Source organism: Citrobacter sp. wls708 (genome assembly GCF_005281255.1).
GTDB classification, from domain to species: domain Bacteria; phylum Pseudomonadota; class Gammaproteobacteria; order Enterobacterales; family Enterobacteriaceae; genus Citrobacter; species Citrobacter werkmanii.
Genome location: NZ_SZXE01000036.1, coordinates 56,581 through 114,251, shown reverse-complemented (window position 1 = coordinate 114,251; position 57,671 = coordinate 56,581). Strand labels below are relative to the sequence as shown.

Annotated in this window: 49 protein-coding genes, 3 tRNA genes and 5 pseudogenes (2 of these 57 only partly in view); 17 read left to right on the top strand and 40 right to left on the bottom strand. The window is 48.4% G+C overall.

The annotated features are described in order from the left end of the window. The 3 genes from FDW97_RS20120 to FDW97_RS20110 form a co-directional block, all read left to right on the top strand. On the top strand, nucleotides 1–634 hold the 3' portion of the coding sequence (locus FDW97_RS20120) for an acyltransferase family protein (protein ID WP_137351541.1). 431 nt of this gene lie to the left of the window's left edge; the window shows 634 of its 1,065 coding nt (coding positions 432–1,065); its start codon lies off the left edge, out of view; it ends in the stop codon at nucleotides 632–634. Nucleotides 635–752: 118 nt separating this feature from the next. Continuing rightward, nucleotides 753–4,199, top strand: coding sequence for a transcription-repair coupling factor (gene mfd / locus FDW97_RS20115; protein WP_085048508.1), 3,447 nt, complete (start codon nucleotides 753–755; stop codon nucleotides 4,197–4,199). 148 nt (nucleotides 4,200–4,347) lie between these two features. Continuing rightward, nucleotides 4,348–5,313 carry a L,D-transpeptidase family protein gene (locus FDW97_RS20110; RefSeq protein ID WP_121528888.1) on the top strand — a complete coding sequence of 322 codons (966 nt, stop codon included), beginning with the start codon at nucleotides 4,348–4,350 and terminating at the stop codon, nucleotides 5,311–5,313. 87 nt (nucleotides 5,314–5,400) lie between these two features. Here FDW97_RS20110 and bhsA read toward each other — a convergent pair whose 3' ends face one another. Continuing rightward, entirely contained in the window at nucleotides 5,401–5,658 is a 258-nt protein-coding gene (gene bhsA / locus FDW97_RS20105; RefSeq protein ID WP_137351540.1) for a multiple stress resistance protein BhsA, read from the bottom strand. 243 nt (nucleotides 5,659–5,901) lie between these two features. On the opposite strand from bhsA, the gene comR reads away from it, so the two are divergent. Further along, nucleotides 5,902–6,537 carry a TetR family copper-responsive transcriptional repressor ComR gene (comR, locus tag FDW97_RS20100; protein ID WP_137351539.1) on the top strand — a complete coding sequence of 212 codons (636 nt, stop codon included), beginning with the start codon at nucleotides 5,902–5,904 and terminating at the stop codon, nucleotides 6,535–6,537. Nucleotides 6,538–6,783: 246 nt separating this feature from the next. Continuing rightward, complete coding sequence (locus FDW97_RS20095) at nucleotides 6,784–8,964, top strand: TonB-dependent siderophore receptor (RefSeq protein WP_038639832.1); 2,181 nt, start codon at nucleotides 6,784–6,786, stop codon at nucleotides 8,962–8,964. 57 nt (nucleotides 8,965–9,021) lie between these two features. On the opposite strand, the gene FDW97_RS20090 is transcribed toward FDW97_RS20095, so the two are convergent. The 9 genes from FDW97_RS20090 to FDW97_RS20050 all read right to left on the bottom strand — a co-directional run bounded on the left by FDW97_RS20090 (nucleotide 9,022) and on the right by FDW97_RS20050 (nucleotide 15,578). Then, nucleotides 9,022–9,561, bottom strand: coding sequence for a glycine zipper 2TM domain-containing protein (locus FDW97_RS20090; RefSeq protein WP_003030814.1), 540 nt, complete (start codon nucleotides 9,559–9,561; stop codon nucleotides 9,022–9,024). A 168-nt stretch (nucleotides 9,562–9,729) separates the two neighbouring features. Continuing rightward, the gene (gene ndh / locus FDW97_RS20085) at nucleotides 9,730–11,034 is read right to left on the bottom strand and encodes an NADH-quinone dehydrogenase (RefSeq protein WP_038639829.1); all 1,305 of its coding nucleotides are present in this window, start codon (nucleotides 11,032–11,034) and stop codon (nucleotides 9,730–9,732) included. A 235-nt stretch (nucleotides 11,035–11,269) separates the two neighbouring features. Beyond that, complete coding sequence (gene ycfP / locus FDW97_RS20080) at nucleotides 11,270–11,812, bottom strand: alpha/beta hydrolase YcfP (protein ID WP_003030817.1); 543 nt, start codon at nucleotides 11,810–11,812, stop codon at nucleotides 11,270–11,272. A 21-nt stretch (nucleotides 11,813–11,833) separates the two neighbouring features. Further along, nucleotides 11,834–12,859, bottom strand: coding sequence for a beta-N-acetylhexosaminidase (gene nagZ / locus FDW97_RS20075; RefSeq protein WP_069323339.1), 1,026 nt, complete (start codon nucleotides 12,857–12,859; stop codon nucleotides 11,834–11,836). Between the two features lie 10 nt (nucleotides 12,860–12,869). Next, on the bottom strand, nucleotides 12,870–13,694 hold the full coding sequence (gene thiK, locus FDW97_RS20070; protein ID WP_137351538.1) for a thiamine kinase: 825 nt from the start codon (nucleotides 13,692–13,694) through the stop codon (nucleotides 12,870–12,872). Beyond that, on the bottom strand, nucleotides 13,675–14,316 hold the full coding sequence (gene lpoB / locus FDW97_RS20065; RefSeq protein ID WP_038639817.1) for a penicillin-binding protein activator LpoB: 642 nt from the start codon (nucleotides 14,314–14,316) through the stop codon (nucleotides 13,675–13,677). The genes thiK and lpoB overlap by 20 nt, the downstream gene beginning before the upstream one ends. Before the next feature lie 13 nt (nucleotides 14,317–14,329). Then, nucleotides 14,330–14,704, bottom strand: coding sequence for a YcfL family protein (locus tag FDW97_RS20060; protein ID WP_038639814.1), 375 nt, complete (start codon nucleotides 14,702–14,704; stop codon nucleotides 14,330–14,332). Between the two features lie 2 nt (nucleotides 14,705–14,706). Continuing rightward, nucleotides 14,707–15,066, bottom strand: coding sequence for a purine nucleoside phosphoramidase (gene hinT / locus FDW97_RS20055; protein ID WP_003030826.1), 360 nt, complete (start codon nucleotides 15,064–15,066; stop codon nucleotides 14,707–14,709). Between the two features lie 436 nt (nucleotides 15,067–15,502). Next, nucleotides 15,503–15,578: transfer RNA gene (locus FDW97_RS20050), tRNA-Asn, on the bottom strand. Between the two features lie 160 nt (nucleotides 15,579–15,738). Here FDW97_RS20050 and FDW97_RS20045 point away from each other — a divergent pair. The 3 genes from FDW97_RS20045 to FDW97_RS20035 all read left to right on the top strand — a co-directional run bounded on the left by FDW97_RS20045 (nucleotide 15,739) and on the right by FDW97_RS20035 (nucleotide 18,829). Continuing rightward, nucleotides 15,739–17,226 (top strand): EmmdR/YeeO family multidrug/toxin efflux MATE transporter, encoded by a 1,488-nt coding sequence (locus tag FDW97_RS20045; RefSeq protein ID WP_286516864.1) that lies wholly within the window; start codon nucleotides 15,739–15,741, stop codon nucleotides 17,224–17,226. 99 nt (nucleotides 17,227–17,325) lie between these two features. Beyond that, nucleotides 17,326–17,401: transfer RNA gene (locus tag FDW97_RS20040), tRNA-Asn, on the top strand. A gap of 165 nt (nucleotides 17,402–17,566) precedes the next feature. Next, nucleotides 17,567–18,829, top strand: coding sequence for an integrase arm-type DNA-binding domain-containing protein (locus FDW97_RS20035; protein WP_137351536.1), 1,263 nt, complete (start codon nucleotides 17,567–17,569; stop codon nucleotides 18,827–18,829). A gap of 112 nt (nucleotides 18,830–18,941) precedes the next feature. Here the strand turns inward: FDW97_RS20035 and FDW97_RS20030 are convergent, their stop codons facing one another. From FDW97_RS20030 to FDW97_RS23475, 5 genes are all read right to left on the bottom strand, one after another. Next, the gene (locus tag FDW97_RS20030) at nucleotides 18,942–20,561 is read right to left on the bottom strand and encodes an ABC transporter ATP-binding protein (protein ID WP_137351535.1); all 1,620 of its coding nucleotides are present in this window, start codon (nucleotides 20,559–20,561) and stop codon (nucleotides 18,942–18,944) included. Between the two features lie 271 nt (nucleotides 20,562–20,832). Further along, nucleotides 20,833–21,681: a YcaO-like family protein gene (locus FDW97_RS20025; RefSeq protein WP_137351534.1), complete on the bottom strand. Its 849-nt coding sequence runs from the start codon at nucleotides 21,679–21,681 to the stop codon at nucleotides 20,833–20,835. After that, nucleotides 21,681–22,463 carry a SagB/ThcOx family dehydrogenase gene (locus FDW97_RS20020; RefSeq protein WP_137351533.1) on the bottom strand — a complete coding sequence of 261 codons (783 nt, stop codon included), beginning with the start codon at nucleotides 22,461–22,463 and terminating at the stop codon, nucleotides 21,681–21,683. The genes FDW97_RS20025 and FDW97_RS20020 overlap by 1 nt, the downstream gene beginning before the upstream one ends. Beyond that, nucleotides 22,456–23,265, bottom strand: coding sequence for a hypothetical protein (locus FDW97_RS20015; RefSeq protein WP_137351532.1), 810 nt, complete (start codon nucleotides 23,263–23,265; stop codon nucleotides 22,456–22,458). The genes FDW97_RS20020 and FDW97_RS20015 overlap by 8 nt, the downstream gene beginning before the upstream one ends. A 138-nt stretch (nucleotides 23,266–23,403) precedes the next feature. After that, nucleotides 23,404–23,547 (bottom strand): klebsazolicin family translation inhibitor TOMM, encoded by a 144-nt coding sequence (locus FDW97_RS23475; protein WP_170973712.1) that lies wholly within the window; start codon nucleotides 23,545–23,547, stop codon nucleotides 23,404–23,406. 1,510 nt (nucleotides 23,548–25,057) lie between these two features. Between FDW97_RS23475 and FDW97_RS20010 the strand changes: the two genes are divergently transcribed. After that, nucleotides 25,058–25,930, top strand: coding sequence for an integrase domain-containing protein (locus FDW97_RS20010; protein WP_137351531.1), 873 nt, complete (start codon nucleotides 25,058–25,060; stop codon nucleotides 25,928–25,930). A 102-nt stretch (nucleotides 25,931–26,032) separates the two neighbouring features. Here FDW97_RS20010 and FDW97_RS20005 read toward each other — a convergent pair. Both FDW97_RS20005 and FDW97_RS20000 read right to left on the bottom strand, forming a co-directional pair. Continuing rightward, nucleotides 26,033–26,146: pseudogene (locus FDW97_RS20005) on the bottom strand (ogr/Delta-like zinc finger family protein); the annotation flags it as partial. A 44-nt stretch (nucleotides 26,147–26,190) separates the two neighbouring features. Then, nucleotides 26,191–26,764: pseudogene (locus FDW97_RS20000) on the bottom strand (contractile injection system protein, VgrG/Pvc8 family); the annotation flags it as partial. Between the two features lie 135 nt (nucleotides 26,765–26,899). On the opposite strand from FDW97_RS20000, the gene FDW97_RS19995 reads away from it, so the two are divergent. Both FDW97_RS19995 and FDW97_RS19990 read left to right on the top strand, forming a co-directional pair. Continuing rightward, nucleotides 26,900–27,295 carry a hypothetical protein gene (locus FDW97_RS19995; protein WP_079794331.1) on the top strand — a complete coding sequence of 132 codons (396 nt, stop codon included), beginning with the start codon at nucleotides 26,900–26,902 and terminating at the stop codon, nucleotides 27,293–27,295. A 6-nt stretch (nucleotides 27,296–27,301) separates the two neighbouring features. After that, a complete protein-coding gene (locus FDW97_RS19990) occupies nucleotides 27,302–28,141 on the top strand; it encodes a hypothetical protein (protein WP_137351530.1) in 840 nt (279 codons plus the stop codon). 407 nt (nucleotides 28,142–28,548) lie between these two features. Here FDW97_RS19990 and FDW97_RS19985 read toward each other — a convergent pair. Then, a pseudogene (locus FDW97_RS19985) lies at nucleotides 28,549–28,710 on the bottom strand (phage virion morphogenesis protein); the annotation flags it as partial. Between the two features lies 1 nt (nucleotide 28,711). On the opposite strand from FDW97_RS19985, the pseudogene FDW97_RS19980 reads away from it, so the two are divergent. Continuing rightward, a pseudogene (locus tag FDW97_RS19980) lies at nucleotides 28,712–29,035 on the top strand (Presumed portal vertex protein); the annotation flags it as partial. Between the two features lie 344 nt (nucleotides 29,036–29,379). Here the strand turns inward: FDW97_RS19980 and FDW97_RS19975 are convergent. From FDW97_RS19975 to FDW97_RS19925, 11 genes and pseudogenes are all read right to left on the bottom strand, one after another. Beyond that, complete coding sequence (locus FDW97_RS19975; RefSeq protein WP_137351529.1) at nucleotides 29,380–30,246, bottom strand: DNA adenine methylase; 867 nt, start codon at nucleotides 30,244–30,246, stop codon at nucleotides 29,380–29,382. Nucleotides 30,247–30,315: 69 nt separating this feature from the next. Then, on the bottom strand, nucleotides 30,316–31,815 hold the full coding sequence (locus tag FDW97_RS19970) for a hypothetical protein (protein ID WP_079794328.1): 1,500 nt from the start codon (nucleotides 31,813–31,815) through the stop codon (nucleotides 30,316–30,318). 584 nt (nucleotides 31,816–32,399) lie between these two features. After that, nucleotides 32,400–32,624 (bottom strand): hypothetical protein, encoded by a 225-nt coding sequence (locus FDW97_RS19965; RefSeq protein WP_085048511.1) that lies wholly within the window; start codon nucleotides 32,622–32,624, stop codon nucleotides 32,400–32,402. Between the two features lie 76 nt (nucleotides 32,625–32,700). Then, nucleotides 32,701–32,793: pseudogene (locus tag FDW97_RS19960) on the bottom strand (helix-turn-helix domain-containing protein); the annotation flags it as partial. Nucleotides 32,794–32,841: 48 nt separating this feature from the next. Continuing rightward, complete coding sequence (locus FDW97_RS19955; protein WP_085048512.1) at nucleotides 32,842–33,867, bottom strand: AbrB family transcriptional regulator; 1,026 nt, start codon at nucleotides 33,865–33,867, stop codon at nucleotides 32,842–32,844. A 65-nt stretch (nucleotides 33,868–33,932) separates the two neighbouring features. Then, nucleotides 33,933–35,165 (bottom strand): acetyl-CoA carboxylase biotin carboxylase subunit family protein, encoded by a 1,233-nt coding sequence (locus tag FDW97_RS19950; RefSeq protein WP_085048513.1) that lies wholly within the window; start codon nucleotides 35,163–35,165, stop codon nucleotides 33,933–33,935. Beyond that, nucleotides 35,165–35,803 carry a 2OG-Fe dioxygenase family protein gene (locus tag FDW97_RS19945; protein WP_085048514.1) on the bottom strand — a complete coding sequence of 213 codons (639 nt, stop codon included), beginning with the start codon at nucleotides 35,801–35,803 and terminating at the stop codon, nucleotides 35,165–35,167. Before FDW97_RS19945 ends, FDW97_RS19950 begins: the two co-directional genes overlap by 1 nt. A 157-nt stretch (nucleotides 35,804–35,960) precedes the next feature. Next, a complete protein-coding gene (locus FDW97_RS19940; RefSeq protein WP_038639801.1) occupies nucleotides 35,961–36,164 on the bottom strand; it encodes a 2-hydroxymuconate tautomerase family protein in 204 nt (67 codons plus the stop codon). A 15-nt stretch (nucleotides 36,165–36,179) separates the two neighbouring features. Continuing rightward, nucleotides 36,180–37,520, bottom strand: a complete 1,341-nt coding sequence (locus tag FDW97_RS19935) for a hypothetical protein (protein WP_137351528.1) — start codon at nucleotides 37,518–37,520, stop codon at nucleotides 36,180–36,182. Then, complete coding sequence (locus FDW97_RS19930) at nucleotides 37,510–39,372, bottom strand: FAD/NAD(P)-binding protein (RefSeq protein WP_085048515.1); 1,863 nt, start codon at nucleotides 39,370–39,372, stop codon at nucleotides 37,510–37,512. The genes FDW97_RS19935 and FDW97_RS19930 overlap by 11 nt, the downstream gene beginning before the upstream one ends. Beyond that, nucleotides 39,369–40,559 (bottom strand): MFS transporter, encoded by a 1,191-nt coding sequence (locus tag FDW97_RS19925; RefSeq protein WP_087857778.1) that lies wholly within the window; start codon nucleotides 40,557–40,559, stop codon nucleotides 39,369–39,371. Before FDW97_RS19925 ends, FDW97_RS19930 begins: the two co-directional genes overlap by 4 nt. A gap of 108 nt (nucleotides 40,560–40,667) precedes the next feature. Between FDW97_RS19925 and FDW97_RS19920 the strand changes: the two genes are divergently transcribed. Further along, nucleotides 40,668–41,540 (top strand): LysR family transcriptional regulator, encoded by an 873-nt coding sequence (locus FDW97_RS19920; RefSeq protein ID WP_038639788.1) that lies wholly within the window; start codon nucleotides 40,668–40,670, stop codon nucleotides 41,538–41,540. 105 nt (nucleotides 41,541–41,645) lie between these two features. Here FDW97_RS19920 and cbl read toward each other — a convergent pair whose 3' ends face one another. After that, the gene (cbl, locus tag FDW97_RS19915) at nucleotides 41,646–42,596 is read right to left on the bottom strand and encodes an HTH-type transcriptional regulator Cbl (RefSeq protein WP_038639784.1); all 951 of its coding nucleotides are present in this window, start codon (nucleotides 42,594–42,596) and stop codon (nucleotides 41,646–41,648) included. Nucleotides 42,597–42,697: 101 nt separating this feature from the next. After that, nucleotides 42,698–43,615: a nitrogen assimilation transcriptional regulator NAC gene (gene nac / locus FDW97_RS19910; RefSeq protein WP_137351527.1), complete on the bottom strand. Its 918-nt coding sequence runs from the start codon at nucleotides 43,613–43,615 to the stop codon at nucleotides 42,698–42,700. Nucleotides 43,616–43,940: 325 nt separating this feature from the next. Here nac and FDW97_RS19905 point away from each other — a divergent pair. The 4 genes from FDW97_RS19905 to FDW97_RS19890 all read left to right on the top strand — a co-directional run bounded on the left by FDW97_RS19905 (nucleotide 43,941) and on the right by FDW97_RS19890 (nucleotide 48,908). Then, nucleotides 43,941–44,016 (top strand) — tRNA-Asn (locus FDW97_RS19905). Between the two features lie 208 nt (nucleotides 44,017–44,224). After that, nucleotides 44,225–45,541 carry a shikimate transporter gene (gene shiA, locus FDW97_RS19900; protein ID WP_137351526.1) on the top strand — a complete coding sequence of 439 codons (1,317 nt, stop codon included), beginning with the start codon at nucleotides 44,225–44,227 and terminating at the stop codon, nucleotides 45,539–45,541. Between the two features lie 119 nt (nucleotides 45,542–45,660). Further along, the gene (locus tag FDW97_RS19895) at nucleotides 45,661–47,115 is read left to right on the top strand and encodes an AMP nucleosidase (RefSeq protein WP_137351525.1); all 1,455 of its coding nucleotides are present in this window, start codon (nucleotides 45,661–45,663) and stop codon (nucleotides 47,113–47,115) included. A gap of 14 nt (nucleotides 47,116–47,129) precedes the next feature. After that, nucleotides 47,130–48,908: an aminopeptidase P family protein gene (locus FDW97_RS19890; RefSeq protein ID WP_137351524.1), complete on the top strand. Its 1,779-nt coding sequence runs from the start codon at nucleotides 47,130–47,132 to the stop codon at nucleotides 48,906–48,908. A 55-nt stretch (nucleotides 48,909–48,963) separates the two neighbouring features. Here FDW97_RS19890 and ptsG read toward each other — a convergent pair whose 3' ends face one another. From ptsG to fabG, 9 genes are all read right to left on the bottom strand, one after another. Continuing rightward, complete coding sequence (ptsG, locus tag FDW97_RS19885) at nucleotides 48,964–50,397, bottom strand: PTS glucose transporter subunit IIBC (RefSeq protein WP_003036277.1); 1,434 nt, start codon at nucleotides 50,395–50,397, stop codon at nucleotides 48,964–48,966. Nucleotides 50,398–50,813: 416 nt separating this feature from the next. Then, a complete protein-coding gene (locus tag FDW97_RS19880) occupies nucleotides 50,814–51,611 on the bottom strand; it encodes a metal-dependent hydrolase (protein WP_087857780.1) in 798 nt (265 codons plus the stop codon). A 10-nt stretch (nucleotides 51,612–51,621) separates the two neighbouring features. Then, nucleotides 51,622–52,626 carry a DNA polymerase III subunit delta' gene (holB, locus tag FDW97_RS19875; protein WP_087857781.1) on the bottom strand — a complete coding sequence of 335 codons (1,005 nt, stop codon included), beginning with the start codon at nucleotides 52,624–52,626 and terminating at the stop codon, nucleotides 51,622–51,624. Then, nucleotides 52,623–53,264: a dTMP kinase gene (tmk, locus tag FDW97_RS19870; RefSeq protein WP_038639762.1), complete on the bottom strand. Its 642-nt coding sequence runs from the start codon at nucleotides 53,262–53,264 to the stop codon at nucleotides 52,623–52,625. Before tmk ends, holB begins: the two co-directional genes overlap by 4 nt. Next, nucleotides 53,254–54,276 carry a cell division protein YceG gene (gene yceG, locus FDW97_RS19865; protein WP_137351523.1) on the bottom strand — a complete coding sequence of 341 codons (1,023 nt, stop codon included), beginning with the start codon at nucleotides 54,274–54,276 and terminating at the stop codon, nucleotides 53,254–53,256. The genes tmk and yceG overlap by 11 nt, the downstream gene beginning before the upstream one ends. A gap of 2 nt (nucleotides 54,277–54,278) precedes the next feature. Beyond that, nucleotides 54,279–55,088 carry an aminodeoxychorismate lyase gene (gene pabC / locus FDW97_RS19860; protein WP_069323326.1) on the bottom strand — a complete coding sequence of 270 codons (810 nt, stop codon included), beginning with the start codon at nucleotides 55,086–55,088 and terminating at the stop codon, nucleotides 54,279–54,281. Between the two features lie 136 nt (nucleotides 55,089–55,224). After that, the gene (gene fabF, locus FDW97_RS19855; protein WP_038639753.1) at nucleotides 55,225–56,466 is read right to left on the bottom strand and encodes a beta-ketoacyl-ACP synthase II; all 1,242 of its coding nucleotides are present in this window, start codon (nucleotides 56,464–56,466) and stop codon (nucleotides 55,225–55,227) included. Nucleotides 56,467–56,551: 85 nt separating this feature from the next. After that, nucleotides 56,552–56,788, bottom strand: coding sequence for an acyl carrier protein (acpP, locus tag FDW97_RS19850; protein ID WP_000103754.1), 237 nt, complete (start codon nucleotides 56,786–56,788; stop codon nucleotides 56,552–56,554). Between the two features lie 155 nt (nucleotides 56,789–56,943). After that, nucleotides 56,944–57,671, bottom strand: the 3' portion of a protein-coding gene (gene fabG, locus FDW97_RS19845) for a 3-oxoacyl-ACP reductase FabG (RefSeq protein ID WP_006685074.1). The gene runs 7 nt beyond the window's last position; the window shows 728 of its 735 coding nt (coding positions 8–735); the start codon falls outside the window, past its right edge — the gene reads right to left on this strand; the stop codon is at nucleotides 56,944–56,946.

The following is a 57,671-nucleotide window of genomic DNA, read 5'->3' as shown; positions in this document are numbered from 1 at the left end:
GTGGTATCTGTATGCGCTGATTGTCTATTTTGTGCTGTGTAAGATGTTCAACCGCTGGGCGTTACCGCTGTTGACGCTGTTTGTCGTGCTGAGCGTGGCGATCAATTTTTTCCCCACGCCGTGGTGGGGAATGAACAGCGTGATGCGCAATCTGCCCTGGTACAGCCTCGGCGCCTGGTTTGGCGCAACGCTGATGGTATGGATCAAAGAGGTGCCTCTGCGCCGCCATACGCTCATATTTATGGTTAGCGTAGTGGCCGCTGTGGTCGCGTGGCTGGCAAATATTTCGCTACTGCTTTCCCTCCTGTCTATTGTACTGATCATGAAGCTGTTTTATCAGTTCGAGCAGCGCTTTGGTATGCGCGCATCCAGCCCGTTAAGCGTGATTGGATCCAATACTATCGCCATCTATACCACCCACCGTATTTTGGTTGAGCTGTTCAGCTTAGCGCTAATCCCCAAAATCAATCATGCCGCCTGGCCTGCGTACGGCGAGTTGCTCCTGCTGCTGGTTTATCCCTTCGCCTGCCTGCTGTTGTGCACTCTGTTTGGCTTGCTGGTGCGTAAGATTTCGCAAAAAACCATTGCCGACTTGCTCTTTTCTCCACCGTCTTTATCGACGGCCTCGCGCTAATTTCAACGCGCTTTTTGCCCCCATCAGGGGGCGAATCAATTTGCTTATGAGAAACGATCACGGATAATAAAGAACATTGCTTATCAGATGTATATCTAAACGAGATCCTGACAACCGAATGCCTGAACAACATCGTTACACGCTCCCGGCCAGCGCTTCCGACCAGCGCCAGTTAGGCGAACTGACCGGCGCAGCTTGCGCGACGCTGGTCGCTGAAATTGCTGAACGTCATGCGGGTCCTGTCGTACTGATCGCGCCGGACATGCAAAATGCCCTGCGACTGCATGATGAAATTCGTCAGTTTACCGACCAGATGGTAATGAACCTGGCGGACTGGGAAACGCTGCCCTACGATAGCTTTTCCCCTCATCAGGAGATTATCTCCTCGCGGCTTTCCACGCTGTATCAACTCCCCGCGATGCAGCGCGGTGTACTGATTGTGCCAGTGAACACGCTGATGCAGCGCGTCTGTCCGCACAGCTATCTGCATGGTCATGCGTTGGTGATGAAAAAAGGTCAGCGGCTTTCGCGCGACGCCCTGCGCGAACAACTGGACAGCGCGGGCTACCGTCATGTTGATCAGGTGATGGAGCACGGCGAATACGCCACGCGCGGCGCATTGTTGGATCTGTTCCCCATGGGCAGCGAATTACCTTATCGACTGGATTTCTTTGATGATGAAATCGACAGTCTGCGTCTGTTTGATACCGACACCCAGCGCACACTGGAAGAAGTCGACGCCATTAATTTGCTGCCCGCGCATGAATTCCCGACCGATAAAACGGCGATTGAGCTGTTCCGCAGCCAGTGGCGCGATACCTTTGAAGTTAAACGCGACGCCGAACATATTTACCAGCAGGTCAGCAAAGGCACGTTACCTGCCGGGATCGAATACTGGCAGCCATTGTTTTTCAGCGAGCCGCTGCCCCCCCTGTTCAGCTATTTCCCCGCCAATACGTTATTGGTCAATACCGGCGATATAGAGACCAGTGCGGAGCGCTTCCAGGCTGATACCCTGTCGCGTTTTGAGAACCGGGGTGTTGATCCGATGCGCCCGCTTCTGCCGCCACATTCGCTGTGGCTGCGCGTAGATGAGCTGTTCTCCGAACTTAAACGCTGGCCCCGTGTTCAACTGAAAACTGAGACTCTGGCGAACAAAGCCGCGAATACTAACCTCGGCTTCCAGAAGTTGCCAGATATCGCGGTTCAGGCGCAGCAAAAAGCGCCGTTAGATGCGTTACGTAAATTCCTTGAAGGCTTCACCGGTCCGGTGATTTTCTCCGTTGAAAGCGAAGGTCGCCGCGAAGCGCTTGGCGAACTGCTCGCCCGTATCAAAATCGCGCCGAAGCGCATATTGCGTCTCGACGAAGCCGTCGACAATGGTCGCTATCTGATGATTGGCGCAGCTGAACACGGCTTCATTGATAGCAAACGCAACCTGGCGCTGATTTGCGAAAGCGATCTGCTCGGGGAGCGCGTGGCGCGCCGCCGCCAGGATTCTCGTCGCACCATCAATCCTGATACGTTAATTCGTAACCTCGCCGAACTGCATCCCGGTCAACCGGTGGTGCACCTGGAGCACGGCGTTGGCCGTTATGCCGGGATGACCACGCTGGAAGCGGGCGGTATCACCGGCGAGTACCTGATGCTCACCTACGCCAACGACGCCAAACTGTACGTGCCTGTGTCATCGTTGCACCTGATCAGCCGTTACGCTGGCGGCGCGGAAGAAAATGCGCCGCTACATAAACTGGGTGGCGATGCCTGGTCTCGCGCCCGTCAGAAAGCCGCTGAGAAGGTGCGCGATGTCGCGGCAGAACTATTGGATATCTATGCTCAGCGTGCGGCGAAAGAGGGCTTTGCCTTTAAGCATGATCGTGAGCAGTACCAACTGTTTTGCGACAGTTTCCCGTTTGAAACTACGCCCGATCAGGCGCAGGCGATCAACGCGGTGCTCAGCGATATGTGCCAGCCGCTGGCCATGGACCGCCTGGTGTGTGGCGACGTCGGCTTTGGTAAAACCGAAGTCGCGATGCGCGCCGCCTTCCTCGCCGTAGAGAACCACAAGCAGGTGGCCGTGCTGGTTCCGACTACCCTGCTCGCTCAGCAGCACTTCGACAACTTCCGTGATCGCTTTGCCAACTGGCCGGTACGTATTGAAATGCTGTCCCGTTTCCGTAGCGCCAAAGAGCAAGCGCAGATTCTGGAGCAGGTGGCCGAAGGGAAAATCGATATTCTCATCGGCACCCACAAACTGCTGCAAGCGGACGTGAAGCTAAAAGATCTGGGTCTGTTGATTGTCGATGAAGAGCACCGTTTTGGCGTTCGTCATAAAGAGCGCATCAAAGCAATGCGCGCGGATGTCGATATCCTGACGCTGACGGCAACGCCTATTCCGCGTACGCTCAATATGGCGATGAGCGGCATGCGCGATCTGTCGATCATCGCCACGCCTCCTGCCCGTCGTCTGGCGGTGAAAACCTTTGTGCGTGAATATGACAATCTGGTGGTTCGCGAGGCTATCCTGCGTGAAGTTCTGCGCGGGGGGCAAGTTTATTATCTGTTTAACGACGTCGAAAATATCCAGAAAACCGCTGACAGATTAGCGGAACTGGTGCCGGAAGCGCGTATTGGTATCGGCCATGGTCAAATGCGCGAGCGCGAACTGGAACGCGTGATGAACGATTTCCACCATCAGCGCTTTAACGTTCTGGTATGTACCACTATTATCGAAACCGGGATCGACATCCCGACCGCCAACACCATTATCATCGAACGCGCCGATCACTTTGGTTTGGCGCAATTACACCAGTTGCGCGGCCGTGTGGGACGTTCACACCATCAGGCGTACGCCTGGCTGCTGACGCCGCATCCAAAAGCGATGACCACCGACGCGCAAAAGCGCCTGGAAGCCATCGCCTCGCTGGAAGATTTGGGCGCTGGCTTTGCGCTGGCGACCCACGACCTTGAAATTCGCGGCGCCGGGGAACTGCTGGGTGAAGATCAGAGTGGTTCCATGGAAAGCATCGGCTTCTCGCTGTATATGGAGCTGCTGGAAAATGCTGTCGATGCGCTCAAAGAAGGACGCGAACCGTCGCTGGAAGATCTCACCAGCCAGCAAACCGAAGTTGAACTGCGCATGCCGTCACTGCTGCCGGATGACTATATTCCCGATGTCAACACGCGACTGTCGTTCTACAAACGTATTGCCAGTGCGAAAGGCGAAAACGAGTTGGAAGAAATTAAGGTCGAGCTGATAGACCGTTTTGGTCTGCTGCCCGACCCGGCCCGTACGTTGCTGGATATTGCCCGGTTACGCCAACAGGCGCAGAAACTGGGCATCAGAAAGCTTGAAGGCAATGAAAAAGGCGGCACGATTGAGTTTGCAGAGAAAAACCACGTTAACCCGGTGTGGCTGATTGGTTTACTGCAAAAACAGCCGCAGCACTTCCGTCTGGACGGTCCAACCCGGCTGAAATTTATGCAGGATCTGAGCGAGCGTAAAACGCGAATCGACTGGGTACGCCAGTTTATGCGCCAACTTGAAGAAAACGCCGTAGCATAGTGAGCATGCCGGGAGCGCACATAACGCTCCCGGCCTGTGAATTTACAAACTCTTTGCACTTCCCTGCACTTCCCGACACAGCAAACGGCCATAATTCTTGTTTACTTTTACATAATAAAAACCACGTAAAAACAATGGATTTATGGTGATGTTAAACAATAAACGACTCTCTCGCTGGTTAGCGTTTTTTACGCTTGCAGCGACCTTCGCGTTAGCATTTCCGGCTCAGGCAAACACCTGGCCGCTGCCGCCGCCGGGAAGCCGTCTGGTGGGACAGAATACCGTTCACGTTGTCGAAGACAATGGCGGTTCTCTCGAAGCTATTGCGAAAAAATACAACGTCGGCTTTTTAGCGCTGCTGCAGGCCAACCCCGGCGTTGATCCTTTCGTGCCTCGTCCTGGCAGCGTTTTGACTATCCCATTGCAAACCCTGTTACCGGATGCACCGCGCGAAGGTATTGTCATCAACCTCGCCGAACTGCGTCTTTATTATTACCAGCCGGGGACAAATTCGGTGACCGTATATCCTATTGGCATTGGCCAGTTAGGTGGTGATACGCTGACGCCCACCATGGTAACCACCATTTCCGATAAACGCGCTAATCCCACCTGGACGCCTACGGCAAATATCCGCGCGCGCTATAAAGCAAACGGCATCGATCTTCCTGCCGTTGTCCCTGCCGGGCCAGATAACCCGATGGGCCATCACGCAATTCGCTTAGCCGCATACGGCGGTGTTTATCTGCTGCACGGCACCAATGCTGACTTTGGTATCGGTATGCGCGTCAGTTCCGGCTGTATTCGTCTGCGCGACGGTGATATTGAAACCCTGTTCCGTCAAGTGAAGCCAGGAACCAAAGTCAATATCATTAACACGCCGATCAAAGCCTCAGTCGAACCTAACGGCATGCGGCTGGTGGAAGTGCACCAGCCGCTGTCAGAAAAGATCAATGATGACCCGCAACTGCTGCCGATCGTGTTGAACGCCGCAATGCAGACCTTTAAGAATGCGGCGCAAACGGACCCTGCCGTCATGGAACATGCGATGGAGATTCGCTCAGGCATGCCGGTCGATGTCACCCGTCATCACGACGTGGCTCAACAACCGATGTAAACATTACCCATAAAAAAAACCCCCGCTGGATTTTATTCCGCGGGGGTTTTTTATTTAACTCGCAGTGGCATTGCGATGGGTTAAATCTTATTTGTAGATAACGGCAGTCCCGTGAAGGGTGTTAGGACCGGTAACGGAAGTAATACGGAAAGACTTCGCGCCCATCTCATCCGCTTTCTGCGACAGTTGATCTTCCAGAGAACCTAAGTTCGTCCCCGCATTTGCAGAGATAGTACCAACTTTCTGTTGACCTGCAGGCGTGGCCTGAACTTCAACAGCGGCGAAGCTGGCAAATGACAGTGAGCTAAGAACAGCAGCAACAAACAGAGTTTTTACGTTTTTCATAATAGTGACCTTTTGCAGATGAATGGGTGTCGCAATGATTAACTTAACGATCGATAGGTAAATCATAGATGTGATCCAGGTCACACGTCAACATTTTTTTATAATGATCGTTATATAAAAGATAAAGACCTTATTTTTCATGCTAATAGCTATAAATTATTTTTATCGCTAATCCGCTGGAGTGTGGCGGGGAATATTTTTATAATGATTATTCACTAAAGCCAACAAAGGTACATCGGCGCCATGACAACTGAAACGACAGGTTGTGCAAAAAAAAGCCGTGGCCGACCAAAAGTGTTCGACAGGGAAGCCGCGCTTGATAAGGCCATGACACTCTTCTGGCAGCACGGATATGAAGCGACATCGCTCGCCGATCTCGTGGAAGCAACGGGTGCGAAAGCGCCCACGCTGTATGCGGAGTTTACCAACAAGGAAGGGTTGTTTCGTGCCGTGCTGGACCGCTATATAACTCGCTTCGCGGCGAAACACGAAGCTCAGCTGTTTTGCGAAGAAAAAAGCCTTCAGTCAGCACTGGAAGACTATTTCACCGCCATAGCGACCTGCTTTACCAGTAAAGATACTCCGGCAGGATGTTTTATGATTAATACGTCCGCGACGCTGGCGGCCTCTTCCCGCGAGATCGCCCACACGGTGAAATCACGCCATGCGATGCAGGAACAGACGCTTACCCAGTTCCTTCGTCAGCGCCAGCAGCGTGACGAAATTCCGGCCCACTGCGACGTGCAAAAGCTGGCCGAATATCTGAACTGCATTTTACAGGGTATGTCGATTAGCGCCCGCGAAGGCGCGTCATTTGAGAAACTGATGCAGATCGCACACACCACCCTACGGCTGTGGCCCGAACTCATCAAACTTTAACCCTCTCCTCTCTCTTCCACGAACAGATGACACCGCCGGGGGCTAAAAGCCCTCGGTTTTTTGTACCAATAACCCTTCATTCCTTATTGTTTTCATCGCATTAGCAGATCTTTTTTAAAAAATGTATTGATAACGACAATTATTATCAGCAATATTCGCATTTGTTTTAACACCTGTTTCCCAATGTAACTATCGGTTTCTCTACCGCAATAACAAAAACAGACCGACTTTTTAAAAGGAATACAAATGCATAAGCGTCTCTGGGTGCTCAATCCGCTCTTATTATCCTTAACCCTACCGGCTATCGCAGCGGAGGAAGAGAATCTCATCGTCAGCGCTAACCGCAGCCAACGCACCGTGGCAGAAATGGCGCAAACGACCTGGGTTATTGAAGGAAGCGAAATTGAACAGCAAGTTCAGGGTGGTAAAGAGTTCAAGGATGTTCTTGCTCAGTTAATCCCCGGAATTGATGTCAGCAGTCAGGGACGAACCAATTACGGCATGAACATGCGCGGTCGCGCCATCGTAGTATTGATAGACGGTGTCCGTCTGAATTCCTCCCGTACCGACAGCCGTCAACTTGACTCCATTGACCCGTTTAACATTGCTCATATTGAAGTCATCTCAGGCGCAACATCCTTGTATGGCGGAGGAAGTACCGGCGGTTTGATCAACATCGTCACCAAAAAAGGTCAGCCTGAGCGTGAAGTCGAACTCGAACTGGGCAGTAAAAGCGGGTTTAATAACAGTAACGATCATGACGAACGCGTCGCCGCCGCGGTGAGTGGAGGAACCGATCGTGCATCCGGTCGTATGTCCGTCGCGTATCAACGGTTTGGCGGTTGGTATGACGGCAACCACGATGCTCTGCTGCTGGATAACACCCAAACCGGCCTGCAGCATTCCGATCGTCTGGACGTGATGGGCACCGGGACGATTGAGCTGGATGATAACCGTCAATTACAACTGGTTACCCAGTACTACAAGAGTCAGGGGGATGAAGATTACGGGCTGGATCTCGGCGAGAACATGTCCGCCGTGACCGGAAACGGTAAAGCTTATACCAGCAGCGGACTGAACTCCGATCGTATTCCCGGCACCGAGCGCCATCTGATCAGTCTGCAGTATTCCGATGCAGATTTCTTTGGTCAGAACCTGGTCAGTCAAATCTATTACCGCGACGAATCGCTAAAATTCTACCCCTTCCCTACGCTGAGCAAAGGCAAGGTCACCAGTTTCTCCGCCTCACAGCAGGATACCGACCAGTTCGGTGCCAAAATCACTCTCAACAGCCAGGTAATGGATGACTGGGAACTGACGTGGGGTATCGATGCGGATCATGAAACCTTCGATTCCAATCAGAAATTCTTCGATCTGGCTTACTCTCTGCCCTCCGGTGGCATGGACAACCGTACCGCTTATACTACCGGGCGTTATCCTGGTTACAGCATCACCAACTTCGCGCCTTTCCTGCAAAACAGCTATGACATAAACGATATCTTCACTCTCAGTGGCGGCGTACGCTATCAATGGACCGAAAACAGGGTTGATGATTTCGTTGGCTATGCCCAACAGCAGGGAATCGCGACGGGCCTTGCAAACTCCGCCGATACCATTCCGGGCGGCAAAACCGATTACGATAACTTCCTGTTTAACGCCGGGATCCTCGCCCACCTGACTGAGCGCCAGCAAACCTGGTTTAACTTCTCTCAAGGCGTTGAGCTTCCGGATCCGGGGAAATATTACGGTAACGGCACCTATTCTCTGGTTGGCGATCATTATCAACTTCTGCGCAGCGTCAACGTGGCGGATTCTCGCCTGGAAGGGATTAAAGTTAACTCGTACGAGCTGGGATGGCGTTACACGGGCGATAACCTGCGCACGCAACTGGCTGCTTATTACTCCACTTCGGATAAATCGATCGTTATCAACCGCAGTGATATGACCATAAACGTACAGCCCGACGATCGTCGGATTTATGGTCTGGAAGGTGCGGTAGATTATTTCATCGCCGATACTGACTGGAGTCTGGGCGGCAACTTCAACGTCATTAAATCCGAAGTGAAACAAAACGGTAAATGGCAGAAATGGGATGTCACTCTGGCTTCACCATCTAAAGCAACCGCATGGGTCGGCTGGGCGCCTGAACCGTGGTCGCTGCGTGTACAGAGCCAGCAAACATTTGATCTGAGTGACGCCAGCGGCAATAAGCTGGACGGCTATAACACCATGGACTTTATCGGCAGCTACCAGCTCCCGTTAGGTAAGCTGACCTTCAGCGTGGAAAACTTGCTGAATGAAGAGTACACCACGCTATGGGGACAACGTGCGCCACTGCTGTACAGCCCAACTTATGGCAGCCCGTCACTGTATGAATACAAGGGCCGGGGTCGTACCTTTGGTCTGAACTACGCCTTAACCTTCTGATAAAAAAAGCCCCCCAGCCTGAGCGAATGGGGGGCTAATGTTCAGGATAATGCTATTTTACGCTTTGTTATTCAGTACCAACTGTCCGTTGTTATCCAACGGAATTTGCGCGCCGGGGTCCTTATCCATACGAATTTTCCCCTGCTGATCGCCAATTTTGTACGTCACGTCGTAGCCCAGCATTTTTTCTGATTTGTCATACACCGTTTTACAACGCTGCTGCGTGGTGGTGTACGTATCGTTTTCTTGCATCGAACCCTGGATCTGGTTACCGGCATAGCCGCCGCCTAATGCACCCGCCACGGTGGCAATATCTTTACCGCGTCCGCCACCAAACTGGTGGCCGATAACACCGCCAGCTACGGCACCCAGCACAGAACCCGCGATACGGTTTTCATCTTGCACCGGCTTGCGGTGCGTGACCGTCACGTTCCGACACTCCTGACGTGGCGTTTTTACCGATTCTTTAATCGGTGTTGCAGAGACAACTTGTGCATACTGTGGGCCACGCTCGAAAACGTTAAGACTGGCCACCGCTGCAACACCCAGCGCAGCAGCTACGCCAATCCCTATACCCGCCAACATTGATTTATTCACGGGACTTCCTCCTTTTTTGCTATTAGCAAAAACTTTGCAACAGAAGGTAAGGAATGCCAATCAGATTACGGATGAAAATAGCGGAAGGCAGGGATAAAGCGAGATGATTCAGAGAACTCTGAAGGAAGGCGTCGGATGCGTGAAATTGTCCGACGCCTGAGGTCAATATTAATGCAGTTTCAGACGCGGACGAATCACCCGGTTAATACTGCCGACCAGCATCATCAGGCCGGTTTTGAAGTAACCATGCAGCGCAATCTGATGCATACGATACAGTGAGATGTAGACAAAGCGCGCAATACGGCCTTCTACCATCATTGAACCGCGCGTGAGGTTGCCCATCAGGCTACCGACGGTAGAGAAGTTAGAAAGCGAGACCAGAGAACCGTGATCTTTGTACTGATACGCTTTCAACGGCTTGCCGTTCATCTGCGCCAGGATATTGTTCATCGCGCAGGTCGCCATCTGGTGCGCAGCCTGAGCGCGCGGCGGCACAAATCCACCTTCCGGACGCGCGCAGGAAGCGCAGTCGCCAATCGCATACACGTCAGGATCGCGTGTGCTTTGCAGCGTCGGCTCAACCACCAGTTGGTTAATCCGGTTCGTTTCCAGACCGCCAATATCCTTCATAAAGTCTGGCGCTTTGATCCCTGCGGCCCACACCATCAGGTCAGCCTCAATGTATTCGCCATCTTTGGTATGCAACCCGCCTTCGTCAGCGCTGGTAACCATCGTCTGCGTCAGTACGCGTACGCCCAGTTTGGTTAATTCATTGTGCGCGGCGCTGGAAATCCGCGGCGGCAATGCCGGCAGGATACGCTCACCGGCTTCAACCAACGTAACGTTCAGCGCGTCATTGGTCAGTCCTTTATAGCCATAACTGTGCAGCTGTTTAACCGCATTGTGCAGTTCCGCGGAGAGTTCAACCCCCGTCGCGCCGCCGCCGACAATGGCAATATTCACTTTACCGTTAACGCCCAGATTCGCGGAATACTTGAGGAACAGATTCAGCATCTCCTGGTGGAAACGACGCGCCTGATGCGGGTTATCAAGGAAAATACAGTTCTCTTTGACGCCCGGCGTGTTGAAATCGTTGGACGTACTGCCCAGCGCCATCACCAGCGTGTCATACGGCACTTTACGCTCAGGAACCAGCAGATCGCCCTTCTCATCGCGCAGCTCAGCGATAGTAATGGTCTTCGCTTCGCGATCGATATCAACCACCGAGCCCAACTGGAACTGGAAGCCATGGTTACGGGCATGCGCCAGATAGCTCAGCGCATCCACACCTTCATCCAGAGAACCGGTCGCCACTTCATGCAGTAACGGTTTCCATAAATGGCTGTGGTTTCTGTCCACCAACGTAATTTTGGCCTTTTTCTTACGCCCCAGCTTTTTACCCAGCTGCGTCGCCATTTCCAGTCCGCCAGCACCGCCGCCGACAATCACGATCCTTTTCAATGGTGTAGTCAACGTGACCCCCTCAAATTTATTAACCAATTGTTAATTAAAAGTTATTGGCATAGCCTTTAATTAACAACAAGTTACGATAATGAAAATGTCCTTCGAGAGTGAGAATAACACGAACGGTGCATTGGTCATACCAAAATTGATGTGCATCAAGTTTTGATGCTGAAAAGATAGACAACCGGAAGGTTAAGGACAAAAAAACCAGCCCGAAAGCTGGTTTTTTAGACGCTCATCAGGCTTAACCTAACGTCTTGAACGCCTTAATGCGCTGCAAATGCGGGGAGATATTTTTAAACTTATGCGTCTGCTCTTCGTCCCAGACGATCTCATAAAAATGATGCAGCTCTTCTGACGAGCGCTGACTGTTCAGAGCTTCATCATGGCGAGAGAGGATCACCAGGCAGCGATCGCGGTTCTTTTCACGAAAATTGGTCACGCATTTTGTCGCAATGTCAGCATACTCTTCAGGTCTGTCGATTTTCCCTTCCATATTCTCATATGGGAACAGGTTAGGATTAAATACCACCTGACGAATATCACACAGAAAACCAATACGTTCTGCCCAATATCCCCCCAGCCCGACGCCACAAATCAGCGGACGATCGTCCACATTAAGCTGCAACATTTTGTCCACTTCTTTCAGCAGATGCTGCATATCATGTTTAGGATGCCGTGTACTGTAGCTAATCAGCCTGACATCCGGGTCGATAAATTGCAGCTGCAACACCTTCTCGTGGTTGCCCGGACTATTAGAGTCAAAACCGTGTAAATAGATAATCATCGCATCCTCGCCAAACGTGCGTTAATGACCTGCTTTCTCTTCCTGCCAGCGCTCATGAAGCTGGTTGAGCTGGGCGCTTACCGTCTTCCAGCGTGTCGAGTCCATCAGTTCCTGACGTGAAAATGAACCTTTATGATACAAACGTGTAACACGTTCTGCATTGATCGGCGACAGATTATCTAACACACTGACCGCTCCCTTACGATTATTGCAGACCAGGATCATATCGCAACCAGCATCCAGCGATGCCTGCCCACGCTCGGCGTAGCTTCCCATAATCGCCGCACCCTCCATCGACAGATCGTCAGAGAAAATAACGCCGTCGAAGCCAAGCTCCTGACGCAGTACCGTCTTCAACCAGTGAGGCGAACCACTCGCCGGACGCGGATCAACATCACTGTAGATAACGTGCGCAGGCATAATGGCATCGAGTTTGTTTTCCGTAATTAACGTCCGGAACACGGACATATCCTTCGCACGAATCTCAGCTTCTGAACGTGGATCGGTTGGCGTTTCTTTGTGCGAATCCGCCGTCACCGCTCCATGCCCGGGGAAGTGTTTACCGGTGGTCTTCATGCCAGCGGCATGCATACCGTCAATGAAGCGGGTCGCCATCGCCAACGCTTTCAGCGGATCGGCATGGTATGAGCGCTCGCCAATCGCGGCGCTGATATGTCCCACGTCCAGAACCGGTGCAAAACTAATATCAATATCCATGGCGATCATTTCGCTGGCCATCAGCCAGCCGGCGTCCTGAGCCAGTTTGCCGCCCTCTTCCAGACCGTGTAGCGCGGCAAAAGATTGGGCCGCAGGCAGGCGGGTAAAACCTTCGCGAAAACGCTGCACGCGTCCGCCTTCCTGATCAACCGCCACGACCAAATGATTACGTGACGCGCTACGGATCTGGCGCACTAACTCACGCAACTGTTCCGGGTCATGATAATTTCGGGTAAAGAGAATCAACCCACCTACCAGCGGATGCGCCAGAATCTCTCGCTCTTCAGCGTCCAGCTCATACCCTTCGACATCCAACATTACTGGGCCCACACTGCTCTCCTCATCCTTTCATTGTTAGCTGCCGCCAGGTTTCATCGGCCAGCCTGATAAATTGTTGATCGCCGGTTTGTCGCCAGCGATACTCAAACCACCCCGCTTTTAGCATGATTACCCAGGGTCGCCATCGCCTGACCTGTCGCCACAAAACGGTTGGCTCAATGCGTGCTCGTCGGCCATAGGCGCTGACCAGCTGTTGGTGCTGGAGTTCATCACTGACCCACACCGCCGCCAGCTCGAGGGCGATATCGCCGTCTCCGGCATATTCCCAGTCAATCAGCCGCAACCCTGACGCCCCGCGCACGATGTTGTCACCGTGGACATCCATATGCAGCGGCCCCAGCCGCAAAGGTCGGGGCTCGCCGCTTTTTCTTAGCCGCTTCAGCGCTCGTAACCAATGTGGTGTACGACGCGCCGGATCACCGCACTGCCAGTACTGTTCGAGTAACGGCAGCAGACTGATTCGCCAGCCCAGTCGGGGTTGCTGATGCAGATAATACAATAAGTCAGCAAGTTCGTCGGCGTCCGGTAATCTGGATTCTACCTTACCCTGAAAAAAGTCGACTGCCATCCAGCCACGCGTATAAAAACGAGGTCGGGGCGCAAGATTTTCCGGTAGGTGTTTTAAGGCATGATATTGGCGCAGAAAATGCGATTCAGGCGCGTCGGGGTCGTGATGACAGCGCAGCACTAAACGGTGGGTCTGATATTCGATAATGCAGCTCCCGCCGCTCAGGCCGTGGTGGCAGGCTACGACGGGATGATACTGCGGAAAGTAGCGCGACAGCACTTCATCGCGCGTCAGTCTGTTATTGTTGCTGAACTGCACCTTTACCTGACCAGATTATCTCGCCAGTTTGTACCAGCATTAATTGCATTTGCAGTGCCGGCGAATTGACGTTGCCAGATGCGCTGGAGTAGAGCACATACTGCGCACCAACGTTACGGGCAATACCAATCGCTTTGCTGCGCGTTCCAAGGCTATCGTTCGGCGACAGTCCTAACTGCTGCTTGGCGACAGCCAGTTGCTGGGCGGAAACCAGGGTAAATTTGCCGTTATTCGCCAGCGCGTTACGTAAGGTTTCAGTCGCTTCGCCAGCGTTCAACGAGCCGTTGGTACGATTATTCACGCTATCAACCAGCAGAACACCACCCGCTTTGACACCATCGGCCTGCAGCATTTTACCTACCATCGGCTGCATTGCGCTGTTCCAGTCGTAGTGACGTTGGCGCGGTGTTGGCTGCGCCGTTTGATCCTCGTGTTCGATCGGACCCGGCTGCTGCGGTATACTTGGCACCGTTGGTACTACTGGTACTGGCTGTTGCGGCTGCGCGGGCTGTTCCGGTACCGGCTTCACTTCCTCTACCGGCGCGGGTTCACGTTGAGCCACACACCCAGAAAGAAACATCGCCAGCGCGGCAAGCAATGCGTAGCGATTCATTTTGATCATCAAGATTCACCCCTTACAAATATAGATAAAGTCTAACCTTGTGCGCCCCCAGATAATTGGCGCTGCCGTACAGTGTGACCGACGAATGAGCCGGGATAGTCACGCTGCGTGGCGCTTCCAGAGGGTGCATCTCCAACCCTCTGGCGTCATACCAGTAAAACCGATAATGCACGGTGACGGATTCTTGTCTTTCGTTATAGAGTCGCGAGGATGCTGAGGCCTGAATATCAGATGTTGTTAACACGGGCTGTTCTGCGGTTATGCCCGCCGCCAGAATCGTTGATTCCATCACCAGAGACTGTTCATCACTGACCGGAATTTCGGGGTGTGAGCGACAGCCTGCCAGCAACAGCAAGCCCAGTGAAAGTGCAATGCATCCTCTGGTCATGCTTAAAGACCTTTATGTGCGAGCATTGGACCAAGCGCACGTCCACCCAACAGGTGCATATGAATGTGATACACCTCCTGCCCGCCGTGACGATTGGTATTCATGATTAAACGGTATCCATCCGCAGCAATACCTTCCTGCTCCGCGATTTTCGCCGCAACGGTAATCATTCGGCCCAGCGCCTGCTCATGCTCTGCCGTCACATCGTTGACGGTGGGGATCAGGATATTAGGGATGATCAGAATATGCGTAGGTGCCTGAGGGGAAATATCACGAAACGCTGTGACCAGTTCATCCTGGTACACGATATCCGATGGAATTTCACGACGGATAATTTTGCTGAATATAGTTTCTTCTGCCACGACGTTTTCCTTTTTCATTAACAGCCCAGGCGTTATGCCATGCTACGCCGGGTAACACTGCGAGTATAGAGTATGAGCGAGTTACTCACGCTCTTTCAACTTTAACCCTCGATTTTTTAAGCAAAAACCCTGGTCAGCGCCGCTCTTATAACCATTTCCCTATGCTATCGCTTAAGCATAGTACTGAAACGATGCTTCATTTGTGCCGTATCATCTGTATGCGTATGGAATGTTAGTGGTTATAGAGAATCTCAATGATTCTCCCATAGAGAGGGATTACGTGGAGCAATCAACTGGCGTGCTAATCGCCGGTACTCAGTGTGGAAAAACAACACTGTATAACTCAACTCAAAAAGCAGCTCGCCAGGTAACTGCGCCAGGCAGCCAAACAAAAGCAAAAAAGCCCGCTTAGTTTCCCAAGCAGGCTTTTTAAATTTGGCTCCTCTGACTGGACTCGAACCAGTGACATACGGATTAACAGTCCGCCGTTCTACCGACTGAACTACAGAGGAATCGTTGTGGAGGCTAATCTTAGCGGCGAAATTTTTTTTGTCAAACCCCATTTTCCTGAATAACGCTCAATTGATGCTTCTCTCGACAGTTTGTTGCATTTGCAGACATTTTAAATGGAAAAAACTTTGCAGCTTTTTGGATTCTCCCTCATCATTTGAAATGAGGTTTCAACTTTCTTCTTTAAGGTCCACTTTGAACGTCTCCGCTGCCTTACGTCAGGTCGCTTCCCGCACGCCCTGGTATGCCAAACGCAAGAGTTATAAAGTTCTCTTTTGGCGCGAAATCACTCCGCTTGCGGTCCCTATTTTTCTGGAAAACACCTGTGTGCTGTTAATGGGTGTCCTGAGTACCTTCCTGGTGAGCTGGTTGGGAAAAGAAGCGATGGCAGGTGTCGGTCTCGCCGACAGTTTCAATATGGTTATCATGGCATTTTTCGCCGCCATCGATCTGGGTACCACGGTGGTAGTCGCCTTTAGCCTGGGAAAACGAGATCGGCGCAGGGCCAGAGCTGCTGCCAGACAATCGCTGGTGATCATGACGATTTTTGCAACCGTGCTGGCTGCAGTCATTCACTATTTTGGTCAACAGATTATTGACGTTGTCGCAGGTGAAGCAACGCCCGACGTTAAGGCTTTGGCACTTACCTATCTGGAGCTAACTGTGCTCAGCTACCCGGCGGCAGCTATTGCGTTAATCGGTAGTGGTGCCCTACGTGGTGCGGGCAATACCAAAATACCGCTGTTGATTAATGGCGGCATGAATATTCTGAATATCGTCATCAGCAGTATACTGATCTACGGGATTTTTTCCTGGCAAGGACTGGGATTCGTGGGGGCCGGACTCGGACTAACCATTTCACGCTACATAGGTGCGATCGCTATTATTTGGGTACTGATGATTGGTTTTAATCCGGCGTTACGTATCACTTTCAAAAGTTATTTTAAGCCACTCAACCTCGCCATTATCTGGGAGGTGATGGGGATCGGTATTCCAGCCAGCATCGAGTCAGTGCTGTTTAATGGCGGTAAACTGTTAACGCAGATGTTTGTCTCAGGGATGGGCACCAGCGTAATTGCCGGAAACTTCATTGCATTTTCTATCGCCGCGCTCATCAACCTACCGGGAAATGCTTTAGGCTCTGCGTCGACAATCATCACCGGCAGGCGTTTGGGAAACGGCCAGATTGCCCAAGCCGAAATTCAGTTACGGCATGTATTCTGGCTGTCGACCATTGGTTTAACTGCCATTGCCTGGCTAACCGCCCCTTTTGCTGGCGTAATGGCCTCGTTTTATACCCAGGATCAGGACGTAAAAGAGGTCATAGTCATTCTGATTTGGCTCAATGCGGCATTTATGCCGATATGGGCAGCCTCCTGGGTATTACCTGCTGGGTTTAAGGGCGCACGCGATGCCCGTTTCGCAATGTGGGTATCTATGCTGGGCATGTGGGGCTGTCGCGTTGTGGTAGGTTACACCCTGGGGATCGTTTTAGGATGGGGCGTAGTCGGCGTCTGGTTAGGGATGTTCTTCGACTGGGCCGTACGCGCCGCATTATTTTACTGGCGTATGGTGACCGGCCGCTGGTTATGGAAATACCCGCGTCCCCAACAGGAAAAGTGCATAAAACAACCTGTTGCGCCTGAATAATCGGCGAAATGGGGAATATTTCGGCAAACGATTGAATTTATCGATTCAGGCTTTGACATCGCTGAGTGGTGTCGCTAATATGCGCCTCGTTCACACGATTCCTCTGTAGTTCAGTCGGTAGAACGGCGGACTGTTAATCCGTATGTCACTGGTTCGAGTCCAGTCAGAGGAGCCAGATTTTAGTATTAAGACATCTCAGTGAGTCTTAATACGTTATAAAAACAAGCAGTTAGATTGACCCGGTTGTCCTGGTAAGGATTACCGGGCTTCTTGACATCTGTAGTTTTTGGGGGCTTAATCGGGGGCCTTACGGTTCGTTGAACGAATGGAGCCCCCCGCTATGTCACTCACTGATACCGCTATCCGCAAGCTCAGACCCACAGACAAACCCTTCAAACTCGGCGACAGTGCCGGACTGTACCTGCTGATCAAACCCAACGGCTCAAAACTCTGGTATATGAAGTACCGCATTGACGGGAAAGAGAAGAAGCTGGCCTTTGGCCCTTACCCGGATGTTTCCCTGCTTACGGCACGCCAGCTCCGTGATGCGGCACGCAGTAAAATGCGTGAAGGGGTCGATCCCGCCGTTGACAAAAAAATCGCACAACAGAAAAAGAAAAACGGACAGACATTCCGCCAGATCGCCATGAACTGGCATGCCGATCACCGCCGCTGGTCTGAACACTATGCGACAACTATCCAGCGCAGGCTGGAAATGTATGTTTTCCCGGATATCGGGGACAGATACATCGATCAAATCGTCACGGAAGATCTGCTGTTTACCCTGCGTAAGGTGGAGAACAAAGGCTTTCTGGAGATCACTGCGCGGCTGAAAAACTACGTCACCGAGATCATGCGTTATGCGGTGAAAAAGCAGGTAATCAGGTCAAACCCGGCGTTGGATCTGGACGGTGAATTTACGCCACCGGAAACACAGCATTACCCGGCCCTGCCGCTTGAGAAACTACCAGAATTATTATCCCGGTCGGATAACTACTCCGGCAGACTGCTGACACGGTACGCGCTTAAGCTGTCGTTACTGTTCTTTGTGCGCTCCAGCGAACTGCGCTTTGCCCGCTGGAGTGAAATCGACTGGCAGCAGAAGCTCTGGATAATCCCGGAAGAACGGGAGCAGATCGAAAACGTGCGCTTCTCTCACCGTGGTACAAAGATGAAAACGCAGCACATTGTTCCATTGTCCGAGCAGGCGATTACGATCCTGAAGCAAACTGAAGCGCTCTCCGGGCATCTGGCATTTATTTTCCCCGGCGAATACGACCAGGATAAGTGCATGAGCGACAACACCATCAACAAGGCATTGCGTGTGATGGGCTACGACACCCGAAAAGAGATCTGCGGTCACGGCTTCCGGGCGATGGCGTGCAGTGCGCTGAGTGAGTCGGGACTGTGGAGCAAAGAAGCGATTGAAAAACAGATGAGCCATCAGGAAAGAAACAGCGTGCGCGCCGCCTATATTCATAAGGCGGAATATCTGGAGGAGCGGATTGCTATGATGCAGTGGTGGGCGGATTATCTGGATGCAAATACTGAGCAGTATGTGTCGCCTTACCAGTATGCAGGCAACTTGAGGGAAGCCTTGTAACATGAAACAACGATTAGTAAATTAACCATCTGTTCACTCCTTCCTGAGAGAGGGAACAGATGGTTGAGCCTTATACTGAAAACAGCATTACAACTAATTGAAGACATGAAAATTATTTGATTATGACATGCTGTTCAATATCAATTACAACATCCCCAATATCTTTTACTCTCTTATCATGTGTGACGATGATACATGTTAACCCTTGAGCTGCGTTTTTGATTGTATCGATCACATTAGAAACTGTTATATCATCCAGACCTGATGTTGGTTCGTCCAAAATCATTAGCTTCGCATCGTGGTAAAGCATTCTTGCAATACCGATACGTTGAGCCTGTCCTCCGGAAATATTTCCACCTCCTTCACCTAGATTTCTACTGGAGAGCATGTCTATTTCTTCATCACTGAAACCACAGGCTCTTATTATCCTGGTAAATTTACCATCAATATATTCTCTACCCAAGGTTATATTATCCTTAAAACTCAGATCAAAAATATCAACGTGTTGATGCAAATAATACACCGTATCAATAGAAAAGTTTGACTCAACTGTCCCCTTGTATTCAACAATACCAGCAATACACTTAGCCAGAGATGATTTCCCAACCCCCGAAGGTCCTGCAAAAACTGTTATCCTCCCTGTTGGAATTGTTATATCTTTAAATTTTATTGCCTGATTATTAACATATATCACTTCAACATCATTAATTAGAATACTCTGATCCACATCTGGAGTAGATATATGGGGAGTTTTCTCAGTTGATTCAGGCAATTGAATTAAATCAAAAAGTTGCTTAGCGCTTGATAAACCTTGTATGAAAAATTTATAGGATGAAGAAAACTGTAACAAAGGAACTGCAATTTGTAGTAACAAACCATTAATCATTACAAGTAAGGCAACCTTTCTGCCCGTTGACTCTGCAATATCTAATACAGAAACTGTAGACAGTAAAAATAGCAATAATAAAATCACACCCTGAATGACGCCAAGAATAATACCTGGCTTCAGGGAGCGTTTTACTTCACTGATAAATTTGTCAGTCGCATTTTCATACCTATCTTTCAACCATTGTGTTTCTTTAAATGACCTTAATGATTCGAAGGACCTGATACCTTCAGACATAATCTGGTAGTTTTTAGAAGCAGTAGCGAACCATTTCTGTTGTAACAACTGTGTTCTGGTAGAAAGGTAGAATGTTGCTACCAAAAAAGACAGAATTAAGACTAGCAGTTCAAATGTCAATAGAATATCTATTTTTACCCCAACAACAAGAAGGAGTAGTAAACACTCTGCCATTAGTGGGAATAACGTAAAAACAGCATTGTAAAGAGCTGTTCTGATACCTCCCAGACCTCGATCAACTATGATTGAAGTTTCACTACTACTATGTTTTCGTACACTTTCAAATGAAAGAGTAAAAAACTTATCTAATGTATTCAATATTAGGCTTTTTTGAAGTATCTGTTCAAAGTATATGTAACATGCTAACCGAAATTCCTCTAAAAATCTCGAAGCACAAAATACTGAAGCATAAATAAGACAAAATATCATTACAACATATCCCGATGCCTGATTACTTACATTTTCAACGAGTAAAGAAAACAGTATAGGACCAGATATACGCAATATTGTTGTTAGAACAAATAAAAAAACTGATAAGTTGAAAAAAAACCTGCTTCGCCGATCAATCATAGTCCAGGTTTTTGATGCAAAATATAGAATATTTTTCATGCGAATGGTATATATCCTTTGTTAATTTGTTTTTCATATCCATAATGCTTTGCAGCATTAAGATTTATAATTCGGTGAGTTTCATTAAGACTCATTGTTTTGAACCCGTAGACACTTTTCATCACACAATAAACAAATTTTTTGTCTACATAGCTGACTTCTCTTTTATGCAAGAATACAGGCTCATTATAAAAATTCTTTCTAAATATCATATCTCCATCTCTAGTTAATTCTGCTGACTGTTTCAATGAGTGTATGTTCTTGAATTTATCTACTGTTTTTTACTATTATGTGTAATGTAACCTTCAATTATTGAATCATTTATATCAGTACAATCACGAGTTCTTTTATCCATTAAATTTCTCATGAGCACAAATGCCTGGTACATTTCTAAAAGAGCCTTTTCTACAGCACATAGATATTCAGCATTTCCAGAGGCACCTGCAGCAAATCTAACTAAACCAGTATCAGATACATACACACACATAATGGTTCTGACTGGCCAGAAATAAGATATATCAAATATCAATATATCACCCAGTGATAGCATTAATGGAATAAATGGAAACTCCCGTTTAAGTCCATCAAATGTCGAATTTTCTTTCAAAGATATAGAAGAAAGGCAATGCCCAAAATACCAGAATAATGTAAGCGATTGTCTTTCACAAAACTCATCGCGGCAATTTATAAAGGCTGACTCCCAAGATTGATGTAAAGCAGTTCCAGAACTGTCTCTTTCGCCGTAGATTTGACTATCCTCACTTTCACCTAAATAAAATGCAACTGTTGGGGCAATGTATTTAGTATCAGAGGAAAGCTCTGTGATCTCTGTTGTAGAAAATCGGTGAGCTGGATCCGGTTTTATATCACAATTCCTAACAAACCACTCAGAAACTATAGATTCAAATTCCGATATGGTGTGACACTCAGAATCATTATCTGCTTTGGCGAAACACATATGTCTTTCGAGTGCTTCACCTAAAGATTTTTTTAAGATTGCCCTACCATAACCTGTCGAACAACTGGCAATTCCCCTTTCAATATGAGTCCTCATCATCCTCGGGAAAACTATATTCGCTGAAATGTCAGTCGTTGTTCGGAAAAATTTTGGTCCTAGCATTATTCTCTCCCTACAATTTGACAAATAACAGGTACAAACGATCTTGGATCTAATCCAAGAGAAACGGTCAATGCTTCATCATTGAAACCACCCCACACTCTGTTTTTCAATGATGCTTTTTGTGCGAAAAACTCCAGATTTTTGTACATAGATCCTATCTCCAACATAGCCAACCGAAGACCTCGATATCCATATTTGCAAATATGTTTATCCAGCAACGAACCATAAAGTATAAAAAAATCATAATTAATAAAATTATCCTCTTTATTAATGAACAGACATTCATTAACAAATGCCTCATCAAAGCTATTAAGTTTTTCCAGCTGATTTGAGACTTGGAGATAATGGTAGGCCCCCACATCATACCCTTTTACATTCTTTATAAATATAACAACCTGTCCTGAATATAAAGCTCCACCACTTGGATAAGGAAATATTATTGTATTATTAACTTGCCTAGCTCCAAAACTATCAACAATTACTTTCTCAGATATATACTTATCAAGTTTGGGATGGGATTTAAGTTTTTTTGCTGAAGGCAGTCTAAGCTCACAATATTCTTTTTTATTATTATAAGCCAACTTTATCTTGCTCACAGAAAACTCATGTTCTGTTCGCTCAAGTGCAAGAATATCACTATCATTTAAAAGTGTCTTAACGACAGGAAATGGGGAACATCTTGCTGCATATCTATTACAGGTTTTAACGTATAATTCGCATATTTCATTTTTGATACTCTCGTCAATATAGTCACCAACCTTAGAAAGAAGATAATCATGCATTTCTAAACCCCTTCTGTTTATGATAATGATGGAGACAATCACATTTTGGAGAAAACGGGATGCAAAGAGATGTTTTTTCTAACGAATTGATATTTATGATCTTAGACATACTGATATCACAACCTGTAAAGGCACTTCGTCCATCTCCCTTGAATGTTAACAAGTATTGCTCCAACTCTCGCATTAAATAAAATAAATCCAGTTCACTAACAGGGGCACCAGGTGCTTTTATCCCATAATTTTCATTAATATGGTTTATAACATCAGACATAGAACTTATTTTATTTTGTCTATCCATAAAAACCTTATCCATAACATAATCATAAAGGCATAATATGCATGGTGTAAGGTAGTCCCTGGAATATGCATGGCTAATAATAAATTTATCCCCTACCATTAAAAGGAATATTACTGTAGAATTCCCCCCTATTTTTTCCTGAATAATACCAATCTCTGAAGGTTTACCCCCTCCCATCATATCTATAATATAAAGAGCATTGTTATTGGTTTTATCTGATTTTAGAAAAACATCCAAACTTATAACACTATCCCAACTGAAACATTTTTGAATAATATTCTCATTAATAAATCCATTTGAAATATAATATATTTTTTTAAACTCAAAATCAGACTCCACCTTTAATAATACCTGAACATCCTCCGTCAGATATTCGATCACTTCTGAAATATCAATATCCTTTATGCCATTTTCCAGCCAAAATTTTTCTATCTCATCTTGTTTTATAAGGTTCTGCTTCTCAATGTATCTGAGTAGTAATGCCATTTCTGGATTATCAATCATGAACAATCCTTTTGGACTATATAAAAAGGCATTACTCCCGTTATCACTAATCGTGATTGGCGCTCGTGAATAGATCATTATTCATCCTTATTTTTAATAATGGCCGCACATCATATTGCGGCCATGTAAAGGCAAATTTTAGCCTAGACCGCCAGTACAATTAGCACTGGAGCTATTAGAACAACTTGCACAATTTCCCGGTGACTGGCTATAGAGTCCTTTTTTCACCGGAGAGTTAAAAGAAGCCAACTGTGAACCAAAACGATTTTTGATTTTAGACATAACATTCTCCTGCATAGTTGATGTGTTATGCTCACTATGAGCAATAACAATACTAATACACAATGATAACATTACAACCCATAACATTAACAATTATAGGGATACCTTGTTATTTCATAAGATTTCGATAGTTAATGTCTATAAACAATATTCATAACTGACTGGAATAAAATAATTTTTTAATGAAGCAATCAATTCATTTAATTTTGATAAATTTATGGATATGTGATCTATATAGCAAAGACATTACGTCACTTAGCTTTTTAATTATGTTTTTATAACTTCCATCTAAAAATCAGGGAATTACATGTTGGTTCAGCAAGAATATTTGAATAAATCATAACTTCCATGAATGTTTCACAGCCATTATATTAGCCAGAAAATCTTATTTAAGACTTTATATCGGAAAAATCGCGCAACTCATAGCTGTTCCCAAATATGTACGCCAATCAAATATTCTCCAGTAGCTGAAAACCTCTCTTCCATATTTTTAAAAGCGAACAATACCAACAAAGCCAGCATACTGATTTTGCATAACAAAAATAAATCCAGCTGAGCCAGAACCAGAAAAGGCCAAAAGATAAAAGGCTAAAGGTAAAGACCTTTAAAGGTAACAGGACTTACCCTGAAAAGGCCAAAAGGCTTAGACCTCTGAGCAGATGGATTACCGGGCAGCCTCTTTCGTTCGGTCACCCGTTTTTTGCTGGTGACGGGACGAAAGAAGACAAGCGAAGCGCGGCAGATTTACATTCATACAATTTCGAAAAAATCTACAGGAAACTCTTTTTTATCAAAAAAGAGTTTCCCCTTTTCACGTCCATCGCCCGGATGTAAGCTCCGGGTTGCACAATGCTGTCGTTGACAGCGCCCATGCTTCATGGCCTGAAAGAAGCGCCTGAGGAACTCAGGATGGCAGCCCCTACCAGTGAATACCTCCGCAAACACCGGCTCGCAGGTCACTGCGACAGAGGTCATACTTTACCGACAATACGTCATTTCGCTGCGCCAGCTCGCTGGTCAGCATTCCACGACACCTGAAATTCCTGGGTCAATCCCTGTCCGGCTAAGGATCAGCCCCCTTTACCCTACGGACTGCGGCCTGCATTGCCGTCAGGCTTTGCTGCCGCGTGACCGTCAATCTGCACCAGAATCCGCGATCTTTCGCGTCCGGCCCTCAACCGGTGCGTCACTTTGCGTCGCGCAAAGCGACAAAGTGACGCACAACCACTACACCGCGCCATGCCACTGTATTCAGGGCTTCTGCGCATATTCCCTAATCTGATACGTCCTTTTGGGGCCGCTGTCAGCAAAAAAGAGGAGAAAAAGATCGATACCGAGGGGGGCATGATGCCCCGGAGAATTCCTGCTCTGGCAGGCAGTCCGTACCGGGTACTGGCTGAAACTCCCTATACCTCAACAATCTGCCACTCCGGCGTGAAGGTATCGTTCTGGCGCAGCCAAAAAGCATACGCCGGAGACTGTTTGTGTTCTCAAAATTAAGGGGGAGTGTATGGGTAAGTTAGGTGGTGAAATGAAGGCGCTGGCAAAACACTGTGGCGGCAGCCATAAAACGGTGAACGATCGCATTCATATCGTGCAGCGTTTCGACCTCCATTTACGGGTGCTGAACGTCCGGATCCAGCGTGTGGCGCAGATTAAAGTTCGCCACATCGAAAACTACATTCATGAAAGGCTGGTGCAGGGAATTAGCAAACGCACGCTACAGAATGAAATGGCCTCGCTGCGTACCGTACTGCAACAGGCCGGGCGTAAGCAGATTGCTGAGCATGAGAGGCTGACAAATAAATCCCTGGGGCTTTCTGGCGCATCGCGCAGTGGTACGCGCCAGGCCATCACACCGGATTATTACTGCTATGTGCTGGAAACGGCCCGCGCGAAAGATCCGGGTCTGACGGCAGCACTGGAACTGTCGCGGCTGATAGGATTGCGCTCACAGGAGGCAGTGCAAAGTGCGCAATCATTAAAAACATGGAAACAGGCCGTTGAACGTGGTGACTCTCGCTTAACCGTGGTTTTCGGCACCAAAGGCGGACGACCCCGCGAAACGGTAATTCTGGATGCTGGTGCAGTCAGAAAGGCGCTGGACAATGCTAGTTTGGTGGCGGAAAACCGTAACGGCAGACTGATTGATAAGCCTGATCTGAAAAGTGCAATGGATTACTGGCACAACCAGGCGACGCGTATTGGCCTCACTGGCGCATATTCCCCGCATTCTCTGCGTTATGCGTGGGCGCAGGATGCCCTCCGTCACTACCTGGCGCAGGGGTTCAGCAGGAAAGAGGCGCTGGCAATGGTGGCGATGGATCTGGGGCATGGCGACGGTCGTGGGCGGTATGTAGCGCAGGTTTATGGGCAAATTTGACAGTCAGCTAAGAGCGAAGAGCAGAAGTTCGCTTTCGGGTAACCTAATCCACATGCCAGAGGCTCTCTAAAAGAGAATGGGTCGTTTAAGTGGGATACTTACAGTGCAGCTACAATTAATATTTGTGCACTGGTGGTAACGCTCTTTGGTGGTGTCAGTAACGTAACGGCTGGTTCGCGCGTGGGCGGCTGTATGGCATAAAGGGCAATGAAACATTTTTTCACCTCATCGACTGGATTCAATGACCTAACTTTAATCATTTAATTATTATAAAACAATTGGTTATAACCACTTCCAGACACTCCTTCATCCGCTTCATACTCTACATCAGAAAGCATCACCTCGAGCTCTACAGCCGTCGTGAAGTCGTTCCCGCCGAGATTATGGGCCACCTTACTGATTATCCATGCTTGCTCGTCTATGACGCTCTTAAAGCCCGAGACCCTGACCAGCATTTCGGGATAAATATCCTCGCGACTGGTCGCCAGCATGATTGAGAACTCCGCAACGCCACGCAGTAATTTATCCCACTTCGCCTGAGCCGCACGCATCGCTTGCGCCTTTGTCGCGTAAATAGTCGTCAGTGCGAAAACATGGTCAGACTCGCCGGCCATATATTCACCCTCGCGGGCTTACGCTTCAGGTTTACCGCCTGTTTTTGCTTTGCCGGTTTCGGGTCTTTGGTGTTCAGCCATTTCGCTGTTACGCCAGTGTAAGCGCCACGGTCAGCAATGGTAAACTGATGCCGGTCACCGTCACCGCGCTGGATGGTTATCTGAGGGATGCCTTTCCGCTGGCCGTGGTGCCATTTCCCGCCCTGAGTATCAGCAGTTTAGGCAAGAGTCAAACACGATAACAATGCTATTGTTTTCAATGAAGGAGTACATATAATCGTGTTTGCCATGTTCGTGTGTAAGGGCAAAATTATGACAAGTTTAACAACTTATAAACACAAAGAAGGAAAATGAGATGGAAGAATTAGTTCAGCAAATAAAAGAAGAAATCAAGTTAAATTGGACCAGAAAGAAAAGACCACTTTTGTTGAGCACGCTTGGTGATAAATTTAAAAACATCAAGGAAGAAAAAGACTTTAAAGGAATAAAAGAATGGGTGGAAAAATATTTAGCGGAACTGGATGCTTATATCTATAAAGACAAAATTAAACCTGAGTACATTGGTTTAGTACCTAATGGTGAAGCATTTGAATCAAAATCCTCATCCACCCTATCTGCAATTAAAAAAAACGAAAACATAGATAAGAAAAAAACCACATTAGAATTTCTTACAATCCTGAATAATCTTGAAGATGAAGATCTAAGAAGAATTACAATCCCTACTGATATTATTGTACGACTATTGAAGTGATAAATTATGATTAACTTCATCTTGGTGACAAAGGATGACAGGCAACTAATTTTGTTCGAGAAATCAATATCAAACCCTGTTGTAAATGCGCTTTCATCAAAAGGAGAGAGATGTATTATTTCAAATGTTAAAACTCCAGACAGGACTAATCATAAGGAGCTCTTGACTACGATTGAACAACAACTTGGTGATTTTTACTCTGCTTTCAGCGGGACAATTATTTTTTGCGATTCTGATTATTATGAGTATCTACGTAAGTATTTAGGCCTTTTTTTTATGGTGTTCAGCTTATCACCAATTGCAGAATTGACCGATGGACAGGTGAAACAAAAAAATGAAGCTCTGATTAATCTTGCGTTAAGAAAATTTTTCCACTTAAAGCAAGAATTATTTATAAATAATAATATTTTGATGAGATTGCCTTATAGGAACTTCAATAAAAAAATCCTCAGGGATTTTTATGATAGTTTAAAATCCATACACACTGTAGACATTTCAAATATTGCCGCCGTCATCAAGAAACTCAAAGATGATTGCTATAAGAAAGTCCCCAATGTTAGCCCAGGACGAGTTTTTGTAGATGATAATTTGAATAATTTCGTATTTGGTCATGAGAATCATTCAAAGCAAGGGACATCTACTCAAAATGGACACGGCGTGTTATGTACAATAAGTTCAAAATATCGATTTGGTCATAGATTGGATGAATACAGACATTTTAATGTTCAGAAAAAAAATGGAAAAAAAATATCAGGAAACTTCTATAACTGTCATGACATATTAGAATCAATAAAAGATAAATCACACATAAATATGTTTACAAGCGACTTCATGGAGTATCAATAATCAAAAGGCCAAGCTGAGCTTGGCCTTTCTTTTTTTGGGTAAACTTACCCGTATTACTATTGAAAAATACTTTCAATGAATGTCTTGCTATAACACAATGATATTTTATTACTCAGAATGTTATAACTCGAACTTATCATCGACCTTTAGATGCTTGCCGACTCAGTAACACAAGCGAATGCGAATGTTACGAACCAACTACACATCGGTCTTCAGGTGCATCTTCCGCATACGCAAAATCTGTCACCTGCAGCAGCATCCATTCTCAAAAATATTGAATGGAGTGCCCATGTATCTTTCAACCATAAATCTTTTCTGCTCTTACTATAACACCTTCACTGGTGGCATATCAACCTCGTAGATTTTGACACTAAGAGTATCACTCCGCTTTAGAACAACACATTTATATTCCTGACCGGCTGGTGTGTACGGGTGGCATACGGGGTGCCGTCCGGTGCGGTCGGTGTTTTGATGCGGTGCTGTTGTGAAGCACGTAGCTTCTTCGCAATGTCAGCCGCCATCCGTCGACGGCCTGCCGGTGACACCGTCGCAATCAGCCCGGTCAACAGGTCATTTAAGAATCTGTTTTCCTACGCGCCGCACCGCGAACCGGATGGGATTAAAATTGTGCCGCTGAGTGAAATCGCAACGAAGGATGATTTTTTTAATATCAAGAAAGTCAGTGCCACTGACCTCCTTGATGCGCACCGCATCCCGTTCCAGCCCATGGGTGGCAAGCCGGAGAACGTCGGCTCAGTGGGTGACGTTGAGAAGGTGGCAAAGGTCTTTGTGCGTAACGAGCTTACCCCGGTGCAGGCGCGCTTCATGGAGCTGAACGAGTGGGCGGGTGAAGAGATTATCCGCTTCGAAAAATACTCACTCGGCGACGACTAATAACCCCACCACAGCTACCCATCGTAGCGGCTTCACTCCCACCGCACACAACGCCCTCAGAGCCACGACACGCCGTCGCCGCTTCACCGCACCTCGTTGCTCACCCGCGACCACGGCAACACCACAGATACGCACTAAGACGTTGATAGATAAAAACAAATACCATGTTCAGCGCGCAATGCTTACCCCGCCACGCCTGCCCGCTATATAGGTCGGTTTTAATGCAAGTACATAAGGTAGTGATTGCTATGCAGGGTCTGGAGGAAAATGAGGCTTGAAGTAGGTAAAATCAAAGGCAAATTCATGCGCCTACAAATGCAGGCACATAGAAATAGATAATTGAATCAGGCGATCATTGATTCTGCCACCCCTTTGAGAGTGTTTGGGATTATCATATCAGGTGAGAAAATCATTACTTCTTCGCCAGCTTTTTTTTGCTGAGCTGTGTATTGCAAAGAGTACTCAACCTGAGAGAAATCACTATACATATCTTTTATTTCTTTGGCATTATCGTAAGAAACTAACCATTTAGGGAAATTAAGCCCCTTTAGTTTTTCCATTACCAAAACATGATCATCATGCTCATAAAAATTTCTATACAACCCTTGTCCTTTAATATAATAAGGAGGATCTAAGTACAATAGAATATTGTTTTTATTCGTACTGGCGAAACTTTCTAGAAAATCAATTGCATCAAGGTTACTGACAACAATACGTTGATTATAATTAGCTATATTTTCGATTCTGCCTATTAAATCAGCCCGATTAAAGCGCACATCCATTTTCCACTTACCACTTTGTTCTTTCCCGCCAATTACCCCAGCTTTAAGAATGCCAGAGCGATTTGTTCTATTCAGGAAAAAAGCTGAAAACCCTACTTCGAGCCGTGAATACTCTAATGGATTAGAAATAATATGACGATGCAAACGCCATTGCTCGATGCTTATTTCCGCAGAGTTAATCATTTTGCAAAGATTGTCAGTATCATCCACAACCGAAGACCAAAACGCATATATAGCGTAATCGGCATCGTTAATATATATTTTACGGACATACTCCTCGAGCAACAACTCCAAAGCAACACCAGCCCCGCCAGCGTATGGTTCAGCGTACGCGCCGTCATTCAACTCGTTCTGTTCAATAACGTCCTTTAAAAAGTAAGAAAGCTTACCTTTTCCGCCAGGGTATCTTAATGGTGTATAAAATTTCATATGTCCCTCACAATCCTGATCGTTAAGTATATCAAAATCCAAACCTCCTTGTCCAGATTCAGTCTTATACTAATCGCCCCAGATCAGGCTAAGCAATAACTCAAAGTTATCCCATTCAGTGTTCACTGCTTCTTTGGAAAGCAGCAGATGAGGATTATGTACATATTGCTGCAAAGAACCATCATGCTTAGTTATTTGGCTTGAATGTGTTATGACGGCAGTACATTGACTTCCTGTCATTTTTTTCTCATCCCGAAGAAATTGAGCACACATTATAACTTTATCATGAAGTCCTGGATTTCGATGTGGCTCCTTCGGCTTAAGCTTATTATCCTCTATGAAAGCACTTACCGAGAGGTCTACAAATATTCTTAATAAAATTGAAATTGCATTTGGCGTAGAATCAAATGTCAGATGATTCTTTAGTTCACTGAATATACGAGAACACTTTTTATGCCCTCTAAAATTAAGTTTTACATATGAAGGAATTAAATTATTACGATCAGCTTTCGGTGGTGTTTTTATTTTTACTTTAGGTTTTGGCTGCCCATCTTGGTCAGATCCAGCGCTAGGCTGATCTTTATCATCGGGGTTACTGCCACCTTTCCCTTCAGTTTTACCTCCGCTGTATGCATCACGATCATCTTCATCGCCATCTTCAGCAGAACTGCCATCATCAGAATCGCCGTTATCATTCTCAGTCGAACTAAATGAATTCTGGTCTAGCAAGTTCCATGGCTTTTTTAGTTCATTTTCATAAGGCTTGATATCTTGTTCAAAAACAAAAGTGACACGATCACCTTGGCTACGAATTCGATTAACAGTGAAGCAAGCCTTACCCTTTTCATCTTCCTCGATCATGACTGTGAGAATATTATTGAGTTGAGTCAAGAAGCGTTGATAGGGTTGAAAACAGTACAAAATCCCATTTATGCTTTTTAAATTAAAATAATCCCTGACTTTTAAATCACCAAAAAGACGAGTGATGTTAGTTATTCTTAGGAGCTTCTTCTTCTCAATAATTTTTTCATAATAAGATGAATTTAGATCGATAAAAGTCAGCAATTGGTTACCAAAAGAATACTTACCCATTCTTGCCAAATGCCGACCTTTTTCAGTTGCCGTCCACTCAACTCGCCCTACTCCGCCATTTTGCCCCGTGTGTTTAAGATTCACCCAATGTTCGTACTCATCGTCATCAAAAAGCACACAATTTTCGACAATCTTGATAGTTTTAGACTGAGTTAATTTGAGCTTTTCAAACGCCTTTCGGGCCTTATCATTTGGTGCTAGTTTCGGTGACAAAAGAAGTTTAAGGGCAGTTACGCGCCGGTTCCCTTCAGCAACGACAAAAAAACCGTCCTCATCATCACTCGGGTAAACTAAGATATTTTCAGATGGGTCTAAACCCTTAGAGGCTATGTCTTTAGCCAAACGGTAGACTCGATCATACTGAAGCTCTAGCATTCGTGCTATAGCATCACGCTGATTCTCTGCTGAAGTAGGAAAACGTGGATTATCAACATCTAATAATAACTTATTGATATTCATCGATTTTATTTGATTCACCAACACATCCTCTGTTGAGATTTTTTAGTCAACACACATCGTTATTTTTACCATAATTCGTAGTGCTGACATAGAGTTATGCATCCAATTTTGCCCATTCTTCCCAATCTTTCAACACCCCAAATGAAAATGTTTTCCCACCTACGGTAGCGAAGCCGGCCGATCAGAGGCATCTTTCCGAGTTGATTCAAATCTGGTGGGAGCTCAAGGCAAAACATGAGGAATGGGGAAAGTACAATTGAGGAAAGATAGAGAAATTCACCGCTATAACCGGTGATCCTTGCGCGTTCCAGATTCTGGCACAAAGCCAGTTTTCATATCGTTCTACAACCAGAACAACAATCTAAAACACGATACATATCACATTTCAAAGCAGTAATAATATTTGGGGCCTTATTAAGGGCCTCATTTCAAGGTTTAAAATTAAATTAATTAAAATTCAAATAGATACATTAGATGTCGCATCCAGTCAGAGGAGCCAAATTCAGAAAAGCCTGCTTTCGAGCAGGCTTTTTGCTTTTTTGCGTCTCTGGTGTTAACACAGAATCGCATCCAGCCTGGCAAGCACCTCATTGACAACGGCGTCAGGTATGCGTTCCAGACGCTTGCCGTTCCGGGCCGCCATATCTATAGTTCTGTGCTAGTCGCAGCGAATAACGGGGCCGTTTCTGGGGTTCAATAATCAGGCAGCCATCATCAATGGTCATGCCCACTTCGCTGTCCGTCGACAGCCCCAGCGTTTTCAGCACGGCGGGAGAGACCGCCAGCATGATGGATCCGCCCACCTTTTTCAGACGAGTGGTATACATAGAGCACCTCCGGATATTATATTTTAATAAAACCTCTGCGGAGCAGCTTTCATATCCAAGCTGCGCCGGAAGGACATCAGCGATAACGCGAAGGCCAGATTTTTTCAGACGCAACATCTAACGCTTCAGCAATCAATCCTTCACCTTTAGGCCAGCGGCGGATAAGCGCAATAATAACCGCAACGCCACAACAATGCCTTGCTCTTCAAGGAAGACATTAATCTACTTTCATCTGTCTTTTGCGAAAGAAAACCAATGCTGGAACGGTATGAATGAGAAGCATACGAATAATATGATTCGCCATAACAAAGCTCGCATCCGCTTTTAACGCCAGCGCGGCAAATGACATCGACTCTACGCTGCCAGGAACCCAGGAGAGCATCAACACCGGGAAGGGATAATCCAGCAAGCGCGCCGAGATAAATGCCATGATTATCGTCACCCCCAGTCCAATCAGAACAAGCTGTACCGAAGACCAAAGATGACGACTAAATTCAGCCATCGAATAAGTCGTAAAATGATGCCCCAGCAAGATCCCCATCAACACCATGCTAATCTGATTAAAGAGATCGGGAAAAATTAGTGGTTGTGAAGATAAAGGGTGCAATGCCGCCGCGCAAACCAGCGAGGTTATCATAAAGGGTGCCGGGAAATGTAAGCGCTCCAGAAACTTCCCCGCAATATATCCTGCTAATACCATTCCGGTCAGCCAGAGCAGATTGTGCCCGGAGAAAAAAACGGCTGGAGTCGCAGCCAGAATATCTGCAGATGCCCCACGCGTGATATACCCGGCCAGAAACGTCAGGGTGATGAGACGCAGAGAATGCGAGATCACAATCTTTTGTGGCGGCGTCTTAATATGGGAGGCTAACGCCAGTACCGCCGCCATCGCTCCTGGCACCGCACCTAAAAGCGCCTCTTCTTTACTCCAGCCTAACCGCCGCACACACCAGAAGTAACTCAAGGTAAATTGTAAAGATAAGCAGAGTAATAACAAAGCAAACAAAAGGCCTATCTGCCGATGCTCGCCATATGAAAAATCTCTGAACATAATCCCTATCGAGATTCCGAGAGAAAGCTGGATAACCGTGATACTCCCCGGCATTGAGGATACGGAGAACCCAATACGTTTGAGCATAAGCACGGTAAAAAGGGCACCAAACATCATGCCCAGCGGAACGTTACAGAAAGTGAATCCCTGCCCGACGAGAAAACAGAGGATAATACCTGCCAATACTCTCATCCAGTACCTCTCCAGGCCGGTTGTTCAGATAACAATAGTTTTCGCCGGCACCGTCATGAATATATTCAGTGCACCGTATCTTTAACCCAATGCGTATTATCGATCACCCATTGCGTTAGCATCGCAAGATGTTCCTCAATTTCACGACTGGACTCACCTTCAACAATGGCACTGACAATCTCACCATTCGTCAGTTTCATCACATCGTAATGACGTCCGACAACACCTGTAGCCCGATAATTGATCACAAAAGGTAACGGACATTTATCCGCAATAGCCTGTAAGGTTCCTTGAGAAGGCGGCACATTCAGTTGTCCAACCCGGATAACAGGTATTCTTTGCGCTAAATCCCGCGGATACGTTTCGTTCAGACAGGCCTTCAGCCATGTCATACGCGGATCGAGGCCAAACGCCGCACCTAATTCTTCATTAACGAAACATCCGCCTAACCGGCAGGCAAGCTCGCCGAAAATAATATTACCGCCCTGATCCACAAATACCTCAAGATGAAGTAAGGTGTTTTTCTCAATAGGGAAGACTTCTTTCGCAAGGTATTTTGTATAGTCAATCAACTTCTGATGTAGTGAATTATCATCTTCCATGACCAGCCCTAAGGTTTGCCCTGATAGAAAATCAAGACAAGATACCGTGGCCCGAGAGGCGGAAATAAATATGGGTTTCCCCTGCAGATACAACGCGTTGATCTGATAAGCCTCACCTTCAATAAACTTCTCGATTAACAGATTATGGTATTCAGAGGATTTCATCTGCGCCAGATATTTAAATAACTGACCTTCATTTTTTAAAACCACCACCCCCAGAGATCCACGTCCATCATTTGGTTTTATCACGCAGGGATATCCGTGTTGCGCAATAAATGAGGCCATTGCCGTCGCATTTCCCACTCGAGCCATTGCTGGAATCGGTAACTGATATTGCTGCACACGGGATTTCATCAGAAACTTATCGCGAAACAGGATCGCCGCATTCTCACGCCCCTGCGTTAAACCTAAACGATCGCTGATCCTTGCCGCCCTGAGCACATCAATTTCAGCCAGGAAGTAAATACCGCTGGCGTTGTTCGAACGTGCATAATGATAAATATCCAGTTCTACCACGGGATTATCGTTAAAGTTTTCATAAAACAGAAAGGTAAAATCATTCCCCATATGATGCAAGATCGCCGCTTTTTGACTGGCGCAGGTGGCTATCACTAACGGCGTTGATTGCTGGAGTTCATGCCAGGCGTTTGGCGAGTGTTGTAAAAGAATTTTGGGTGGACACAGTAAGATGTTCATTATTTTTCACTCTCGATATCAAACGTAATGACAAACACATCCCGAAATCCTTTCCCGGGCAACAGCGGTACGATAGGTGCGGTATAATGCAGATAATTAACATCATTGAAAATGATCGCCTCCCCCGCCAGAATTTTGAAGGTTGTTGCGTCATTTCCGCCGTCGTGATGAGGGATTAACGTAGTATCGCCACCGGCGATATTTTCCATTTCGCTGCAATAGACGGCAATGAACTTAAAGCCATCCTGATGTATACCTTCCGGAGCCGGATAGCCCGGCTGTCGATCATGTGTTGTAATTCTTATTTGATGAATACCAACGTTATAGTTATCCTTCGGTAGCAATGGCAGTAATTTGCTAAATACCAGATTCATAATTTCTTCGGCAACATCCTGTTTTATTTCTGGATACTTTCTGCTGATACCACCTGAATACGTATTAAGTTTTTCAGACTGAAAGAAAACTCCAGCCTCGCACAAACTAAAATATTTTTCACACCCTGCTTTTGCCTGAAGATAACTTCGAAAACGAAATTTCCCATCTTCAGCTTTAAGCCAGGGATCAGGTAGCAACTCATCAAAGCTTTTTTTAACATTAATCGAGGTATTACCCAAACGTATATGATGATAAGCATGCATATATGACATCCTCAGAAAAGAGACAATAATGTATGTTGGTTATTTTTCTCAACTTATGACACCGGCAAGGGCCAATATCATTACCTGCATCCAGGCAAAATACGATGACTGCGGATATCAGGCGAGGAACGCACGTTCCCCGCCATCACATTCACTATTACTGACTTTTTTTACGCAACTCGGTCACCGGTACGCCGCCAATCCCCCAGTTATCGGTATCGACTTCGTCAATCACCACAATGGTTGTAGCAGGGTTTTTATTAAGCACATCCACCAGTAGCTGAGTCGCACCTTCCATCAGCTGTTTCTTTTGTTTATCGGTCACACCTTCTTTAGTGATCTTAATATTTACGTAGGGCATAACAACTCCTGTAAACTAAATGATTGTGGATAATGCGCCGAGGTAGCTAAGCGCAAACAGGTTAAACAGCAGAACATAACCATAATGCATCTGGAAACTGGTTCTGCCGGGAGAAACATTAAGGCTGTTGGCAGCAAAAATTGCGTTTATCGATACCGGAGATAGCAGTTGCGTAGCAATAAAAAGGCAAATCCAAATCTGATAATCCACCACGCTGCCGGAAAGATAGTCGGAAAAAATCGACCACGACACGCTAAATATAATTAGGGGATGAATACCGAGGATACCAGGCAAGGGCAGAACAAATAAAATAATGGCATAGCACTGAAAAGTTGTAAGACCGCTAACAAACGCTGTAATGCCTTGCGGGATGTTTGCAAACAACATCATACATACCGATGTTAACAGGCTACATGCCAGGAGTAATACCACTTCGCCGGAGATCCCCTGAGCAGATTCAGACAGTTGTTGCGCCCACTGCTTTTTGCGATTCGCAAAATGGCTGACGATAAAAAGAACAACCGCCGTGAAAGTGATGCTCTGCAAAGGATTCAACCCCAGCACGCTCAACGATAGAATAAAGCTTCCCCAAAACAAGCCGATAAAAGCAAGAATCGAGGTCATATTGCCGCGGTCAGAAACCGTATGACTATCTTCGGCAACCAGTTGGACACGCGATTTCTGGTTTAACAGGATACTGAATAAAAACAGGGGAATGCCGACCAGCATCGCCGGAACATGAGGGATATCCGGCATAGCTGCCCATACCGCCGCCGCACCAATAGTCGTCGGCATTAAAACCATCGTGATACATACCGTACGAGTGACAATCTTCGCCAGGTTAAACTTCGGTTGAACCACTTTTTTCAGGCTATCAAGCAGGAGTGGAATGGCCCCAAGGCTCATTGGCCAGGTTAAAAAAGCGGTCAGCAACGTTATAGACAATGTGACTCGAGACGGTTTTTTCTGCAGTAAATATGCCCCCAGCGCAGCGTTAAAATTTATCGCGTTCATCACCTGCCGGAGTAATGCAATCCCCACCAGCAAGAGCATGACGTCTGAATATCGTACAAAAACAGCGAGGAGGTTAAGTTCCCCACTCTTGTTTGCTGTCAGTAGAAAAATCATCGAAGCGATAAAAATGAGGATCCCACTTCTTGCCGATGATTTTTTCCACCAGAATGGAAAAGTTGACAGGATATACAATATTGACGCAACGAGTGCAAAAGCAGACATCACGGGATATTTACCGGCAAGCACACAGGATGCAAGGAAAACACCCAATGAGATCACAATCATTGAGGATTGCAGATTTTGCCAGAGATTACCGTGCGTCTGGATTTGCTCAGTCTGCATTAATGACAACCTCATGCTGAACATTGCGATGGTGCAATTGTTGATACATATCGGTTACACAGCGCCCGGCATCGACCAGGAACCTCGAATTGACAAGGGGTCGGGGCAATACGTAAGTGTAAAAATTAGCCCCTTCCGCTGGATTGCCTAACACCCAAATCGATTCTTGCGTTTCCCCAAGGCAGTTAATCGGATGCTGATTGATATCAATATCCAGCCCGCCTGGATGATAACCATCGTTCATAAAGGGACGCACAATGCCGTTGATAGTCATATTCCTCATCAACGTTGAAACGTCGTGCAACGGCGAAAAGTTAGCAATTTTGGCTTTTATCAACACATCAGCTTTCACTACGCTACTCTCATCTTTAAATTCAGAATGAACCTCGAACTTACCCTCATATTCATTCATCATTAACCGGGGATCCTTTCCTCCTGCCAGACGAACTATGTTGGCATGCATTAATGCCAACAGTTGTTCATTACGCAGTTTCGGCGGACCTACAGCAATACGATTAAAGACAGGATTGATCTGCTCAATGAAGTATTGATGCGATTTCGCGTCAAGTCCGCAATTATCGATAGCCCCTCGCAAAATATCTCTTACGTCACGAATAATGTCGGTCGCCGCTTTCACTGGGCCCTTGACGTTGCCTTTGTCAGACTCATGCAAGTCATCGCGTAAAAAATCAATAAACCATTGGCTATATTCTTCCAGGGAGGCATGTTCCTGATTGCGATGAGGATAAAGTATGCTATCGATAACCGCGGCATCATGCACATCAGCAACATATGTCGTGGGTTCCTGCCACTTCCCCTCCAGGGTAGATCGATAGACGTAGCACATTTCTTTATGCAGCAACGGGAAAATTTGTTCGATGAAATTTATTTTTGATGTGGCATTATGGATTAAATTCTGGACACGAAATTCATTAATTGCGGCTGAAGTTAAGAATCGTGGTCGGTATTGACCGGAAATACCTTTTTGATTCATGCCGCGACTGCTGAAAGGCAGAGCCTGTCTGGAATAAATAAAAATATCAGGTTCATTGCCACTAGGGTGATAGCGAAGCATCCCATTGTCTGTCACAAACCGTCCACCACGTCCCAGCGTTAATTGGGAAATAACATCATAAGCTGTCAACCCAATGCCCTGGACGATAACCTTAGCTCGGGAGTGAATATTATTTAACCTATCAACCGGATAAGGCGTGGAATAATATTCCAGCAGTTCATTTTGCTTATTGCTGCTGGCAATAAATTTTTCGACATAATGATCTTCCAACGTTTTCATATTGTCGCCATGGCCGGTTGTCAGATAAACAAAGTCAGCAACAATCCTCTGATTATCTTCTAAAACAATGGCTGATCGTTTATCTTGCTGAATAAAAAGATTAGTTGCCTGCTGATTTACTTGCGTTACCGTCAGACTGGCTGGCAGATTTTTTAGTATTCTCTCATACGCCCAATTTAAATATTCTCCCAATAAGCGACGAGGCAAGTAATCATTTGCATCAATAGCTAAACCTGTTTCGCTTTTTATATAGCGATCACCCACTTTGCGATAACCCTGATTGTTAGCCCATTGATGAAAACATGGACCCGGGCGAAAAGGGCCGGCATTTTTTACGGTCGCATCACCAAACAATGTTATTTGACAGGCAACAGTATTAACTAATAAATGGTCGGGCTGAGACAAACTATGCGCTCCCACACCCATGGCATTTTTATCAATAATAATGATCTGCATATGTTCATTAATCGCATACTCTGTATGCAGGGCACAAATCCTTTCCAGAATACTTAAACCACGCGGTCCCATACCCAGTATAGCCACTGTCATTTTTTTCATTCTTTGCTCCAACTGTCTGAATATTTAACTTTACTGTATTGTAAATAGCTAATCCCTGCTGCGATAAATAACGAGGCTGCACCCAATAATATGGAATAGGTCATTCCATTTTTATTGCTCTGGAAGGCACTGACAATTAATGGACCGACGATCTGCCCGACCCCATAAGTCAGCGTAACGAGGCCAAGAAGGTTAATCTTTTTTGGTGCCCTTATTTTTCTTGCCAGCGGCATGACCAAAGAACTTGTCCCCATGAATGTGCCGCCAAAACCAATACAGCTAATGGTTAGTAGCAGTGGTGAGTTAATAAATATGGCCATGACTACGCAAATCGCCTGAACAATTAAGTTAACACTTAGGCAGGATAATATATTCCACTTACGCGCGGCCCATAACCAGCCATAGCATCCAGGAATAACGGCAAGACCGACAATGGACCAGATATGGTCGGCTAAAAAGGTGTTGCCAACCCCCCTGGCCATTAACGGTAAATATGTAGCGACAATGATATAGCCGAATCCGGCCAGACCATACAGTAAGGCTAAATTCCACCACTGGATTTCAGGTTCCGCACTTACGACTGCTTTTACCGGCGGGATCATATGCTTATCTTTCGGCAATAAAATTACCAGGATGACGAAAAATATCGTTGAAAGTATGGAAGCACCAATCCACAACAAGTGTGAATCTAACGCGTAAGACACGCCAGCAATGACATATTCATTACCGATAAAAATGCCTATTCCTACGCCTGAAAACAGTGAGGCGATAACAAAAGGATTATGGGTATGCTGGAGCACCAGCATTGAACCAAATATCATCATTCCCGCGCTTGCCACACCCGCAAGGAATCTGATTAACAGAATAATTTCAGGCTGAGTCACTTGTGCCATCAAAAAAATCAGCAGGGCTGTGAGTAACGCTGAAGCCAGTAACAGCATTCTTAACTTATTGACTGCGTTGAAAATACCAAAGGAGAAAAGGAGACTGCCGACGAGGTAACCTGCATAGTTTGCGCTGGCAATTAAGGATAATTGCGAAAAGGTAAAAAGCCCTTCATGAAGCATAACGGGAAGCATAGGGGTATATAAAAAACGCCCAATTCCCATTCCTAAGGTCAAGACGATCATACCAAATACAGCAGTACTCAGCTGACGATGGCCAACAGCACTGTGATCGATATCCATTTTTTGGCCTCAAAAGACGAATTAAGTTTGATTGTTATCTTACATAAGGAAATGATAATAAAAAGTTAATAAAAATGACGAAAACATTCACTTTAGGTAATGCCTTCTATGAACAGTACCTCGCTTAACTTGTTTAAAACGGTTGCGGAAACGGGTTCCATATCTGCTGCTGCGCGTAGTCTGCACTGCGTTTCATCGAATGTCACAACCCGTCTCAAACAGCTGGAAGCCAGCCTTGACGTATCTCTGTTTGTCCGTGAGAAAAATCGTCTCTACATCACCCCTGAAGGCGAGCTTCTTCTTCGCTATGCCAACAAAATTCTGGCCCTGTTACACGAAGCGGAATTGTCCATGCATGGAACAAAAGTGGCGGGACCGTTACGCATCGGCGCAATGGAAACGACCGCAGCGGTACGTCTGCCCTCGATACTGGCGAATTTCCACCGCGAAATGCCTTCCGTTGAGCTAAACCTGAAAACCTCCCCCACGGAGGTACTGGTGCAGCACATCCTGAACAATGAACTGGAAATCGCTTTCGTTGCCGATCATCAGGCACTGCACACGGAAAATTCGCCTCTGCAATTGCACATTTTATGTCAGGAAACGCTGGTACTGGTGACGGCGGCAGAGCACCGGAATGTCATTACCGGCGCGGACCTCAAAGTGACAAGACCGCTGGTCTTTGTTAAGGGGTGTAACTATCGCTCCCGTCTGGGACAATGGCTGCGGCTGCAGGGAGTCGATTATGCCGATCCCCTGGAGTTCGGCTCTTTTCAGGCGATCCTTGGCTGCGTGAGTGCCGGAATGGGGATTGCCCTGTTGCCAGAGAGCGTAGTCAGACAGTATGAACATAATTTCCCTATCCGTAGCCATACGATTACCCCACAGATAGGTAACGTGAACACTATGATGATATGGCTTAAAAACCGAGAAGTCAGCCGGGTGCTTAATCGCTTTGTCTCATTTATTACCGAGGCTTAATTTTTCGCTACCGACAACGGCGCAATGCAGGCCGCAGAGTCAGTGGAAGACTGGCGCACTCAAAAGAGCGCCAGTGGCAACGTAATTGATATTGAAAAGCCCGCTTTATATCTGATAATCAATCACCGTTTCATCCGGCTCCATTGCCTGGCGTTTGATTTCATCCACGGATAACCCTGCGTTGCATAGCTCGATAAATCGCCAGACATAGTTGCGCTGTAGTTGTCCTCGTTTCAACCCCAGCCAGACGGTGTTGGCATCAAATAAATGCCGGGTATCCAGACGGGTCAAACTGCCCTCCTCCTGCTCGCCACTGGATTGCTCTGCCACCAGCCCAATACCCAGTCCCAACGCCACATAAGTTTTAATCACATCCGAATCCTGGGCGCTGAGTATGATATCCGGCACTAACCCTTTTCGGGCAAACGCTTCATCAATACGCGAACGTCCCGTAATTCCCTGTCGATAAGTAATTAACGGCCAATGGGCGATGGATTCCAGCGTTAAAGGCGATGTCTTGACGAGTGGATGGTCGTGCGGAACGAGCAGACTGTGGTGCCAACGAAACCAGGGAAAAGCCACCAGCAGTGGATCGCTACTCAGACGTTCACTGGCAATCCCAATATCTGCTCCGCCATTTTGCAACAACGCTTCGATCTCCTGTGGCGTGCCCTGAATCAGTTCCAGACGCACTTCCGGGAAAAGCTCACGAAAAGCTTTAATCACTGCGGGCAGGCTATAGCGCGCCTGGGTATGCGTGGTGGCTATCGTCAGAACACCTGACGTGTCATTGGTAAACAGATCCGCCAGACGGCGGACGTTGCTGGCCTCATTCAGAATACGTTCGGCAATGCCCAGTAAGGCCTTACCGGGTTCGGTCATGCCCAGCAGGCGTTTCCCGCGACGAATAAATATTTCGATGCCAAGTTCATCTTCAAGTTCACGAATATGTCGGCTGACACCCGACTGCGAGGTATACAATATATTCGCGACTTCCGTCAGGTTGTAATCCTGACGGGCCGCCTCGCGGATTATTTTAAGTTGCTGGAAATTCACTTTTCGCTCCGGGCACATCAGACATTACGCTATTGTTAAAGTCTGATGCCCGGCATAACAAATAATAAAAACCTGCATCTTATTCCTCTTGGGAATAAGCTTTAGCTCACCAGCTGCAGCTCACGGTTTTCCAGCATCGGTCGGCTAACCAGCGACAACAGGATCTCCTTGACTGCCTGCGCTTGTGGCGACAAGCTCCCCATGGCCGACACATTCAATGAGAGCGGCAGATTCATTGATGGGGTGGTAATCCGCGCCATCCAGCCATGTGCTGCATTGCACAGTGCGCGGGCTGCCGATTCGGGTAACACAGTGACGCCCATACCGCTGGCAATGGCAGCCGTTAAGGTCGAGATAGACTCGATTTCACCAATGACTTTGGCCGTTAAGCGACGTAGCGAAAAAGCCTCATCCACCCGCAAACGCACCGCACTGTAATCCCGCGGCAAAAACAGATTCATCTGCGCCACTGCGGCTAAATCGACGCTTTGGCCTGGACAATCACGCGTCCCCACCAGGAAAAGATCCTCCTTCAGCAACGGCTGACAACTTATGCCCGCCACGGGCGAGCGCTCATAGAGCACAGCCATGTCTAATTGTCCGCTGAGAAGCTTGTCATTTAGCACTGCCCCACTGTTTTCATGCAAATAGACCAGTACATCGGGCAGTTCGGCACGTACTGTTTGTAACAGTGGCATAGTGATGGATGATGCCGCCGTACCCGGTGCCAGGCCAATAGAAACCTGACCACTCAGAGTCTGACCAACATTATTGACCGCAAGTTGCGCCTGTTCACACTGACGTAAAATTGTTCGGGCGTGGGTATACAGCACTTTCCCCGCTTCCGTGGGCGTGACGCCGCGCTTGGTACGAATCAGCAATTGCTGATCCAGTTCGCCTTCCAGCGTGGCGACCTGCTGGCTCAGCGCGGGTTGCGCGATGTGCAACACTTCCGCTGCCTGGGTCAGGCTACCAATATCGACGATTTTTACGAAATATTTCAGTCGTCTGAAGTTCATTTTGCCTCCTGTCGGAATACCAGAACCCGTGCTGGCAGTCATGTGATTCAGGATTGCAAAATACTTGCCAGTTTCGTCTGCAGCGGCGTTTTACGCTGACGCCGCGTCAGGTAAGGAGCAAAGTGAAGAACGACATTTTTTGTACGCTTATACAGATGACTGTGGCTGCCCTGGAAAAGGTAGATACGCACCAGAATGGGGCAAAAGCATAAAAAGGCGGAAAGTTCGCCGCTTTGCTGATTTTGTCAGCAAACGAACGCACAATTGCATTTCGTCCTTTGACAACCCTCATCACCCTCGCTAATATGCGCCTCGTTCACACGATTCCTCTGTAGTTCAGTCGGTAGAACGGCGGACTGTTAATCCGTATGTCACTGGTTCGAGTCCAGTCAGAGGAGCCAAATTCAGAAAAGCCTGCTTTCGAGCAGGCTTTTTGCTTTTCAATTTTCTCATTCGTCTAATTATTCATGTTGCCCTCTGCGAGGGATATAATCGTTTCCTCTTCATGTCTGTCGCGGTAATCTCATAACGTCCGGTAATCTATCGGCTGCAATGTGTGTAACCCAACTCAAATACTAATAATTAAAAGACAGTACAGACAGGATAACTATGGATTCCACCCTCACCTCCACGGGTCCCCAACAGGACGCCTCTTCGCTCAACCGTGCCCGACGCGCTGCGCTTGGTAGCTTCGCGGGCGCCGTGGTCGACTGGTATGATTTTCTGCTCTATGGCATCACCGCTGCGTTAGTCTTTAACCGCGAGTTCTTTCCGCAGGTCAGTCCGGCGATGGGAACACTTGCCGCCTTCGCTACCTTTGGCGTCGGATTTCTGTTCCGCCCGCTAGGCGGGGTCATCTTCGGCCACTTCGGCGATCGTCTTGGGCGTAAACGTATGCTGATGCTCACCGTCTGGATGATGGGGATCGCCACGGCGCTGATTGGCATTATTCCTTCCTTTGACACCATTGGCTGGTGGGCCCCTGTTCTACTGGTGACGCTGCGCGCCATTCAGGGCTTCGCCGTGGGTGGTGAATGGGGCGGAGCCGCGTTGCTCTCCGTCGAAAGCGCGCCGAAAAATAAAAAAGCCTTTTATAGCAGCGGTGTACAGGTCGGGTACGGCGTCGGTCTGCTGCTTTCTACCGGCCTGGTCTCGCTGATTAGCTCTCAAACTACCGATGAGCAGTTCCTCAGTTGGGGCTGGCGTATTCCGTTCTTGTTCAGCATCGTGCTGGTATTAGGCGCGTTGTGGATGCGTAACAGAATGGATGAATCGGCCGAGTTCGAACAGCAGCAACAGGCGCCACAGCCCGAGAAAAAGCGGCTTCCGGTCATTGAGGCTTTAATCCGACATCCGGGCGCATTCTTAAAAATTATCGCCCTGCGCCTGTGTGAACTGCTGACGATGTATATCGTCACCGCATTTGCTCTTAACTACTCGACACAAAACCTCGGCCTGCCACGCGAGCTGTTTCTGAATATCGGATTGCTGGTCGGCGGGCTGAGCTGTCTGACCATCCCCTGCTTTGCGTGGCTTGCCGACCGCTTTGGTCGTCGTCGCGTCTACATTACCGGGGCACTGGTCGGGACGCTAAGCGCCTTCCCATTCTTTATGGCGCTGGAGGCCCAGTCTATTTTTTGGATCGTGTTCTTCGCGATTATGCTGGCCAACATTGCACACGATATGGTGGTCTGCGTGCAGCAGCCTATGTTTACCGGTTTATTTGGCGCAAGCTATCGCTATAGCGGCGCAGGCGTTGGTTATCAGGTGGCCAGCGTGGTTGGCGGCGGTTTTACCCCCTTTATTGCGGCGGCACTGGTAACATTTTCAGGCGGAGACTGGCACAGCGTAGCTATTTATCTGGTGGCGGGTTGTCTTATCTCCGCCACTACCGCGCTGTTGATGCGGGATAAGCAGCACGGTTAAACCCCTGGTGCGAGGGCCGTCCGGTCTTCGCACCATCTTCCTTAACGTCTGACTTTTGTTTCACATTCCTGTGACATACTATCGGGAGAGCGGTATATCTGTGGAACAAGGAGACAGACATGAACAATAAGGGCGCCAGCCTGACCCCGGCTCAGGCACTGGATAAACTGGACGCGCTGTACGAACAGTCGGTTAAATCACTGCGTAGCGCCATTGGTAAGTATATTGAAACAGGGACGCTCCCTGACATAATCGCCCGCCAGAACGGTCTTTTTGTCTACCCGTCACTTCGTGTCACCTGGGATGGCAGCGCCACTAATCCGCCAAAAACGCGCGCCTATGGCCGTTTTACCCATGCGGGTTGCTATACCACCACCATTACCCGTCCGTCGCTCTTTCGTCCTTATCTTGAAGAACAGCTCACGCTGCTGTATCAGGATTATGATGCGCATATCTCCGTTGAGCCATCGCAGCATGAAATCCCCTATCCCTATGTGATTGACGGTTCAGAACTGACGTTGGATCGCTCGATGAGCGCCGGATTAACGCGTCATTTCCCCACCACTGAATTGTCGCAGATTGGTGACGAAACGGCGGACGGGATTTTTCATCCGGCGGAATTTTCTCCGCTGTCTCACTTCGATGCCCGACGCGTGGATTTTTCGCTGGCGCGACTGCGTCATTACACGGGCACGCCGGTTGAACATTTCCAGCCCTTTGTGCTGTTCACCAACTACACCCGCTATGTCGATGAGTTCGTACGCTGGGGCTGCAGCCAGATCCTCGACCCGGACAGTCCGTATATCGCGCTATCATGCGCGGGCGGGATCTGGATCACCGCCGAAACCGAAGCGCCAGAAGAAGCCATCTCCGATCTCGCCTGGAAGAAACACCAGATGCCCGCCTGGCATTTAATTACCGCTGATGGTCAGGGGATCACGCTGGTGAATATCGGCGTCGGCCCGTCTAACGCCAAAACTATTTGCGATCATCTCGCCGTATTGCGCCCTGATGTCTGGCTGATGATTGGGCACTGTGGCGGCCTGCGTGAAAGTCAGGCAATTGGCGATTATGTTCTGGCCCACGCTTATTTGCGTGATGACCACGTGCTGGATGCTGTACTCCCACCGGATATTCCGATTCCGAGCATCGCTGAAGTGCAACGCGCGCTGTATGACGCGACCAAAGAGGTCAGCGGCATGCCCGGCGAAGAGGTCAAACAGCGCCTGCGTACCGGTACCGTTGTCACCACCGACGATCGAAACTGGGAATTACGTTACTCCGCCTCTGCGCTGCGCTTTAACCTCAGCCGTGCGGTAGCTATCGATATGGAAAGCGCCACTATCGCCGCCCAGGGCTACCGCTTCCGCGTCCCCTACGGCACATTGCTTTGCGTTTCCGACAAACCGCTGCACGGCGAGATTAAACTACCCGGTCAGGCCAACCGTTTTTATGAAGGCGCCATTTCCGAGCATCTGCAAATAGGTATCCGGGCTATCGATCGTCTTCGCGCCGAAGGCGATCGACTGCACTCCCGTAAATTACGTACGTTCAACGAACCGCCGTTCCGTTAAGGCCTGAGGTAACTATGCACAACTCAACCCCTCTTTCCGCCCTGCGTAACCTGCTGATAGCGCAGGGGCTGGATGGTATGATTGTCCCGCGCGCCGACGCTCACCAAAGTGAAGATTGTACGCCGCATGATAATAAGTTGGCCTGGCTGACTGGTTTTAGCGGCTCAGCGGGACTCGCGCTGGTCCTGCGCGACCGCGCATTAATATTTGTCGATGGGCGCTATCAGGTCCAGGTACGCAATGAAGTCTCGCTGGATGATTTTGAAATTCACCATTTACACGACGAACCGCTGGCAGACTATTTGCAGTCTCACATTGCAGCGGGTACACGTATCGGCTTTGAGCCGCTGCTGATGGTTAACAGCCAGTTTGAAGCGCTGTCGGCTACCCACTGCGAGCTGGTACCTCTGGAGCAAGATCCCTTCGACCAGGTATGGTTAGATCGTCCGGCAGCGCCTTGCGGCATCATTCGCGAAATGCCCCTCGACATCAGCGGTGAGAGCAGCGCACAGAAACGTGCCCGCGTCGTGGAGCAGCTCACTCAACATCAGGCCGATGTGCTGGCGATTACGCTGCCGGACAACATTGCCTGGCTGCTTAATGTCCGTGGTTCGGATCTTGCTATGGTTCCGGTGCCGTTCTCATTTGCCCTGCTCCATCGCAGCGGCGAACTGGAATGGTTTGTCGATAGCAATAAAACACAGCAACTCCCCGCATCGCTGTTGGATACGCTTACGCTGGCCCCGCAAGAGAGCTTCCTGGCTCGCTGTCAGCAGTTGGCAAATGGGAAGCGCTTTCTGGTCGATAAAGACTACGCTCCGGTGGCATTGCGTTTTGCCATAGAAGAACATGGCGGCCACATCCTGTGGGCCCCCGACCCTATTACGTTAATGAAAGCGCACAAAAATGACATTGAACTGGCAGGCTATCGGGAATGCCATGAACAGGATGGCGCAGCCTGGGTTAACTTCCTCGCATGGCTGGCGCATGAGGTCCCTTTACGCGAAGCGGCGGGCAATCCAATCACCGAACTGGAAGCGCAGGCTAAACAGCTGGAGTTTCGCCAGCAGCAGCCGGGATTTATCGAGCAGAGTTTCAGCACGATTTCAGCCTCTGCCAGCAATGCGGCGATGTGTCATTACCACTCCAGCGAAAAAACCAATACGCCAATTACCTCGCAGGCCATGTACCTGAATGATTCCGGTGGTCAGTATCATAATGGTACAACGGATACGACGCGCACCCTGGCATTTGGCCCACAGGATCCGCAGCGACGCTTGCACTACACCGCCGTGTTGAAAGGCTTCTTGTCACTTATTTCACTGCAGTTCCCCAGCGGTACTCAGGGCCATCAACTGGATGCCTTTAGTCGGCGGGCGTTGTGGGATTTGGGACTGGATTTTGATCATGGAACCGGGCACGGCGTAGGCCATCAGTTGCTTATCCATGAACAACCTCATCGCATTGCCAAAAAAGTTAACCCCTGGCCTCTGGTGGCGGGCAATATCATCACCATCGAACCGGGTTATTATCTGGCCGGGCAATATGGGATCCGCATTGAGAATCAGGTGGAGATTATCAACAGCCGTCCGGGCTTCTGCCGTTTCTCAACGCTGACGCTGGTGCCGATTGATTTGAACCTTGTGGAACTGCATCTGCTGAGCGATGCTGAGAAACAGTGGATTGATGATTATCACCAGCAGGTCAGAGAGACATTGTCCCCACGCGTAAACGCAGAAGCCCGTCCATGGCTGTTCGCCGCCACTGCGCCTATTCGCGTTCAGGCCAATTAAGACAATAAAAAAGGCAGCCCGCAGGCTGCCTTAGTTCTCCCCAACGTCTTACTGCTTAGCTGTTACGGATGTACTCATCCATTTCAGTTTTCAGGTTATCGGACTTGGTACCGAAGATCGCCTGAACACCGGAACCAGCAACCACGACGCCCGCCGCACCCAGTTTCTTCAGGCCAGCCTGATCCACTTTGGCAACGTCAGCCACGCTAACGCGCAGACGAGTAATGCACGCATCGAGGTTAGTGATGTTTTCTTTACCACCGAATGCAGCAACCAGAGCCGGAGCCATTTCGCCGGACGCACCCGCTTTGCTGTCTTCGGTCGCATCTTCACGACCTGGCGTTTTCAGGTCCAGCGCTTTGATCAGCACACGGAAGATGGTGTAGTAAACAATCGCATAACCGATACCGACAATCGGGAACAGCCACAGTTTGCTGCTGTTACCGGACAGAACGATAAAGTCGATCAGACCGTGAGAGAACGATGTCCCGTCACGCATACCCAGCAGGATACAGATCGGGAATGCCAGACCAGCCAGAATCGCGTGGATGATGTACAGGATCGGCGCCACGAACATGAAGGAGAACTCGATCGGCTCGGTAATACCGGTCAGGAACGAGGTCAGCGCCGCGGAGATCATAATACCGCCCACTTTCGCGCGGTTTTCTGGTTTAGCAGAGTGCCAGATAGCGATAGCGGCAGCCGGCAGACCATACATTTTGAACAGGAAACCACCGGACAGTTTGCCCGCAGTCGGGTCGCCCGCCATATAGCGAGGGATATCGCCGTGGAACACCTGGCCTGCAGCGTTGGTGTACTCACCGATCTGCATCTGGAAAGGAACGTTCCAGATATGGTGCAGACCAAACGGCACCAGGCAGCGTTCAATGAAGCCATAGATACCGAACGCCACTACCGGGTTCTGGTATGCAGCCCACTGGGAGAACGTCTGAATAGCAGTACCGATCGGCGGCCAAATGAAGGACAGAACCACGCCTGTGAAGATGGCAGCCAGACCAGAAATAATAGGAACGAAGCGCTTACCCGCAAAGAAGCCGAGATACTCAGGCAATTTGATACGGTAGAAACGGTTGAACATATACGCTGCAATCGCACCGGAGATAATCCCCCCGAGAACACCCGTATCAGCAAGGTGTTTAGCGGCGATCTCTTCAGCAGGTAAATGCAGAACCAGCGGCGCAACAACAGCCATGGTTTTAACCATGATGCCGTAGGCAACAACGGATGCCAGTGCAGATACGCCGTCATTGTTGGTGAAGCCTAACGCAACACCGATGGCAAAGATCAGCGGCATGTTCGCAAAAACAGAACCGCCTGCTTCTGCCATTACGTGCGATACAACGGCTGGCAGCCAGCTGAAGTTAGCGGAACCGACACCCAGCAGGATACCTGCAATCGGGAGTACGGATACCGGCAGCATCAGCGATTTACCGACCTTTTGCAGGTTAGCAAATGCATTCTTAAACATAATTAGGAGTGCTCCTGAGTATTTGTGCTTATACACTTCATCCTTCAAACCGCCTCAGCGTTGGCTGCGCTCATTCACTCCAGTCACTTACTCGAGTAAGCTCCTGTCATTCACTCACTTGCCGCCTTGATGCCGCTTGAATGATTTTGTGTATTCTACGTTCTCACGCATTGGCAAGGGGGGAGAGCCTCGCCGTGGACAGAGCATCTAAGTGCTCTTTATTTATTACACAGAGTAAAATAATTCAGTCTGTATTTGTTTGACGGCTATCACAATTCAGTTGTGAATGGCCGCAAAATTCGCACATTCCGATAAAATGAGTTTCTGAATGTGTCTAACTGGTTATTCACCGCCCATTTTGTGGCGGTGAACTTTACTCGCTTTAGTTATTAATTACGAGCTTTAAAAAAAGTCAGTTAACGGACTGATTGCAGGCGAGAAGCATCGATGTGAAACAGGCGGGCAAAGTTATCAGTGGTTGCCTGCGCCAGTTCTTCCACGGCAACACCTTTCACTACGGCCATATACTCCGCAACGTCACGCGTCATGGCAGGTTGGTTCTCTTTTCCACGATGCGGCACCGGCGCAAGGTACGGAGAATCCGTCTCAACTAACAAACGATCCAGAGGAACATAACGGGCAGCATCACGCAGTTGGTCAGCATTACGGAACGTGACGATGCCGGAAAACGAGATATAAAAGCCGAGATCCAGCAATTTGCCCGCCGTTTCTCTGTCCTCTGTAAAACAGTGTAGTACGCCGCCGCAATCCGTCACCTTTTCTTCGCGCAGAATTGATAATGTATCGGCTCGGGCATCACGGGTATGCACGATAACCGGTTTCTGTAACTCGCGGCCAATCTGAATATGGTGGATGAAAGATTCCTGCTGGCGCACCTTCGTTTCCGGCGTGTAAAAATAATCCAGCCCGGTTTCTCCCATCGCTACCACACCGTCTTCGGCGGCAAAACGACGCAGGTCTTCAACATCATAAGTTTCAGCCTGATTTAACGGATGCACACCGCAGGAGAAAACCACGTTGTCACGTTGGCCAACCAGTTCACGCATACTGCGGTATCCCGGCAGGGTGGTTGCGACGGCAAGACAAAATTTCACATCGCGTGCGGCCGCTTTCGCCAACACGTCATCCACGTCCTTATGCAGAGATTGATAATCCAGGCCATCAAGATGGCAGTGTGAGTCGACTAAAAACATAATGTCTCTCTCAAAGATGAGGAACAGGCAGTACGGTGCCTGGTTGCAGGTAATGCTCAATACGGAGAATAAGATCGGTTAATACCAGTTCACGGTTTATGCCCGTCACGTTCAGCAACTGCTGACGACAATGACAAACATCACCGAGTATCGCCTGTATCTGGGCGACGGATAACCGCTCGGCGATAGAAGAGATGAGATCCTGAGCATCAGGATTGGTTAAATGGGAAATCCCATAAGAACGCTTTAAGGCATCCGTCAACAGCGTGGCCAGCCAGTGTAAACGAGCGGCAGCCTGATCGTGGTTGAGCGCCGCTAACAGGATATACCAGTCGCCTGATTGCAGGGTGTTCGCCAGCGCGGCGAGGAAATCTGTGCGGTGCGTCCAGCTTTCAGCCTGTAGCAACGTTAATGCCGCGCCAGGCGACCCCGCACTCAGACGTAATGCGCTCAACAATGCTTCCGGTGACGCCGTCACTTCACGGGTAAGCCAGGAGATAGCGTATGACTCTGCCGGTGGTGCAAGGTGATGTAACCGACAGCGGCTACGCAGCGTGGCCAATAAACGCGCAGGTTCGCGACTGGCGAGGAAGAACCAGGTCTGCGCCGGAGGCTCTTCCAGCGTTTTCAGTAACGCATTAGCGGCGGCATCAGTTAACTGGGCGGCATCCGGGATCCACACCACTTTCGCCCCGCCCAGGCGTGAATGCTCGTACAGTTTCTCACTGACTTCACGTACCGCATCAACGCCCAGCGTGCTTTTGCCTTTTTCCGGCAGCAGCGAATAGTAGTCCGGATGGGTCCCCGCCTGCATCAGCTGACAGCCGCGGCAGTGTCCGCAGCTTTTATGTCCTTCCGGCTGCTGACACATTAAATAGCGACTGAGCGCGTAAATCAGCGCATCGTCGCCCATGCCGGGTAACGCCTGAATCAGTAACGCATGGTGACCACGACCCGTCTGGTAGCTCGCTACCAGTTTTTCAAAATCAGGTCGTAACCATGGGAACCATTTCATGCGCCCTGCTCCTTCACCCACTGAGTAATGGTATTGCGAATATCAGCCATCACAGCCTCCAGCGGCTGCGTAGCGTCAATCGTACGAATGCTGGCATCTTTGGCAGCCAGTTCAAGATAGCGCGCTCGGGTACGATTAAAGAAATCGAAAGATTCCTGTTCAATACGGTCCAGTTCGCCACGCGCACGCGCACGCTTCAATCCGACTTCTGGAGTGACATCCAGATAGAGCGTCAGGTCCGGGCGAAAATCTCCGAGTACCGCATCACGCAGCGTTGCCAGCATGTTTTGATCTATACCGCGGCCACCGCCCTGATACGCCTGGGTCGACAGGTCGTGACGATCGCCAATGACCCATGCGCCTCTCGCCAGCGCAGGTTTAATAACGGTTTCGACCAACTGTACGCGCGCGGCGTAAAACATCAGGACTTCGGCTTTGTCGGTAATGACCTCGTCGCCTACCGACTTAATGTCCAGCACCAGACTTCTTAGTTTCTCAGCGAGCTGCGTTCCACCAGGCTCGCGGGTAAAAACCATGTCACGAATACCGAGTTGCTCAAGTGTCTCTACCACCACATTACGCGCAGTGGTTTTTCCGGCGCCTTCCAGGCCCTCGATGACGATATAGTTACTGCCCATTTTTTTCCTTAAGCACTTTCAGGTAATCCTGTACTGACCGGTTATGGCTGACAAGATTGGTGTTAAATGTGTGGCCGCCTTTACCATCTGCCACGAAATAGAGATACGGCGTTTTTGCCGGATGTGCGGCAGCCTGCAATGAGGCCTCTCCCGGCATGGCAATCGGGCCAGGCGGCAGCCCGGTTATGGTGTAGGTGTTATAGGCGGTTGGCGTTTCTAAATCCACACGCGACAATTTGCCATTATACCGTGTCCCCATGCCGTAAATCACCGTCGGATCGGTTTGTAAACGCATGCCAATACGTAAGCGGTTAATAAAGACCGAGGCCACCTGGTCGCGCTCGCTGGCAACCGCAGTTTCTTTTTCAATAATCGAGGCCATTGTCACTAGCTGATTTTTATCCTGATAAGGCAAGCCATCAGCGCGCCCTTCCCAGACGGTATCCACCGCTTTAACCATCTTTTGATGCGCACGTTTTAGCAGTGCTACGTCGGTCGTATTCGCGGTATACATCCAGGTATCGGGCCAGAACCAACCTTCCACCCACTGCGGGTTTTCCAGCTTCAGCGCCTGAGCGACAGTCTCGTAGTTATCGTCGCTCAGCGTATGTTTGATATAGGGCGCATCGCGCAGTTGTTTGAGGTAATCACTCAGGCGCATCCCTTCCACCAGACGTAACGGGAACTGGGCCTCTTTACCGCTTTCCAGCAATAGCAGCATTTCTCGCACCGTCATGTCGGGCGTCAGGCGATAGGTACCCGCCTTAAAATGCGACAGGTCAGGCTCCACACGCAGCAGCCACTGGAAGACACGCGGACGATTGATAATCTTATCCGCATACAGTTGTTCACCGAGAGCCAGGCGGCCTGTACCCGCTTTCAGCGTAAAAATAGTCTCTTCTTTAATCAATAACTTACTGTCCGCCAGATGGCGAACTTTCCACATGCCTACGCCCGCGGCAATGCCCAGCACAACCAGCAATAACAGGACAACGAGTAACAGTTTTTTCATGACTAATTCGGGTGCTCACAAAGTGGGGCTAAAAAATCGAATAACAAACGTGAAGACAACATCGTGTCGCCACAGGTACGCACGGGAATAACCGGCATTAATGCGTTACAGACGACGATTTCATCGGCTTGCATAATCTCCTCCAACCCGGCATACACTTCGACAAGACTGAACGGTGATTGTGCCAGCATACGGATACAGAATTGTCGCATAATGCCGTTCACTCCGGCCTGATCCAACCGGGGAGTGTAAACCACATTACCTTTACGCCAGAACAAATTAGCCGCACAGCATTCCGTAACCCATCCCTCGCTGTCAAGAACTAGCGCTTCATCGGCATCCGTCTGCTCAAGATGAGAGCGAATCAATACCTGCTCCAGGCGATTCAGATGCTTAAGTCCGGCAAGCATAGGGTTACGCCCCAGACGCACTGGGCTTAACGCCAGCGTAATCCCTTCATGGCGCCAACGATCGTAATGTTCGGGCCAGGCTGAAACAGAGAGAATACGGGTGGCGTTGTGACAATTTGCGCCGCTGTATCCCCGACCGCCGCTACCGCGGCTAATAATGACTTTCAATACACCACGCGCGTGTCCTTGAGCCAGCATTTTCATTTCATCTTGCAGTTCTGACCACTGTTCAAAAGCGATCAGCAACTTTTGGCAAGCGTCTTGTAAACGCGCAAGATGCGCTGCAAAGAGGCAAATTTCGCCGTCGATAATTCGCGCGGTAGTAAAACAACCATCGCCAAATTGGGTCGCTCGATCGCTTACGGCCAGCAGATTTTGCTCGCAGCCATTAATTAAGAACATGGAGGCTCCTTATATCTGGTCCGCTAGTTTGGCAGGATGAGTAACACAGGACAAGGGTGAAAAACCGAATAAAAAAAGGCCCGACAAGCGGACCTTTTCAGTTTTATTTCGATGCTAACGCATCACCTGACGAGACTTAAATCTTTTTAAAGATCAAAGAACCGTTGGTACCACCGAAGCCGAAGGAGTTACACAGAGTATATTCCAAACCACTCACCTGACGCGCTTCGTGAGGAACGAAGTCCAGGTCACAACCTTCATCCGGGTTATCCAGGTTGATGGTTGGCGGAATAGCCTGGTCGCGCAGCGCCAGGATAGAGAAAATAGACTCTACCGCGCCCGCAGCGCCTAACAGGTGACCGGTCATGGATTTGGTTGAGCTTACCATCACACGGCTCGCCGCATCGCCAAAGACAGATTTCACTGCCTGGGTTTCAGCTTTATCGCCTGCAGGCGTAGACGTACCATGCGCGTTGACATAGCCGATCTGACCCGCTTCGATAGCCGCATCGCGTAGTGCATTGACCATTGCCAGCGCAGCGCCTGCACCGTTTTCCGGTGGTGACGTCATGTGGTAAGCATCGCTGCTCATGCCAAAACCAACGACTTCAGCATAGATTTTCGCGCCGCGCGCTTTCGCATGCTCGTACTCTTCCAGTACCACCATGCCTGCGCCGTCGCCCAACACGAAGCCATCACGCTCTTTATCCCACGGGCGGCTTGCCGCTTGCGGGTTATCATTACGCGTAGACAGCGCGCGTGCCGCGCCAAAACCACCCACGCCAAGCGGTGTACTGGCTTTTTCAGCACCACCCGCAACCATCGCGTCTGCATCACCGTATGCAATGATACGTGCGGCATGACCGATGTTATGTACGCCTGAAGTACAGGCGGTCGCGATGGAGATGCTTGGCCCTTGCAGGCCGTACATGATGGTCAGGTGACCTGCCACCATGTTAACAATCGTCGACGGAACGAAGAACGGGCTGATCTTACGCGGTCCACCGTTTACCAAAGAGGTATGGTTTTCTTCGATCAGACCGAGACCGCCAATACCAGAGCCAATAGCGGCGCCAATACGGTGAGCGTTCTCTTCCGTAATTTCGAGGCCAGAATCCTGCATGGCCTGAACGCCAGCGACAATTCCATATTGAATGAAGGCATCCATCTTGCGCTGTTCTTTGCGCGAGATAATGTCTTCACAGTTAAAATCCTTTACTAAGCCAGCAAATTTCGTTGCATAGGCGCTAGTATCGAAATGGTCGATCAGGCTGATGCCACTCTGACCGGCAAGGAGAGCTTTCCAGGTAGACTCTACGGTATTGCCGACAGGAGACAACATGCCCAGTCCGGTCACAACTACACGACGCTTAGACACGGTTGTCCTCCAGGGAGGGAAAATAATTCAAGTGGGATAAAAAGATAAAACTCAGGCGGTCGAATGACCGCCTGGAGATGTTCACTTACGCCTGGTGGCCGTTGATGTAATCAATGGCAGCCTGAACGGTAGTGATTTTCTCAGCTTCTTCGTCCGGAATCTCAGTATCAAACTCTTCTTCCAGAGCCATTACCAGCTCAACGGTGTCAAGAGAATCTGCGCCCAGGTCTTCAACGAAGGAAGCATTGTTGGTAACTTCTTCCTGCTTAACGCCCAGCTGTTCGCCGATAATTTTCTTAACGCGTTCTTCGATAGTGCTCATACTCTTAAATTTCCTATCAAAACTCGCTTTCGCGATGGTTTTCGTAGTGTATAAAATGTTGAAAAATTTGCAACTAAATCCCGGCAGGTCTTACCACGATTTTACGTTATTTTGAGGCCATTCCCCCTAATAACGCAAATATTTTTCAATCGTGGTTAAACCATGTACATCCCGCCGTTGACGTGCAAAGTCTCACCTGTGATGTAACTTGCTTCGTCAGAAGCTAAAAATGCAACCGCACTGGCGATTTCCTGAGCGCCACCAAGGCGACCCGCAGGAACCTGCGCCAGTATACCCGCACGCTGATCATCAGACAGCGCACGCGTCATGTCCGTTTCAATAAAGCCCGGAGCAACAACGTTTACAGTAATACCACGGGACGCAACTTCGCGCGCCAGTGATTTACTGAAGCCGATCAGACCTGCTTTCGCCGCAGCGTAGTTAGCCTGACCCGCATTTCCCATGGTACCAACCACAGAACCGATAGTGATAATACGCCCATGACGCTTTTTCATCATAGCTCGCATTACCGCTTTTGACAGACGGAAAACAGATGACAGGTTGGTTTCGATGATATCGTTCCACTCGTCATCTTTCATGCGCATTAACAGGTTATCACGAGTAATCCCGGCATTATTGACCAGAATATCGACTTCACCAAATTCTGCGCGAATATTTTCCAGAACAGATTCGATAGATGCCGGATCGGTCACATTCAACATCAGACCTTTACCATTTGCACCTAAGTAATCGCTAATGGCCTGCGCACCACTTTCACTGGTTGCAGTCCCGATAACTTTCGCGCCACGGGCAACGAGCGTTTCAGCAATTGCGCGGCCAATTCCACGGCTTGCACCGGTTACCAGCGCGATTTTTCCTTCAA

What these genes read in the sequence shown, in the direction of transcription:
- mfd (WP_085048508.1), top strand. Translation starts at nt 753, where the DNA reads ATGCCTGAACAACATCGTTACACGCTCCCGGCCAGCGCTTCCGACCAG.
- FDW97_RS20110 (WP_121528888.1), top strand. Translation starts at nt 4,348, where the DNA reads ATGTTAAACAATAAACGACTCTCTCGCTGGTTAGCGTTTTTTACGCTT.
- bhsA (WP_137351540.1), bottom strand. Translation starts at nt 5,658, where the DNA reads ATGAAAAACGTAAAAACTCTGTTTGTTGCTGCTGTTCTTAGCTCACTG.
- comR (WP_137351539.1), top strand. Translation starts at nt 5,902, where the DNA reads ATGACAACTGAAACGACAGGTTGTGCAAAAAAAAGCCGTGGCCGACCA.
- FDW97_RS20095 (WP_038639832.1), top strand. Translation starts at nt 6,784, where the DNA reads ATGCATAAGCGTCTCTGGGTGCTCAATCCGCTCTTATTATCCTTAACC.
- ycfP (WP_003030817.1), bottom strand. Translation starts at nt 11,812, where the DNA reads ATGATTATCTATTTACACGGTTTTGACTCTAATAGTCCGGGCAACCAC.
- lpoB (WP_038639817.1), bottom strand. Translation starts at nt 14,316, where the DNA reads ATGATCAAAATGAATCGCTACGCATTGCTTGCCGCGCTGGCGATGTTT.
- FDW97_RS20060 (WP_038639814.1), bottom strand. Translation starts at nt 14,704, where the DNA reads ATGACCAGAGGATGCATTGCACTTTCACTGGGCTTGCTGTTGCTGGCA.
- FDW97_RS20045 (WP_286516864.1), top strand. Translation starts at nt 15,739, where the DNA reads ATGAGGTTTCAACTTTCTTCTTTAAGGTCCACTTTGAACGTCTCCGCT.
- FDW97_RS20035 (WP_137351536.1), top strand. Translation starts at nt 17,567, where the DNA reads ATGTCACTCACTGATACCGCTATCCGCAAGCTCAGACCCACAGACAAA.
- FDW97_RS20030 (WP_137351535.1), bottom strand. Translation starts at nt 20,561, where the DNA reads ATGAAAAATATTCTATATTTTGCATCAAAAACCTGGACTATGATTGAT.
- FDW97_RS20025 (WP_137351534.1), bottom strand. Translation starts at nt 21,681, where the DNA reads ATGCTAGGACCAAAATTTTTCCGAACAACGACTGACATTTCAGCGAAT.
- FDW97_RS20020 (WP_137351533.1), bottom strand. Translation starts at nt 22,463, where the DNA reads ATGCATGATTATCTTCTTTCTAAGGTTGGTGACTATATTGACGAGAGT.
- FDW97_RS20015 (WP_137351532.1), bottom strand. Translation starts at nt 23,265, where the DNA reads ATGATTGATAATCCAGAAATGGCATTACTACTCAGATACATTGAGAAG.
- FDW97_RS23475 (WP_170973712.1), bottom strand. Translation starts at nt 23,547, where the DNA reads ATGTCTAAAATCAAAAATCGTTTTGGTTCACAGTTGGCTTCTTTTAAC.
- FDW97_RS20010 (WP_137351531.1), top strand. Translation starts at nt 25,058, where the DNA reads ATGGGTAAGTTAGGTGGTGAAATGAAGGCGCTGGCAAAACACTGTGGC.
- FDW97_RS19995 (WP_079794331.1), top strand. Translation starts at nt 26,900, where the DNA reads ATGGAAGAATTAGTTCAGCAAATAAAAGAAGAAATCAAGTTAAATTGG.
- FDW97_RS19990 (WP_137351530.1), top strand. Translation starts at nt 27,302, where the DNA reads ATGATTAACTTCATCTTGGTGACAAAGGATGACAGGCAACTAATTTTG.
- FDW97_RS19975 (WP_137351529.1), bottom strand. Translation starts at nt 30,246, where the DNA reads ATGAAATTTTATACACCATTAAGATACCCTGGCGGAAAAGGTAAGCTT.
- FDW97_RS19965 (WP_085048511.1), bottom strand. Translation starts at nt 32,624, where the DNA reads ATGTATACCACTCGTCTGAAAAAGGTGGGCGGATCCATCATGCTGGCG.
- FDW97_RS19955 (WP_085048512.1), bottom strand. Translation starts at nt 33,867, where the DNA reads ATGAGAGTATTGGCAGGTATTATCCTCTGTTTTCTCGTCGGGCAGGGA.
- FDW97_RS19950 (WP_085048513.1), bottom strand. Translation starts at nt 35,165, where the DNA reads ATGAACATCTTACTGTGTCCACCCAAAATTCTTTTACAACACTCGCCA.
- FDW97_RS19945 (WP_085048514.1), bottom strand. Translation starts at nt 35,803, where the DNA reads ATGCATGCTTATCATCATATACGTTTGGGTAATACCTCGATTAATGTT.
- FDW97_RS19940 (WP_038639801.1), bottom strand. Translation starts at nt 36,164, where the DNA reads ATGCCCTACGTAAATATTAAGATCACTAAAGAAGGTGTGACCGATAAA.
- FDW97_RS19935 (WP_137351528.1), bottom strand. Translation starts at nt 37,520, where the DNA reads ATGCAGACTGAGCAAATCCAGACGCACGGTAATCTCTGGCAAAATCTG.
- FDW97_RS19930 (WP_085048515.1), bottom strand. Translation starts at nt 39,372, where the DNA reads ATGAAAAAAATGACAGTGGCTATACTGGGTATGGGACCGCGTGGTTTA.
- FDW97_RS19925 (WP_087857778.1), bottom strand. Translation starts at nt 40,559, where the DNA reads ATGGATATCGATCACAGTGCTGTTGGCCATCGTCAGCTGAGTACTGCT.
- FDW97_RS19920 (WP_038639788.1), top strand. Translation starts at nt 40,668, where the DNA reads ATGAACAGTACCTCGCTTAACTTGTTTAAAACGGTTGCGGAAACGGGT.
- nac (WP_137351527.1), bottom strand. Translation starts at nt 43,615, where the DNA reads ATGAACTTCAGACGACTGAAATATTTCGTAAAAATCGTCGATATTGGT.
- shiA (WP_137351526.1), top strand. Translation starts at nt 44,225, where the DNA reads ATGGATTCCACCCTCACCTCCACGGGTCCCCAACAGGACGCCTCTTCG.
- FDW97_RS19895 (WP_137351525.1), top strand. Translation starts at nt 45,661, where the DNA reads ATGAACAATAAGGGCGCCAGCCTGACCCCGGCTCAGGCACTGGATAAA.
- FDW97_RS19890 (WP_137351524.1), top strand. Translation starts at nt 47,130, where the DNA reads ATGCACAACTCAACCCCTCTTTCCGCCCTGCGTAACCTGCTGATAGCG.
- ptsG (WP_003036277.1), bottom strand. Translation starts at nt 50,397, where the DNA reads ATGTTTAAGAATGCATTTGCTAACCTGCAAAAGGTCGGTAAATCGCTG.
- FDW97_RS19880 (WP_087857780.1), bottom strand. Translation starts at nt 51,611, where the DNA reads ATGTTTTTAGTCGACTCACACTGCCATCTTGATGGCCTGGATTATCAA.
- holB (WP_087857781.1), bottom strand. Translation starts at nt 52,626, where the DNA reads ATGAAATGGTTCCCATGGTTACGACCTGATTTTGAAAAACTGGTAGCG.
- tmk (WP_038639762.1), bottom strand. Translation starts at nt 53,264, where the DNA reads ATGGGCAGTAACTATATCGTCATCGAGGGCCTGGAAGGCGCCGGAAAA.
- yceG (WP_137351523.1), bottom strand. Translation starts at nt 54,276, where the DNA reads ATGAAAAAACTGTTACTCGTTGTCCTGTTATTGCTGGTTGTGCTGGGC.
- pabC (WP_069323326.1), bottom strand. Translation starts at nt 55,088, where the DNA reads ATGTTCTTAATTAATGGCTGCGAGCAAAATCTGCTGGCCGTAAGCGAT.
- acpP (WP_000103754.1), bottom strand. Translation starts at nt 56,788, where the DNA reads ATGAGCACTATCGAAGAACGCGTTAAGAAAATTATCGGCGAACAGCTG.